Origin of the sequence: Exiguobacterium sp. B2(2022) (assembly GCF_028823655.1) — a bacterium.
Classification (GTDB): Bacteria; Bacillota; Bacilli; order Exiguobacteriales; family Exiguobacteriaceae; genus Exiguobacterium; species Exiguobacterium aestuarii_A.
In genome coordinates, this window is sequence record NZ_JAPEHX010000010.1 from 1 (window position 1) to 48,965 (window position 48,965).

At 47.5% G+C, this 48,965-nt stretch carries 48 protein-coding genes and 1 pseudogene; 22 read left to right on the forward strand and 27 right to left on the reverse strand.

Going from position 1 to position 48,965, the window contains the following annotated elements:
• The 6 genes from ON063_RS03115 to ON063_RS03140 all read right to left on the reverse strand — a co-directional run.
• On the reverse strand, positions 1–244 hold a 244-nt coding region (locus tag ON063_RS03115), incomplete at its 3' end, for a hypothetical protein (RefSeq protein ID WP_274664201.1).
• A 310-nt stretch (positions 245–554) separates the two neighbouring features.
• Positions 555–1,883 (reverse strand): hemolysin family protein, encoded by a 1,329-nt coding sequence (locus ON063_RS03120; protein WP_214695701.1) that lies wholly within the window; start codon positions 1,881–1,883, stop codon positions 555–557.
• Between the two features lie 91 nt (positions 1,884–1,974).
• Positions 1,975–2,448, reverse strand: coding sequence for a DMT family transporter (locus ON063_RS03125; RefSeq protein ID WP_274664202.1), 474 nt, complete (start codon positions 2,446–2,448; stop codon positions 1,975–1,977).
• Positions 2,449–2,459: 11 nt separating this feature from the next.
• The gene (locus ON063_RS03130) at positions 2,460–3,134 is read right to left on the reverse strand and encodes a Crp/Fnr family transcriptional regulator (protein WP_274664203.1); all 675 of its coding nucleotides are present in this window, start codon (positions 3,132–3,134) and stop codon (positions 2,460–2,462) included.
• A 14-nt stretch (positions 3,135–3,148) separates the two neighbouring features.
• On the reverse strand, positions 3,149–3,574 hold the full coding sequence (locus ON063_RS03135) for a DMT family transporter (protein ID WP_274664204.1): 426 nt from the start codon (positions 3,572–3,574) through the stop codon (positions 3,149–3,151).
• 109 nt (positions 3,575–3,683) lie between these two features.
• A complete protein-coding gene (locus tag ON063_RS03140) occupies positions 3,684–4,343 on the reverse strand; it encodes a type 1 glutamine amidotransferase domain-containing protein (RefSeq protein WP_274664205.1) in 660 nt (219 codons plus the stop codon).
• Positions 4,344–4,717: 374 nt separating this feature from the next.
• On the opposite strand from ON063_RS03140, the gene ON063_RS03145 reads away from it, so the two are divergent.
• Positions 4,718–5,821, forward strand: coding sequence for a glycerol dehydrogenase (locus ON063_RS03145; RefSeq protein WP_214746693.1), 1,104 nt, complete (start codon positions 4,718–4,720; stop codon positions 5,819–5,821).
• Positions 5,822–5,838: 17 nt separating this feature from the next.
• Here the strand turns inward: ON063_RS03145 and ON063_RS03150 are convergent, their stop codons facing one another.
• Complete coding sequence (locus ON063_RS03150; RefSeq protein WP_274664206.1) at positions 5,839–6,363, reverse strand: hypothetical protein; 525 nt, start codon at positions 6,361–6,363, stop codon at positions 5,839–5,841.
• 55 nt (positions 6,364–6,418) lie between these two features.
• Entirely contained in the window at positions 6,419–6,637 is a 219-nt protein-coding gene (locus tag ON063_RS03155; protein WP_074036747.1) for a hypothetical protein, read from the reverse strand.
• Positions 6,638–6,811: 174 nt separating this feature from the next.
• Here ON063_RS03155 and ON063_RS03160 point away from each other — a divergent pair, with 174 nt between their 5' ends.
• Together ON063_RS03160 and ON063_RS03165 are read left to right on the forward strand one after the other, a co-directional pair.
• Complete coding sequence (locus ON063_RS03160; protein ID WP_274664207.1) at positions 6,812–7,651, forward strand: M15 family metallopeptidase; 840 nt, start codon at positions 6,812–6,814, stop codon at positions 7,649–7,651.
• 76 nt (positions 7,652–7,727) lie between these two features.
• Positions 7,728–8,066: an antibiotic biosynthesis monooxygenase gene (locus tag ON063_RS03165; protein ID WP_274664208.1), complete on the forward strand. Its 339-nt coding sequence runs from the start codon at positions 7,728–7,730 to the stop codon at positions 8,064–8,066.
• Here the strand turns inward: ON063_RS03165 and ON063_RS03170 are convergent.
• On the reverse strand, positions 8,046–8,747 hold the full coding sequence (locus tag ON063_RS03170; protein ID WP_274664209.1) for a CBS domain-containing protein: 702 nt from the start codon (positions 8,745–8,747) through the stop codon (positions 8,046–8,048). The two genes, ON063_RS03165 and ON063_RS03170, sit on opposite strands and share 21 nt — an antisense overlap.
• Positions 8,748–8,861: 114 nt before the next feature.
• Here ON063_RS03170 and ON063_RS03175 point away from each other — a divergent pair, with 114 nt between their 5' ends.
• Together ON063_RS03175 and ON063_RS03180 are read left to right on the forward strand one after the other, a co-directional pair.
• Positions 8,862–9,560: an AzlC family ABC transporter permease gene (locus ON063_RS03175; protein WP_274664210.1), complete on the forward strand. Its 699-nt coding sequence runs from the start codon at positions 8,862–8,864 to the stop codon at positions 9,558–9,560.
• Positions 9,557–9,859, forward strand: coding sequence for an AzlD domain-containing protein (locus ON063_RS03180; protein WP_274664211.1), 303 nt, complete (start codon positions 9,557–9,559; stop codon positions 9,857–9,859). Before ON063_RS03175 ends, ON063_RS03180 begins: the two co-directional genes overlap by 4 nt.
• A gap of 31 nt (positions 9,860–9,890) precedes the next feature.
• On the opposite strand, the gene ON063_RS03185 is transcribed toward ON063_RS03180, so the two are convergent.
• Positions 9,891–11,369: an HD-GYP domain-containing protein gene (locus tag ON063_RS03185; RefSeq protein ID WP_274664212.1), complete on the reverse strand. Its 1,479-nt coding sequence runs from the start codon at positions 11,367–11,369 to the stop codon at positions 9,891–9,893.
• 103 nt (positions 11,370–11,472) lie between these two features.
• A complete protein-coding gene (locus tag ON063_RS03190; RefSeq protein WP_274664213.1) occupies positions 11,473–13,224 on the reverse strand; it encodes a mechanosensitive ion channel in 1,752 nt (583 codons plus the stop codon).
• A gap of 221 nt (positions 13,225–13,445) precedes the next feature.
• On the opposite strand from ON063_RS03190, the gene ON063_RS03195 reads away from it, so the two are divergent.
• From ON063_RS03195 to ON063_RS03210, 4 genes are all read left to right on the forward strand, one after another.
• Positions 13,446–13,859 carry a methylglyoxal synthase gene (locus ON063_RS03195; protein ID WP_026824646.1) on the forward strand — a complete coding sequence of 138 codons (414 nt, stop codon included), beginning with the start codon at positions 13,446–13,448 and terminating at the stop codon, positions 13,857–13,859.
• Positions 13,856–14,764 carry a hypothetical protein gene (locus tag ON063_RS03200; RefSeq protein WP_274664214.1) on the forward strand — a complete coding sequence of 303 codons (909 nt, stop codon included), beginning with the start codon at positions 13,856–13,858 and terminating at the stop codon, positions 14,762–14,764. The genes ON063_RS03195 and ON063_RS03200 overlap by 4 nt, the downstream gene beginning before the upstream one ends.
• Positions 14,765–14,876: 112 nt before the next feature.
• Positions 14,877–15,392, forward strand: coding sequence for a general stress protein (locus ON063_RS03205; RefSeq protein WP_274664215.1), 516 nt, complete (start codon positions 14,877–14,879; stop codon positions 15,390–15,392).
• 12 nt (positions 15,393–15,404) lie between these two features.
• Positions 15,405–16,010: a general stress protein gene (locus tag ON063_RS03210; protein ID WP_274664216.1), complete on the forward strand. Its 606-nt coding sequence runs from the start codon at positions 15,405–15,407 to the stop codon at positions 16,008–16,010.
• Positions 16,011–16,046: 36 nt separating this feature from the next.
• Here the strand turns inward: ON063_RS03210 and ON063_RS03215 are convergent, their stop codons facing one another.
• From ON063_RS03215 to ON063_RS03225, 3 genes are read right to left on the reverse strand one after another with little or no spacing between them, the layout of a single operon-like run.
• On the reverse strand, positions 16,047–17,009 hold the full coding sequence (locus ON063_RS03215) for a 2-hydroxyacid dehydrogenase (protein ID WP_274664217.1): 963 nt from the start codon (positions 17,007–17,009) through the stop codon (positions 16,047–16,049).
• A gap of 48 nt (positions 17,010–17,057) precedes the next feature.
• On the reverse strand, positions 17,058–18,200 hold the full coding sequence (locus ON063_RS03220) for a YcjF family protein (protein ID WP_274664218.1): 1,143 nt from the start codon (positions 18,198–18,200) through the stop codon (positions 17,058–17,060).
• Between the two features lie 13 nt (positions 18,201–18,213).
• Positions 18,214–19,332 (reverse strand): GTPase, encoded by a 1,119-nt coding sequence (locus tag ON063_RS03225; RefSeq protein WP_274664219.1) that lies wholly within the window; start codon positions 19,330–19,332, stop codon positions 18,214–18,216.
• 80 nt (positions 19,333–19,412) lie between these two features.
• On the opposite strand from ON063_RS03225, the gene ON063_RS03230 reads away from it, so the two are divergent.
• From ON063_RS03230 to ON063_RS03240, 3 genes are all read left to right on the forward strand, one after another.
• Positions 19,413–19,802, forward strand: a complete 390-nt coding sequence (locus ON063_RS03230; RefSeq protein ID WP_214695655.1) for a VOC family protein — start codon at positions 19,413–19,415, stop codon at positions 19,800–19,802.
• A 93-nt stretch (positions 19,803–19,895) separates the two neighbouring features.
• On the forward strand, positions 19,896–20,027 hold the full coding sequence (locus tag ON063_RS03235; protein WP_274664220.1) for a hypothetical protein: 132 nt from the start codon (positions 19,896–19,898) through the stop codon (positions 20,025–20,027).
• Between the two features lie 3 nt (positions 20,028–20,030).
• Entirely contained in the window at positions 20,031–20,681 is a 651-nt protein-coding gene (locus ON063_RS03240; protein WP_274664221.1) for a formate/nitrite transporter family protein, read from the forward strand.
• Positions 20,682–20,731: 50 nt separating this feature from the next.
• On the opposite strand, the gene ON063_RS03245 is transcribed toward ON063_RS03240, so the two are convergent.
• The 6 genes from ON063_RS03245 to ON063_RS03270 all read right to left on the reverse strand — a co-directional run bounded on the left by ON063_RS03245 (position 20,732) and on the right by ON063_RS03270 (position 25,841).
• Positions 20,732–22,204 (reverse strand): alanine/glycine:cation symporter family protein, encoded by a 1,473-nt coding sequence (locus tag ON063_RS03245; protein ID WP_214695651.1) that lies wholly within the window; start codon positions 22,202–22,204, stop codon positions 20,732–20,734.
• 267 nt (positions 22,205–22,471) lie between these two features.
• Positions 22,472–22,639 carry a hypothetical protein gene (locus tag ON063_RS03250; RefSeq protein WP_015880321.1) on the reverse strand — a complete coding sequence of 56 codons (168 nt, stop codon included), beginning with the start codon at positions 22,637–22,639 and terminating at the stop codon, positions 22,472–22,474.
• Between the two features lies 1 nt (position 22,640).
• The gene (locus tag ON063_RS03255; RefSeq protein WP_015880320.1) at positions 22,641–22,844 is read right to left on the reverse strand and encodes a YwbE family protein; all 204 of its coding nucleotides are present in this window, start codon (positions 22,842–22,844) and stop codon (positions 22,641–22,643) included.
• A gap of 57 nt (positions 22,845–22,901) precedes the next feature.
• Positions 22,902–23,240 (reverse strand): hypothetical protein, encoded by a 339-nt coding sequence (locus ON063_RS03260; RefSeq protein ID WP_274664222.1) that lies wholly within the window; start codon positions 23,238–23,240, stop codon positions 22,902–22,904.
• A 54-nt stretch (positions 23,241–23,294) separates the two neighbouring features.
• Complete coding sequence (locus tag ON063_RS03265; protein WP_274664237.1) at positions 23,295–24,950, reverse strand: glycoside hydrolase family 13 protein; 1,656 nt, start codon at positions 24,948–24,950, stop codon at positions 23,295–23,297.
• A gap of 129 nt (positions 24,951–25,079) precedes the next feature.
• The gene (locus tag ON063_RS03270; RefSeq protein ID WP_274664223.1) at positions 25,080–25,841 is read right to left on the reverse strand and encodes an alpha/beta hydrolase; all 762 of its coding nucleotides are present in this window, start codon (positions 25,839–25,841) and stop codon (positions 25,080–25,082) included.
• Between the two features lie 377 nt (positions 25,842–26,218).
• On the opposite strand from ON063_RS03270, the gene ON063_RS03275 reads away from it, so the two are divergent.
• The 8 genes from ON063_RS03275 (at position 26,219) to guaC (ending at position 38,542) form a co-directional block, all read left to right on the forward strand.
• Entirely contained in the window at positions 26,219–27,193 is a 975-nt protein-coding gene (locus tag ON063_RS03275) for a lamin tail domain-containing protein (RefSeq protein WP_274664224.1), read from the forward strand.
• Positions 27,194–27,275: 82 nt separating this feature from the next.
• The gene (locus ON063_RS03280; protein WP_274664238.1) at positions 27,276–29,702 is read left to right on the forward strand and encodes a chitobiase/beta-hexosaminidase C-terminal domain-containing protein; all 2,427 of its coding nucleotides are present in this window, start codon (positions 27,276–27,278) and stop codon (positions 29,700–29,702) included.
• A 99-nt stretch (positions 29,703–29,801) separates the two neighbouring features.
• Positions 29,802–31,004: an NAD(P)/FAD-dependent oxidoreductase gene (locus ON063_RS03285; RefSeq protein WP_274664225.1), complete on the forward strand. Its 1,203-nt coding sequence runs from the start codon at positions 29,802–29,804 to the stop codon at positions 31,002–31,004.
• 45 nt (positions 31,005–31,049) lie between these two features.
• On the forward strand, positions 31,050–31,703 hold the full coding sequence (locus ON063_RS03290; protein ID WP_271305858.1) for a hypothetical protein: 654 nt from the start codon (positions 31,050–31,052) through the stop codon (positions 31,701–31,703).
• 133 nt (positions 31,704–31,836) lie between these two features.
• The gene (locus tag ON063_RS03295) at positions 31,837–33,846 is read left to right on the forward strand and encodes a catalase (RefSeq protein ID WP_274664226.1); all 2,010 of its coding nucleotides are present in this window, start codon (positions 31,837–31,839) and stop codon (positions 33,844–33,846) included.
• 156 nt (positions 33,847–34,002) lie between these two features.
• Positions 34,003–35,187 carry an MFS transporter gene (locus tag ON063_RS03300; RefSeq protein WP_214695632.1) on the forward strand — a complete coding sequence of 395 codons (1,185 nt, stop codon included), beginning with the start codon at positions 34,003–34,005 and terminating at the stop codon, positions 35,185–35,187.
• A gap of 112 nt (positions 35,188–35,299) precedes the next feature.
• Positions 35,300–37,357: a PAS domain S-box protein gene (locus ON063_RS03305; protein ID WP_274664227.1), complete on the forward strand. Its 2,058-nt coding sequence runs from the start codon at positions 35,300–35,302 to the stop codon at positions 37,355–37,357.
• Positions 37,358–37,558: 201 nt separating this feature from the next.
• Positions 37,559–38,542, forward strand: coding sequence for a GMP reductase (guaC, locus tag ON063_RS03310; protein ID WP_274664228.1), 984 nt, complete (start codon positions 37,559–37,561; stop codon positions 38,540–38,542).
• A gap of 24 nt (positions 38,543–38,566) precedes the next feature.
• On the opposite strand, the gene ON063_RS03315 is transcribed toward guaC, so the two are convergent.
• The 5 genes from ON063_RS03315 to ON063_RS03335 all read right to left on the reverse strand — a co-directional run bounded on the left by ON063_RS03315 (position 38,567) and on the right by ON063_RS03335 (position 44,964).
• Positions 38,567–38,998, reverse strand: coding sequence for a GNAT family N-acetyltransferase (locus ON063_RS03315; protein WP_274664229.1), 432 nt, complete (start codon positions 38,996–38,998; stop codon positions 38,567–38,569).
• Positions 38,998–39,855, reverse strand: coding sequence for an MBL fold metallo-hydrolase (locus ON063_RS03320; RefSeq protein ID WP_274664230.1), 858 nt, complete (start codon positions 39,853–39,855; stop codon positions 38,998–39,000). Before ON063_RS03320 ends, ON063_RS03315 begins: the two co-directional genes overlap by 1 nt.
• Positions 39,843–40,598, reverse strand: coding sequence for a hypothetical protein (locus tag ON063_RS03325; protein WP_274664231.1), 756 nt, complete (start codon positions 40,596–40,598; stop codon positions 39,843–39,845). Before ON063_RS03325 ends, ON063_RS03320 begins: the two co-directional genes overlap by 13 nt.
• Before the next feature lie 2 nt (positions 40,599–40,600).
• On the reverse strand, positions 40,601–43,834 hold the full coding sequence (locus ON063_RS03330; RefSeq protein ID WP_274664232.1) for an EAL domain-containing protein: 3,234 nt from the start codon (positions 43,832–43,834) through the stop codon (positions 40,601–40,603).
• 137 nt (positions 43,835–43,971) lie between these two features.
• The gene (locus ON063_RS03335) at positions 43,972–44,964 is read right to left on the reverse strand and encodes an LLM class flavin-dependent oxidoreductase (RefSeq protein WP_214876050.1); all 993 of its coding nucleotides are present in this window, start codon (positions 44,962–44,964) and stop codon (positions 43,972–43,974) included.
• 260 nt (positions 44,965–45,224) lie between these two features.
• Here ON063_RS03335 and ON063_RS03340 point away from each other — a divergent pair, with 260 nt between their 5' ends.
• Both ON063_RS03340 and ON063_RS03345 read left to right on the forward strand, forming a co-directional pair.
• Positions 45,225–46,598, forward strand: a complete 1,374-nt coding sequence (locus ON063_RS03340) for a YjiH family protein (RefSeq protein WP_274664233.1) — start codon at positions 45,225–45,227, stop codon at positions 46,596–46,598.
• A gap of 74 nt (positions 46,599–46,672) precedes the next feature.
• Positions 46,673–47,323, forward strand: coding sequence for a C39 family peptidase (locus ON063_RS03345; protein ID WP_274664234.1), 651 nt, complete (start codon positions 46,673–46,675; stop codon positions 47,321–47,323).
• Here ON063_RS03345 and ON063_RS03350 read toward each other — a convergent pair.
• On the reverse strand, positions 47,289–48,113 hold the full coding sequence (locus tag ON063_RS03350; protein ID WP_274664235.1) for a hypothetical protein: 825 nt from the start codon (positions 48,111–48,113) through the stop codon (positions 47,289–47,291). The genes ON063_RS03345 and ON063_RS03350 overlap by 35 nt on opposite strands.
• A 117-nt stretch (positions 48,114–48,230) precedes the next feature.
• Positions 48,231–48,875: pseudogene (locus ON063_RS03355) on the reverse strand (RNA-guided endonuclease TnpB family protein); the annotation flags it as partial.
• Positions 48,876–48,965 lie beyond the last annotated feature (90 nt).

Sequence of the window (48,965 nt, forward strand, 5' to 3'; positions counted from 1 at the left end):
CTGAAATTTCTTCTTCACTGATTGGTTGTAGGTTTTTTGAAGATAAAATTGATTGAATTTCTTTTTCTTCAGATAAAGTCTTTGAAGTGGCTATTGCTTCTTGCGCCTCAATAAATTCATATTCGGCAGACGTCATATGATCTAAAACTTCTTTAGGCTCGCTTTCAGCTTTTGGTAATACTGTTCCTCCAAACATTAAAGTTGTTGCTAGAACAGTCGATAGAATTACTTTATTTAGCTTCAATTTTACGTTCTCCTTTTTTTCTGAAAATAATTTTATAAACGAAAAATACAATTGTAGCAGCAGCAGCAACATTAATTGTTTGCCAAATTATATCTAGCATTAATTCCCCTCCTCGCTTCCCTTTAACTATTGTATATCTTATCAATTATTTACCTTTTTTAAAATAATTTTTTGGAATTTTTTGTTTTTGACCATCTCATGAAAAAAAAGACACCCTTCGATAGGGCGTCTTTTTGCTCTAGTATGTCTTTCTCAACGTAATCATCGGCATATTAAATCCATCTTTCAGCTTTAGGATTAGCAATTCGCATCAATCCTCTTCTTTGACTGGTTCTGTTAATTCAGAAACAAGCACTTGGTCGACTCGTTTGCCGTCCATATCGACGACTTCGAAACGAAGGCCGTACGCTTCGACCACGTCCCCCCGCTTCGGAAAATCACCTAATGCGTAAATGACGAGTCCGGCGAGCGTATGATACGAGTTGCGTCCCTCATCGAAGCGATCGTCCCGAATCTCGAACGTTCGTTTCAAGTCCTCGATCCCGAGTAACCCGTCCGCTAAATAAGATCCATCCTCACGACGAACCACTTCCGGTGTATCTTCTTCAATCATGACTTCTCCGACGATTTCTTCCAAAATATCGAACAGCGTGACCATCCCGAGGAATCCACCGTATTCATCTAAGACGAATGCGATCTCGACACCATTTTTCTGCATCATCTGAAGCACTTGGCTCGCTTCACGTTGCTTTGGCACAATCAGCGGTTGCTTGATGCGTTTCAAAATCTGTGACGGCTCACGCAATGTCGGTAACGTCAAAATGTCACGCACATCGATATATCCGACAAAGTCGTCGAGTGAGTCGCGACCGACTGGTAACTTGTTATGCTTACTCTCATAAATCGATTTTTTCATGTCATCCATGTCATCCTCTAAGTCGACCCATTCGAGCGTCGTCCGAGGTTGCATGAGCTCATAAATCAATTGATCGTGGAACGCAAAGACGCGTTCGACTTGCTGCACTTCTTCATGGGCGAACTGACCTTGCTGAGCTCCTTCAAAGAGAAGCTGTTTAATCTCAAGCTCAGTCTCTCCACTCGTTTGTTCTGCCTTTAATCCAAGGAGTTTGAATAAGAAGAGCGTCGATTTCGATAAAATCCAAATGAATGGGCGCATCAACTTACTGAATAGATCGAGCGACGGAATGATTGCCATCGTTACTTTTTCAGGCGAGACGAGCGCAATCCGTTTCGGGACCAATTCACCAATGATGAGCGACAGATACGTAATAATCGTAACGACGGCCACATAAGCAACGGTTCCGGCATACTGCGTACTCATTCCGGCTTGTTCAAATGCCGATGCGAGCGGTGCCGAGAAGCGTGCGCCCCCGTATGCCCCGTTAATAATCCCAATCAATGTGATTCCGACTTGAACGGTCGACAACAAATCTGTCGGGTCTTTCGAATAATGAAGCGCAATCTTGGCACTTCGTTTCCCTCGATTTGCTTCAACCTCAAGTTTTGCAGGTTTCGATGAGATGAGCGCAATTTCTGTCATCGCAAAAATCCCGTTCAACACAATCAAAAACAAAACAATCAACAAATCAATCACTATGGAAGAATCCACTTTTTTCATCACCTCAGCTATTTTTAAAACCATACCGCTTCATTTTATCAAAAAATCGTTACAAACCTGTACCCGTTTTGCTCGAAAAAATAGCCACTCCTCAAGAAGTGGCTTCGTTGACAGCTTGTTTGGCGACGGCTGCGGTCTGAGACTGTTTAAAGAGAATTACTCCGATGAGCAGGACCGTAAGCCCAACGACTTGTCCAGCCGATAACGTGATTTGAGGCATCCCGAAAGCGCCATACAAATCGACGAGTAATGCCCAAATGAGTTGTGACACGAGAATAAGTGACACGGACAAAGTCGGTCCAAGTAGCTGGATGCTCCGCATGACACAATACACGACACCGACCCCAAGTAACCCACCAAGCCAATAGATGGGTGACACATCGCGTAATCCCGAAAGGTTCCCTCCGAATAACAGTAACGGAATGATGGATCCGACCAATCCGACGATAAAGACCAACACTGTCGTCGCCCAGGCTCCTAAATTTGTATTCATTTTTGCATTGACTGCCGCCTGGACACTAATGAATGCTCCAGCCACTGCTGAACAGATGATTCCAAAAATCATATAATCTCTCCTTACTCATAAAACATGCCGTTCGCACGTTCCTTCAATCGCTCACTATTTAATATGACAACTTCTTTTCTCGTTCGCGTGACCAATCCTTCATCGACGAACGCCTGCAACGTCCGATTCAAATGACGATAACTCGTTCCAAGCCATTCGGCGACTTCTTTACGCTTCAGTTGACTCATTTCAGCTTGAAACAGCTCGTTACCCGATTCACTAAGAGAAATCAAATAGCCCGCCAACCGTTCTTCAAGTGTCGACATGAGATGGTTGGATGAGGCGTTCGCCTCGATGAACAGCTTTTCGGACACCCCACGCAATAGATGTTCCGTGAATTCGACCGTACGATTATGACGACGAAGTACCTCGAACGGAATCCGTAAGCAGGTTACCGATCCAACCGCCTCGACAGTATGCAATACGTTACGACCACTCGCATATTCGATGTCTCCAATGAGCGTCGGTGCAGCTTTCAAACGAAGCAAGCGCAACTTCCCTTCTTCACTGAGTGTATAGATTTTGACACGTCCTTCGAGAACGACGAACAAGGATTCAATGTGTTGATTGTTCGAACAAAGCATTGTACCAGATTCATAAGTGACTAAAGAAGAAGCTTCAAGCGTTTCGTTAGAAAAAAGGTGATTCCACTGCAGTCGTGTCAGTGCATCCATCATATTCATCATGAGAATTGAACTCCTTACGCGAATGTATAAATTCCGATCCCGACGACCATTAAGACGAGTCCCATGACCTGTCCCGTATTCATCGGCTTCCGTTTGACACCAAACCAGCCATTCAAATCGATGATAAAGGCTCCTATCAATTGTGCCACAAGCAACACGCAGATTGCCCATGTTACACCAAGTTGTTGAATCGCTGTCAGTTCGCCGAAGACGACGAATACACCGAATAGTCCACCTAGACTATAATACCAAGGCACACGTTTGAAGGCCGTCATGTCTGCATCTCGTTTGAAAAAGTAAATGATGAGCGCCAACAAAAGTCCGACAAAATGGACGATTGTGACGGACATCCATGCCCCTACCGCATCTCCTAGTTTGGCGTTAAAGATTCCTTGTAAAGCAATAAACGTGCCAGATAGTATGGCAAATAGAATTCCCATGTCATTCCCCTCTCTCTTCGTCTGACTGTACAAAAAGAATGACCGCTTGAATAGGACATATGTCCAAAAATAAAAAGCAACTTCGAATGACCGAAGTTGCTTCATGTGTTTATCCTAGCAATTTGACAAGTTCTTTTCCGACCGCTTCAGAAGACTGAGGGTTTTGACCTGTGACGAGTCGCTCGTCGACTGCCACATTCACCGCCCAATTGTCAGCTCCTTTGAACTGTCCACCTTGATTGCGTAGTCCCGTCTCAAGTAAGAACGGTACAGCTGAATCGAGTTGCATTTCTTTTTCTTCTGCATCGGTGAACCCTGTCACTTGTTTATCTTTGACGAGTGGCTCATCGTTGCTCAGTTTCACGTTGACCAATCCAATCGGTCCGTGGCACACCGCACCGACAATATTTCCACTCTCATAGACGTTACGAATAACGCGTTGTAGCGTTTCATTTCCTGGGAAATCGACGACTGTCCCATGGCCACCTGGCAAATAAATTGCATCATATGACTCGTCTGCGACTTGATCAAGTCGCGCTGTGTCTTTGAGCAACTCGCGTGTATTTAGAATGTCTTCTGACAAGCCATCTTCTAAACTATTCGCATCGATTGGCACGTCTCCACCTTCGATACTCGCGACCGTCACTTTGTATCCTTCTTTTTCAAACAACAAGTAAGGAACGGCAAACTCTTCAAGCCAAAGTCCCGTTGCGTGGCCATTTGATAATTGATTCGCTGACGTCGTGACAATCAGTACATGTTTCGACATACTCAATTCCTCCTTCAATAATCAACATACGACACTATTGTTCCCGATTCATCATCCGTTAAACCTGATGAGCTGTCTCACCGTCATCAGGTAGTTCTATTTTTAACCTGGTGATTTATTCGTCCTGCCTTTATTTCAACACCCTTTTATACTGTAGATGAATCGACACTTAGACCTATGAAGGGGATATCTCGTATGACGAAACGAATGAATGACTGGGGGTTTCTCATTGTTGTCGCCATCATCATCTTGTTGCTTGTGCTCGGTCAGTTGCCAATCTTCATGTAATCTTCACGGACATTCCTTCACAAACTGTAGTATGATGGCGTTGTAAGCACTTACACTAAACCCGATAGGAAAGGATGAAGTTTACTATGTCAGAACGTATTTTCATCAGTCCGGCTAAGTATGTGCAAGGGAAACAAACGATTGATCGCATCGGAGAGTATGTCGCTCACTTCGGTTCAAACGCTTTACTCATTGCGGATGACGTCGTCTGGGAATTGGTCGGTTCGCGTGTGACACATTCACTGCAGGCGAGCAATATTGAAGCGACGAAAGCAGATTTTGTCGGAGAAGCATCAAAGCATGAGATCACTCGAATCGCCACAGATGCCAAAGAAAGTGGCACAGCGTTCGTGATTGGTCTCGGTGGCGGTAAGACGCTTGATACAGCAAAAGCGGTCGCAGATGAATTGGATGCGCGCATTGTCATTGTACCGACGATCGCCTCGACAGATGCACCGACGAGCGCCCTGTCAGTCATTTACACAGATGAAGGTAATTTCGAAAGTTACCGTTTTTATAAAAAGAATCCAGATCTCGTTCTGGTGGACACCGAGTTGATTGCACAGGCACCGCCACGCTTCCTTGCATCAGGCATTGCCGACGCTTTGGCGACGTGGGTCGAAGTGCGAAGTGTCCTTTCATTCGGAGGAAAGACGATGGCCGGTGGTGTCCCGACGCTTGCGGCGGAAGCAATCGCCGAACGTTGTGAAGAAGTATTGTTCACGTATGGTATTCAAGCGTATGAAGCCGTCAAGGCAAAAGTCGTTACACCTGCGCTCGAAGCCATCGTTGAAGCCAACACCCTATTGAGCGGTCTCGGCTTTGAAAGTGGTGGCTTGGCTGCAGCCCATGCCATTCACAATGGATTCACTGCGTTAGAAGGGGACATCCACCATTTGACGCACGGTGAAAAAGTTGCATTCGGGACACTTGTGCAACTCGCACTCGAAGGACGTCCTCAAGAAGAATTCGAGCAGTACGTTGCCTTTTATATGGCACTCGACTTGCCGGTCACACTCGAAGATATCAAATTGAAAGATGCATCTCGAGAAGATATCTTAAAAGTCGGAAAAGCCGCCACGGCAGAAGGCGAAACGATTCATAGCGGTTTTGATGTCACGCCAGAAGAAGTTGCAGACGCCATCATCGCAGCCGATCGATATGCCCGTCTTTATCAAGAACGGTTATAAAAATAGCGAGAGGAAGCTTACACGGCTTCTTCTCGCTGTTTTTTGGTCGGGATGAACGAAAGGACAATCCCCACTCCCATGCAACTGACTGTCAGGAAAAAGAAAGTCAGCTGATTCATATAGATGATATTCGTGAACTGGTTCCATCCTTCTGCGAAAGACTCGTTCGTAGATGAACGAATTCCTTCCCGAAGAGACGTCGCTTGCGATTGATTGGTCACCCAGGCAATCCCGGCCATGATGAGACTACCCAAACCTAATACGACTCTCCCAATCGGTCGCACGGATGCTGTGACCCGACGTGTCATGCGAACTGTAATCCAAATGAATAATAACAAAAACGGCCACCCAATCAAGAGCACAATCCAGTATACATTCCCTTCATTCGGCGTTTCCGACGGCCACCCAATCAAGAGCACAATCCAGTATACATTCCCTTCATTCGGCGTTTCCGAATACGGGGTCGTCATCACTTCACCAAGCTTAAAGATTACAAACGCAATCAACGTCACGATAAACCATGCTTTTATTAACTTCTCCATCTCAACACCTCGTCCTTAGTATAGCAAAAACACCGTATGCGTCTGCATACAGTGTTTAGTCTTTCGGGCGGACGACGTAGTAAATCAAAATGACGAGCCATGTCCACACTCCTGTGAAAATCCCAATAATCCCGACGATGAAGAATCCGAGCGGAATCATCGATTTCGTTCGATTGTAGTCCTTCCACATATTCGATAGCCCTTTAATATTAAAGTATAAAAAGGCAAAGAACAGGACGAGCAACAACAGTGGTAATCCAAATAAGACTTCCATTCGCTCACTCCTTTCTACGATCTCATTCGTTATGTTTATTGTATCGGATTTGACTCCTCGCTTCATCGGACCCAAGCTGTATCCTTATCCGACCTAAGGGTGGATAAAAGATGCTCAGTCCATCAAGAAAACGGGAAAAGGAACATCATCTAACCCACGAGGAGGCGTTTTGCCATGAAATCCCTGCGTATCTTGATTATTTGTCTGCTCCTGTTGCAAGCTTCGCCGGTGACAGCGGCATCATCGTCCCCACAACCAGGTTATACCATCAAAACAACCTATCTATACGGTCGTGCGATGCAATCTTCTCCTGTGTTGAAGACGTTACGAACAAATATCCCCGTTCGCTACACCACGTATAACCGAAGCTGGTCAAATGTCTATATCGGGAGTACAAAGTACTTCACTCCAACCGCTAACCTGAAAGCCGGTATCCCTAAAATGCCAACGGCCGACCGATTACGACTCGTCAATAAAACAAATGGGCTCCCGTCCACTTATCGTTCCCCACAACTTGTGACCTTAACCGTCCCAACTGTTTATCAAAAAGGAAGCGAACGTACATTGATGACAGCGGAAGCCGCTTACGCGCTAGCGAAACTGTATTACGCAGGTCGAAAGCAAGGTCATACGTTATACGCACTGAGCGCCTATCGCTCCTATTCAACTCAAAAATCTCTATATACCTACTGGGTCAATACACGCGGGGTCGCATACGCTTCAAAATATGTCGCCCGTCCCGGACACAGTGAACATCAAACCGGTCTAGCGGTGGATATGACGAGTCAACGTATGCGTCTAGGGTTATACGCCTCCTTTGACCAATCGCCCGAAGGAAAGTGGATGATTCAAAACGCCCATCGTTACGGCTTTATCGTCCGTTATCCGAAAGGAAAAGAAAACATCACTGGTTATAATTATGAACCATGGCATTTGCGCTATGTCGGGGTAACCGAAGCAACGATGATGAAGCAGAAGAACTGGGCGTTTGAAGAATGGTGGGGCAAACGTTGAGTGAGCATCCTTTTTTAGACATTTCCCTGTTCACGGTATAATGAAATCATCTTATTCGTATAGGGGGATATGCCGAATGTGGATTGTCATGAATAAACTAGACGTTGAAAAAGGAAAGGCCGATGCGGTCAAAGCACGTTTCGAGACGACAAAAGGAATCGAAGCGATGGATGGCTTTGTCCGGATGCAAGTGTTGACGGATACGTCCGATGCAGCAATGGACCATGTGGTCATCATGACCACATGGCGGAATGCGGAAAGCTTTGAAAATTGGCGCGACAGCAATGCCTACAAGCACGCCCATAAGAAACGAGATGACGGGACGTCGGAAGTAAAACCGATCGTCCTCGGCAACACCGTTACCCAATATGAGGTCGCGATTGAACACCTCGCCTCAACGGAGCGCGTTCAGTAAATCTTGAGGGCGAATGATTCCAAGTAACGTTTCATCCGGGCTACCGGTATTCGTAATCAGGAGGGCGTCGTATCGTGCGCCCTCTTTCATTTGTGTGAAGCAATGTTGTGCCTCGATGACCGTCGCATCTTTTCGAATGAATCGATACCGATGCATATGTGGATCATGATGAAGCACATGCTTCACACGCACTCCTTTGAGTGATAAGTTGGTCCCGTCGATTGTCTCGGCCAGCCAACTCGTCACTCCTTTTTTCGTCAGAAGACCACGCCAAGAACCATTGTCGTGATATACGGGAAACTGTGAGTAATTTTTATCGCGAATCTCTCGGAGCACCTCCGTCAAAAAATCTTCGGACTGAAACGTCACCACCGACTTCTCAAACAATGGGATGACGAGACGTGGATGAAGGAGTTCCCGCTCCACTTCTAAAATCAATTCGACGAGCGACTCGTGGGGCTCCGCGATAATGAAATCGGGTTCACGCCGCTCATGAACGATCGCATTTCGCAGTTGACTCATCTGATGTAAATCTTCTTTATATCGATCGATGATTGGATTTTGTTTCGCTAACCGATTCACCATGTTGCTAAAACTGAAATGTTGCCCATCCCCCATCTCTCGACTCAAGTAGTCCTCGATTCGATGATAGGATGCTAAAAATTCTTCAGCACGACTCATGTGACCACCCTCCTTAACGATACATGTATACCCTCTTTTTCATCATTTGAGCAGGAAACTGTCCATTCATCCCGAATGACATAGAAATCATCTTGATGATCAAGGAGGGCTGTCATGGCGACATCAGTTCAATCCACATCCCCATCTTCACAACAGTCAACATTTCGTGCGGGACTTCGAGCAGGTATTCCCGTTGCCATTGGATATATCCCGATTGCCATCGCTTTCGGTCTTTTGGCAAAATCGTTTTTTTTCATTTTCGCCGGTGCCAGTCAGTTCATCACCGTGCAATTGCTGATGACCGGTTCGATGTATTGGGAAATCATTCTGACGACATTCATTTTAAACTCTCGTCATTTTTTGATGTCTGCCTCGCTATCCCAACGGATCGAGAGTACATCTAGAAAACTACTAGCTGCCATTGCGTTCGGTGTGACCGATGAAACGTTCAGTGTCGCTTCCACCCGAAAAGAGGCACGTTCCGGTCTGTTCGTTCTTGGGTTGAATACGATTGCCTTTCTCGCCTGGAATATCGGTACTTGGATTGGTGTGTTTCTCGCTTTCGGTCTTCCCAGCACGTTACAGGCGAGCATGGGCATTGCGCTATATGCGATGTTCATCGGGTTACTCGTCCCGTCCTTGACGACTCGACCTGTCTTCGTCGTCACGAGTTTCGCCATCGTCATGCAAGCGGTGCTTCATTGGATCATCACGCCGCTCTTTCCAATCTCGGACGGAATTCGAATTATCATCGCGACTGTTATCGCGGCCGGAATCGGTGCTTTTCTATTTAAGGAGGAAGAGATTTCATGATGTCCTTATTTTTGCTCGTCCTAGGATTGGCGCTTGTCACGTATCTTCCTCGACTCGTCCCGCTACTCTGGTTAAAGGAATTGGCGTTACCGGCATATGTGAAACGATTTCTTTCTTTCATCCCGTATGCAGTATTGGCTAGTTTAATTTTTCCGGGAGTCTTGTCTTCGACGACTACTACGACGTCCGCTTTGTTTGGAGGAGTGGTTGCTACGACACTTGCGCTACTCCGGGTCAATCTCGTCGTTGTCGTCATCGGAGCCGTATTCGGTGTGTACGTATTCCAAACCCTATTCTAAAAGGAGCCGCACACGAGGTGCCGCTCCTTTTTTATGCAGATATCGCTTGTCGACGAAGCCTTACGAATACGTCTACAAATTCGGCGTCCCATTGCGTGCCACGACCGCTCTCTAAAATAGAGAGTGCCTTTTCCATCGGCATCCCAGAGCGATAAGGTCGATCAGACGTCATGGCGTCATAAGCATCAGCAATCGCCATGATTCTTCCGAACAACGGAATGTCAACCTCACTTAAGTGGTCCGGATACCCTTTTCCGTCGATTCGTTCATGATGCGACCGAACCCCGGCCAAAATCGGTTGAAGGGATGCCGGTAAATGAATTTGACTTAATATATGAATGCCAATCGTCGGATGTTCCTGAATCTTTGAAAACTCTTCGTCTGTCAACTTCCCTTCCTTCAGCAAGACATCATCACGAATCCCGATTTTTCCGATGTCGTGAAGAAGTGCAGACTTATTGAGCAAGTCGATTTGTTCCTTTGGCAAATGAAGCGCACGGGCAAGCTCTACCGAGTACATCGCCACACGTTCTGAATGACCGGCCGTATAAGGGTCCCGTGCATCGAGCGTTGCCGCGAATAAAATGAAGAGGCTGTCTAACAGTTGCGCATTCTCTTGTTCCCGAGCATTCACTGTCTCGACCATTTGGTTAAACCCACCAATCAATTGAGCGAACTCATCTAAATAGGGGTTTTCGATTTTTTGAAGTCGTCCTGATTCCATCTGTTCGATTCCTGACGTCAAAAGGCCAATCGGGCGTTTAATATTGTCATAGAGTAAGAAACTACATAACACCGCAATCCCAACGATAATGACAAGAATCACGAACGCCCAATTCCAATATGTATCCGTCCGAGTCGAGGTCGACAATTGAACGCTCGAGGCCAACATGAACAACATGATTGGAAAGACACCCGTAATGAGCATGCTGATCAATAATTTAGTCCGGACACTGAATGAGCGATACGTTGCATGGATAGGCTGATGATACAGTTCGAAGTGCCTTTCTTTCATATACACGAGCAGCGGCTCCACCGACCGTACCGTCAAAAAGTACTCAATCAACGCGTGCAACACGGCAATCATGACGGCACCGATGGCGGCGAGACCAATCAAACGATACGGTAATTCCATCCAGCCTTGATAAATACAGAGTGTCGTCAAAGCGATTGACGGAATGGATAGGCCAAACAAGTGAGGACCTAAAATTCGCTGTACCGTTAAAGTCGGGAAGCGACTCGCCTGTTCGAACGCCGACGTCAACTCTTGACTCGTTGGAGACTCCGCACTAAAAAACTGGCGGATTGGTCGGATATGTTTACGATACAATAGAAGTTCTGACGTAATCATGATCATCCCTGAACTGAACATAATGGCCAGAAGCAGTCCGATTTCACGAACTGATAACTCAAGCGTCTGAAAAATGAAGACCCCGCCTACTCCAAAAACAGCCAATCCCGAGCCGATGATATAGTTGATTACGAGCGTTCGTTGAAATCGTTCAAACATTCCTTCACCCCTAGACTCTTTTCTTTTACTATCGACCAAATGAATGCTTTTCTTCAACATAAAAAAAACGGATCTCCGCATGGGAAATCCGTGAAAGAATCTTTTAAGGTCGTAACGGACCATCGTTGTCGTCAAGTGAACGATTGTCTTGATCTGGAGTGATATTGTCGTGGAACGGATTTGGTTCCGGCCCGTCTACGTGATCTCCCGTTGAATCATGAACGTCTCGCTTCACTTCGTTCTTCGATTGTTCCGCTTCCTGCTTCGACTGCTCCACACCTTGTTTGGCTTGCTGTTTCGCAGCTTCCGCTTCACGACTCATCTGTTCCTTTTCTTTCTCGAGTCCTTCTTTTGAAACTTCCGTCTGATCAATACGGTGCTCCGCTTTTTTCAAGTAGCGTGCTGCCGTCTCGCGACCGCCAAGACCGAATGCAAGACCGAAGGCGAGGGCAACAGCTCCAAGAATGAGAAGGAAGGCCGTATTGACAATCATCGGCGCGATGCCGAGTTGACTGATGGCCATGAAGAAGACGAGTCCGAGAATCGCATATTTCGCTACGTAGCGAAGTGCACTCGGTTGTCCTGCGCCATCGACAAGGACACTTCCGACCAAACGTTCTGCCATATTAGCTAACCAGAAGCCGACTGCCAAGATGATGAGTGCCGCAATCACCATTGGCAAGTAAGCGAAGATTGCTGTCGCAAGAGACGCCATGAACTCGAGATTGGCCACCTGAAGTGCTTCAGATACGAAGAGTAAGATGACGATCACTTGTACAATGACACCGACCACTTGGGCGATTGACATCGAAGATGCTCGTTCCCCGAAGCCCATTTTATGCGCCAATGAATTGACACCAAGGTTTTCAAGGAGTGATACAACGACACCTTTTAACCATCTTGCCACGAATACACCGACGAGGACGAGGACGATTGCGACCAGGATGTCTGGAATCATGACAAGGACATCATTGAGCATCGCAATCGCTGGTTCCGAGATTCCTCGAATATCCAACGCTTCAAGTGCCGAAATCGTGACCGGAATCATGATGAAGATGAACACGATTGTACCGATTGCTTTCGCAAGACTCGATCCCTTCACATAATCAGAAAGATGGAATCGCTCTGCCAATCGATCTAATCCTGCTGCTTCAAGGAACTTCGTCAAAATATCACGTACAATCTTCGCGACGACATAACCGATTGCGAAGATGAGCGCTGCTGCCACAAGTTTCGGAATAAATCCAAGGAAACTGTTTAACAAGTCTTCGAATGGTCCGCTGACCCCACGAAGTCCAAGTGCGTCAAGTACAGCCGGTAACGCCAATAAGAGGACGAGGTAGAAGACGATATTCGCGACCGTATCGACCCATTTCGTTTGGTTGACACTTGTCGATTCTTGTCCCGTCTTTTCCATCAACTTGCTTAAGTTCAAGCGATGTCCCGCCATTTGAATCCCTTTTTTCAAAAGGGTAGCGATGACCCACGCAACGAGTAAAATCAGACCTGCTTTAATGACACCGATAATCAATCCAGAGAATCCTTCATAAATCTGACTGAACGGCTCCGTGATTGCAGGAACGTTCATAAATTCAAAGATAATCAGGAATGCGAGAAGTAAGACTCCAAAGAACACCACTTTTGCAATAATGCGTTCAGGTGTCCACTTATCTCCTTTTTCTCCGTCTTTTTTGATACCGGCCCGCTCATCGAGTCGTGCCTTCTTCAATGCTTTTCGTGTCACGTTTTCCAATACTTTCGCCAAGATATAACCGACTACGAGAATAACAATTGCCAGCAAAAGCTCTGGTAGCCATGACATGAACGAATTGAAGTTATACGTTGTATTGTTCATCGAATCTTCCTCCTTTTTTTATGAAATGATTACTTTTCCTTAACAGTGTTCTTTATTTAAATACCTATATTTCAAAATCATCAAACATCGTGCACATGACAACTCTTTCACATCACTATTACAATTCAATGGAAATGGGTAGGTAAGTAAGAGAGAAATCGTGTCAAATCCCGCGAGATATGATACGAATAACATGAGAAGTCATTTTAGGAGGAATTCGAATGAACATCGCTTTAGTGGCTCACGACAAAAAGAAAGACGATTTGATTGTTCTCATTAAAACGTATGCACATATTCTAGAAAAGCATCAATTGTTCGCAACAGGTACAACTGGTAAGCGAATTGCGGAAGCGACCGGATTACCCGTGCATTGTTTCCGCTCAGGACCGCTTGGAGGGGACCAAGAAATTGGAGCTGCTGTCGCACGCGGAGAGATGGATATGATCATCTTCTTCCGGGATCCATTGACTGCCCAACCTCATGAACCAGACGTGAGCGCATTGATGCGTCTTTGTGACGTTTATTCCATCCCCCTTTCGACAAATATGGGAGGAAGCGAGATTTTGATTCGAAGCATCGAACAAGGTGATTTCGAGTCGCTTAAACTTTCTCATAATGACGAACCACCTGCATGACGATGACAAACCAAGAAAGGAGAGGAATCTCCCTGGAACCGAATATGATTCATGACCCGAACGTCCAACAGTTTTTCAACGAGGTGCGCAAGCGCTTGATTGAACTGATTGGAGATGAGGCGGAAGCGGATCGCCTCTTGCTGGCTCTCGCCGGCTATATCCGCCATGCGGAGAAAAGTGGACAGTCGTTAGACAGTCTCTTAAACCAAGATCCGCATGAGTACGCTCGTTTCCTTATCGAACAACCAGAAACAAATGAAGAATATCGCCGTCGCTACCACGTCTTGATCGATGCCTCGGATGAATTAAAACCTCATGAAAAAGCTCAAGCGAATCGAGATTTCGATTGGGCGGTCAATCAACTGGACGAAGCCAAACTCTCATTGAAAGAGATTGAAGTTCGTGATCTTGCATTCCTCGCTTATACGAAAATCGAAGCGCTCAAATCATCACGGACGATTTGGAACCGTTTCGGCTGGTTGCTCGGTATGATTTTGGCATTTTCATACGCCAACTTACTGCTCGTCATCGACGATGTGTTCAGCGGACGGTTGTTCACTGCACCGATGTCGACATATCCAATCGACTATCTGGCCTTCCTGTTACCTGTCCTCGTGACCGGTGCCATCTTCGGTATCTTGACCCGTTTTCGGCACCACATTCATACGCTCGGACGACGGATCGCATTCGCTTTACTCATCGTGGTCGTCTACGTCACGTCCATCTTTTTGATTCAACCGCTCTTGATGACAATCGGTTGGTCGTTCATCATTCAATTGACCCCACTGTATGCGCTCATTTTGTTAGCAATCAGTGGTTTTATGGCCATTTGGACGTTGATTGAGTTCGTCTGGAAGAGTACACGTTGTTCACTCGGGGACGACACGCTCATGCTTTATTATTAATCTGCGCCACTCCTATTAGGAGATGGCGTTTTTTGTTTCAATTTTGGATAGAACGGAAATTACTCCTATTGTGACGCTATTTGAAGATTGGCAAAAATTAAGGGGGTATTCGATGTCAGAACGTAAAATGATTGGTCTGTTTCAGACGGAACAAGAAGTCATGCATAAAGTAGACGAGTTGAGGGCTGCAGGGGAAGCCGAAAAGAATATGCATGTCGTTGCCAAGCGAGATGGGGAAATCTCTGCTTTGCGTGACCATACGGATGTAAACGCCGAGGCTGGAGTTCGAGACGTGAATTTGCTCGATCGCGTGAAAGCATTCCTACATGGAAGTGACCGTATCCGCGATGAACTTCGCAACATGGGACTCAGCGACGCCGAGGCAGAAGAATACTATGATGCCATCGATGAAGGCCAGATCTTACTCTATGTCGATCGTCATTCTTATGATCGCTATCCGAACATGTACAAGAAAGATAGTGAACTCGATCATGACAAAGGTGAGAAGGCGGATGGGATTGCTTTTGATGCCAAGCCGTTCAACGATCATGACGAGGAACCAAAAGGTACAAAGGATGACCCGATTGTTCGCGGACATTCAGGTTTAGAAGACCATCGACGATTATAAGGAGGAATTACTATGAACGAGAAACGATTCATCAGTATGCACGAGACACAAGATGCAGCGCTTGGAAAAATTGAAGAGTTACGCGCAAAAGGGTACGAGGACTCACACATTTACGTCGTCGCGAAGCATGAAGACAACGTATCGATTTTGAGACGGGACACAGATGTTCATACGGAAGCTGCACATCATACAAGTTGGTTCGATAAGGTCCGATCCTTCCTAAGCGGACATGAAGATGTTCATGCCGGTTTACGAAATATGGGACTTAGCGAAGATGAAGTGAAACGTCACTATGACGATGTTGAAGCCGGTAAGATTCTCGTCTATGTGGATGAGGACTTCGAGCGTCGTCATCAAGACGGAGTGACGGTCGATGCGAAACCGTATCAAGACGCATCGTCTACTCACCTCGGTAGCCATACAGACGACGGATTAGAGATCGACTCGAAACCATATCATGAGGCCCAGACCGTCGACCCAAGTCATCCGGTGGACCCGGAGCAAGACAAGCTAGATGAAGAAACGAAGAAACCTGATCGCGAAGAAAAGCTACGTGGGCTCGATGACCGTGCGTATCGAAATGACGTAGAAGACCCAGATAACATTCGACGCTTTTAATTGTAAGAAGAGCCTGACGCGCGCGTCAGGCTCTATTTACGTCAATCGATTCTTCGGTTCTTTTCCTTCCAGCACGTTCACGATAGCATCTCGGTTCAACGCCATCATCGCGAGACGCGTTCGAATCGAGGCACTCCCGATATGCGGTAGTGTCGTCACGTTCGGAATCGTCAATAGTGGATGATCCAAGTCGACCGGTTCTTTTGTGAACACGTCGAGTCCCGCTCCCCAGATTTTCTTCGCCTTGAGTGCCTCATACAACGCCTGTTCATCGATGATCTCTCCACGAGCCACATTGATGAAAATCGCTGTTTCTTTCATCTTGGCAAACTCATCTGCCCCAAGCATTCCACGCGTCTCGTCCGTGAGTGGTGCGAGAACGACGACGAAATCAGATTGCGTCAACAGTTCATCGAGGTCCGCATACGTGAAGCCATACATCGACTCTGACTCGTGACGACGCGTCCGATTATGATAGAGAACGTCCATGTCAAATCCTCGCGCCCGTCGTGCGACCGCTTCACCGATTCGTCCCATTCCGATGATCCCAAGTTTCGCTTGATAGAGGTCCATCCCGACATATCCCATCGGAAGCCACGATTTCCACTCACCGGCACGTAAATCACGCTCGGCCTCTCCGAGACGTCGAGCCGTCATCATCATGAGTCCAAACGTCAGGTCCGCTGTCGTTTCCGTCAAGACGTCCGGTGTATTGGTTACGATGACGCCCTTCTCTTTCGCTGCGTTCAAGTCGATGTTGTTATAGCCGACGGCCAAGTTGGAGACGACCTCTAATTTCGTTGCACGCTCAAACACTTCGCGGTCAATTGTGTCACTAAGCATCGTCCAGAGTGCATGCGCAGATGAGACTTCTTCTAGAAGCACCTCACGAGGAACACTTTTCCCCTCATGTTCCCACATATGCACGTCATAGTGTTCACGAAGCGGCGCGACCGCTTCTTCCGGCAAGCGTCGTGTAATATAGATTCGTTTTTTCATCTTTCTCCCCCTCTCTACGATTACTTGTAGTCTAACAAAAGGGAGTCGTTAGGATGGTTGATTCGACTTCGGGTTTTGTTTCAAGAACTGTTCAAACAACGAACCGAACTCTTGATTCAATAACTGTTCAATCGTTTTTGAGGAATCCATCGCATTTCGATAGGCAATTTCGTTGATGGCGAGCCCGATTGCCCACGTGATCCCTGAGGCAACCGTCGCATTGATGACACCAGCAGCCGCATTCGCTCCCGGGAAGAACTTCATGACATTCAATAGAATCGTTTTCGATAACGTACGCCCAATCTGTGGGATAATCGTGCTTCCAATGAGCGTCTTCAGTAAATCATCACTCGCCTTCACGCCCCAATAGCGAAACAGATGGACGCTCATCGTCACTTGAATCGGTGTCAAGGCCACGGCATCTGCAAACGGAAGCGGGACCGCAGCGGCCGTTCCTGCGCTCGCCACATACCCTGAAATGATTCGATTTGCTTTCTTCCGTTTCAACTTGAGCATCGTCTCACTCTCTGCTTGAATCTCCATCAAGAGCCCTTCCTGCAAAGAAGCATCTAGCTGTTCGACTGACCACACAATCAACCGTTCCCAATCAACATACTGTCTCAATGTTTCGTTGTTCAGTATTTCCGGGGCGATACTGACCTGAAACACGGATTCTTCCGATACGACCCCATCCAGTTCATTTCGTAATGCTGTCAGTTCATCTAAATCGACTTGGTCAATCTGTGTAAATAAGACAGCGACAGCAGTCGATTCACGAAGACGACGAATGAGCGCCTTGTCGAGTGGCGTGACACGTTTTGTCGCGGCGTTGATTGTGTACCAAACGAGATGGATTCGTTCGGATGCTTCTTGTTGCTTTGCGTTCTCCACAAACCCGATGACTTCTTCCTCGTAATGTTGTTGGCGTGCACTCCCAATCTCGTACCCTTCGCTATCAAACAACGTGACCGCAATATCGTCACTCTTATATTGATGGATTCCCCGAGTGACGGGTTCCCCTGCCGCCACCTTTGTCAAATCCCGACCAAACACATGGTTCACGACCGAACTTTTCCCTGCTCCCGTCGCCCCTGCGATGAGGATGTTTGGTTTTTTGACATTGCCTCGTAGCCGTTCGAGTTCTGCCTTTACATCATAATCCTTAAAATCAAATCGTTTCGTCGATTCCATTTACGTTTCCCCCTTATGAGTTGAGCGTGCGACCAAGCTGACGCATTTCACGTTCAAAGCCGCGCCGAATCTCTTCTTCAATTGTTTGTCTTACGGATGCGTATTGCTGTTCAATCGCTTTTTTGATTCCCCGTTCTGCCGTTCGACGCTTGAATGCCCAATAGATGAAATGCACCCCAGGAATCATTCCAAGAACCATCTTTCGAACTGTTTTTCCGAACGAATAGTCAAATCCGAGCTCAACTCGTCTCGTTCTAAACAACAGGTCTGCTTGTTCTCCGACGAGTGGGTACCGCTGCATGAGTTGGATATAATGACGTACCCCTTCTGCCATCGCATCTTCTGTTGTCACGGCCGCCTGCTCGAGCGTTTTCTCTAGATCCTTTTCAATGTGACGGGCTTTCCAACTGATCATCGCCTGTGGGGTGAGCATACGGATTTTTTCTGCCGAATCGATACTTCGAATCCGCCAATCTTCCAACTCTTCTAAAAGATGATTCGTCAGATTGATGGGAAGTTTTCGTTCGATGTCTTTCCAAAGGTTCGTCCGATTCCGTTTCCATACGTCCTCGTAGCCTCTTACCGGAACACGTTTCCCGGTCAGTAACTTCTTCTCGACACTGTTGACACGAATGATGTCCCCTTCATCGATTGGCAGTTCACGTAACAATACCCGTTCCATCGCTTCCGCCTTCTGCACACTCATCGGGTCTTCTTCATTGAAGTTGGTCAGAATGAGGGTGACTTTGCTCCCCCGTTCATATAACGGCTTTAAAATCGCCTCAAGCTCGTATGCCTCGACACGTCCTGACTGCACGGACAACAAGTAATAGATGGTGTGAAACCATTCTGCGATATCGAGCGCCCCTTCGCGCTGATGAACGATGGATAGGATGGCTTGATGCCACTCTTCGGAACGGTCTGCCTCGAGCCCCCACGTATCAAAGAACCGAAACAAGATCCCCCGTTCTAAATCGTAATACTCATATTCATGAAGCCCTTCTGCAGTGACCGGACTTCCGGCACGCGATTCGGCGACGTCATGTCCATATATATAATTGATGAACGCACTCTTTCCGACGCCAGTTTTCCCGGCAATCAAAATATTCGAGACGAGCCCTGTCCGATCCATATGCTTCCTCCCCCATTCGTTGTATAGTTCAATTATACCGAATGGAGCAATTTCAAACGTCCATCGAAAGGATGATTCTCATGCTACACCATGTTGAACTATACGTATCCAACCTAAATGACAGTATACGTGCTTGGGAATGGCTCCTCTGTGACCAGCTAGCGTACACGCTCTATCAGTCGTGGCCAGAAGGTCGAAGCTATCGTTACGGCGATACATATCTCGTGTTCGTTCAGACAGAGGAAGACCACCTCACTCCGCCCTACCATCGAAAAAAGACCGGACTCAATCACTTGGCGTTTCATGCCTCATCGCTCACACAATTAGAAGAAATCCGACAACAACTCGCGTCACACGGTTTTCGTGAGTTGTATGCTGACCGCTTTCCTCACGCAGGTGGTCCGAACTATACAGCACTGTTTTTTGAAGACCCGGACCGCATCAAAGTCGAACTCGTGGCAACGATGTGAACGGTTTCGTAAGAACTTCTTGAAAGTTTGTGAAAACAATTGCAAACTTTTGACCAACCTCCTAGACTGAAAATGTCTAAAGGAGGTCTTCTCATGGAAAAACAAGTCATCGACTATATGGAAGAAGCCGCATTTAAAAAAACGTCATTGCTTCAGCAATCATTTTCGCAATACATGTTACGTTCGATCATCGCTGGTTTTTTGATTGGGATCGGGGTCGTGTGAAACATGTTCATCGACGTGCCCGGCACGATGCTCATCGCCGGTGTGAGCTTCTCGGTCGCGCTCGTCTTCATCGTCTGGATGGGTGGAGAACTATTTACGAGTAACACGATGTATCTCTATACCGGGGCGAAACGAGGTCGTGTCGCTTGGTTAGACTTAGCAAAAATATGGGGACTCAGTTGGTTCGGTAACTTGATTGGCGCCGTCATCCTGTCCTTACTCGTCATCGGTGCCCATAGCATGGGAGAAGTGACGGGGGACCATTTACTAGCCGTCGTCGCAGCGAAAAAAATCGGTGGAGATGCCCTCGCGATTTTCCTGAAAGGCATCTTATGTAACGTGCTCGTCTGTTTGGCCATCTTCATGCCGCTCAAAACAAACAACGATGTTGCGAAAATCATGCTGACGATGATTCCCGTCGTCGTATTCTTTGCTGCCGGGTTCGAACACTCGATTGCGAACATGGGCGTCTTCGCGCTCGCGCTACATTATGTACCATCGGACCTCATTAACTTTAGCGGTGCCCTTTACAATCTATTCTTCGCTACACTCGGTAATATTGTCGGTGGTGCATTGTTCGTTGCCGGAAGTTACTTATATTTGAATAAATCGGTGACGGAGCAAGCCGTCAAACCGATTCGCCAACGCGCATAAAAAGACAGGGACCCCGATCAGCAGGGCCCCTGTTTGTTTTGTCATGTTTATTAAGATTTTGAAGAGTCCGCAGCGGCTGCTTGAACAGAACCTTGTGCCACTTCGTCTTCTTCCACGTCCCAGCACTCTGTGTTCTCGATGCCGAGTTTACGAGCAGAGAAGCGTGGGTTGAGACCTTGAGCACGTTGCTCTTCGTAGTCTTTAAGAACTTTGAAGGCAACGCCACCGAGCAATGTGATGGCCGCGATGTTGATCAATGTCATTCCTGCCATGAAGAGGTCAGCGAGGCTCCATACGAATCCGAGGCTTGCGACCGCTCCGATGAAGACGAATGCCATTGTTGCGAGACGGAATCCGAGGACTGCACCTTTGCTCTTCTTGATGAATTCGATGTTCGTTTCACCGTAGTAGTAGCTTCCTGCGATTGAGCTGAATGCGAACAAGAAGACGCTGACGGCGATGAATGCTGGAGCAAGTGCCCCGATTTGTTCAGTCAAAGCGTTTTGAAGAAGGACGATCCCTTCACCGTTCCCTGAAGCATAGCTGTCTGAGAGAAGGATGATTGCTGCAGTTGCCGTACAAACGATCAATGTATCCAAGAATACACCGAGAGCTTGAAGGAAACCTTGTTTCGCTGGGTGCGATACTTCAGCAGCAGCTGCTGCGTTTGGTGCAGAACCCATACCAGCTTCGTTCGAGAAGAGTCCACGACGGACACCCATTGAGATTGCAGCACCGATTGAACCACCGACCGCTTCGTCTAAACCGAATGCGCTTTGGAAGATCATCGCGAACACAGCTGGAAGTTCAGCGAAGTTTACAACAACAACGTAAAGTGCGATTGCAAGGTACAAGACAGCCATGACAGGTACGACGATTGCTGAGAAGTTCGCGACACGTTGTACACCACCAAAAATAACGAGACCTGTAAGGACAACTAAGACAGCTCCACCGATGACTGCATCGACGCCGAACGCGTTATCGAATGCTGCAGCGATTGTGTTCGATTGAACTGAGTTGAAGATGAGACCAAATGTGACGGCGATGAGAACCGCGAATACGATTCCGAGTGCACGGTTGTTCAATCCTTTTTCGATGTAGTATGCCGGACCACCACGGTACGCAACATCGTCTTTCACTTTGTATACTTGAGCCAATGTACTTTCGATCATGGCTGTTGCTCCACCGAGAAGGGCAACGATCCACATCCAGAAGACCGCTCCCGGTCCACCGAGTGTGACGGCTACCGTAACCCCTGCAAGGTTACCTGTACCGATACGAGTCGCAGCACCGATGAAGAATGATTTCATTGGTGTGATACTCTTTCCATCTTTTGCTGGCGTCACGTCCGATTTATCTGTAATCGTACGGAACATTTCTTTTAAGTAACGGAACTGCATAAATCGTGTTCTGACCGTGAAGTAGATCCCGGCTCCGACGAGCACGGCGATCAATACGTACGACCATAAGATGTTGTTCAAAAAGTCGACGCTTCCTTGTAACATACCTTGAATCGCTTCCATGAATAAGTTCCTCCCTGTTGTGTGAATCTGAAGTTGAGAATTTTTATGATGTCTTAGTTCTGAATTATACAAAGATTCTGACAATTAGCAATAATTTTTTTATAGGTGATTTCACTCTTTTTTCACATTAACTAATCAAGATTCCTTATTTATAAGCACTTAAAGCGCTTACATAAAAATGTTTAGAAATATTAAATCATGATTAAATTCATTTATGATGAAACGCATATTCAAAAAAACAGCCACTCTTTTCGAGTAGCTGTCGTCTTAAATACCAGTACGTTTCTTCTGGTTATTTGGTTTTTTCGTCAATTGGCTCGTCAACGGTTTTTGTTTTGTACCATGTAAACCCGTCGGAACCTTTGTCTGGTTCTGTTTCTTTTCTGCCAGCTTTTGTTTCATCGCTTCTTGAAAAGATAGTTTTTTCTCACTCATCTTACTCACCTCCAGCTTCGATCACTTTCACACGACCGACCTGTCCATCGCTCAAACGCACTTTGATTCCGTGCGGATGACGTGGCGAGTTCGTCAATATATCTTGAACGACGCCTTTCGTCAGCTTCCCGCTTCGTTGATCTTGTTTCAAAACGATTTGGACATGGAGTCCTGGGCGAATGTCAGCACGTTTCGTTCCATCCATACCCGACACCCCTTTCCATTTAGTCAACCTCTATCATATGCTCTTTTCCCTTATTTGTCACAGCCTATTCCAGATCCCGATTTGTCGAATCGGTTCCGTCATGTAACTTTGATCGGTCTGTAGCACCTTCTCCGGAAGAGGATCACGAAACACAATACGGACTCCCCGATGTGAGAAGATGACGTCCATGACCTCATTTTCGTCTATATCGCGAAGTGTCGCTGTTCCTCGAAGAGCATGAAAAGCTTCCGCGAATGTTTCCGCAAAACTGAGATATGCTGTCACGAATGTTACGATCTGGTTTTCATTAATCTTTAAAGTTAATCGTTCACGAGTGGCACTTTCGATTACGACGTGTACGGAATCATTCCCATTTGAAAATTCAATCGTATGCATCCTCACTCCACCTCTCATTCAAAAGAGGTACCCTCCTCAGAAGGTACCTCTCTATCATAAACGATATAATCGCGCTGCGAATGGTCGAAGCATGAATGTCTCGGTATCAATCATCTCCGGATCGATTTCATTCGTCATGACAAGCGTCGCACCCGCAATCTCTGGGATGGTCACTTCTGCCGGATTCGCGGTCAAGTTGACGACCACGAAGAATCGATTGTTCTCAAATGTACGTTCATAGACAAAAGCCTGCTTATGCTCTGGCAAGACATCACGATAACGACCGTACGTAAACGTATCTTCGGCTCGGCGAAGACGAATCATCTCTTTGTAAAATGATAAAATCGAGTGCTGATCGTTGCGCTGTGCCTCGACGTTGAGCGTCTCATACTCTTCGTGAATCGGCATCCATGGGGTTGTCGTCGAGAAGCCGGCGTACGGTGACGCATCCCATTGAATCGGCGTTCGCACGTTATCACGGGATGTGCCCCATACTTGCTGCATCGAGTCGACTTCACTCATCCCGTTCGCAATCCGTTCGAAGTATTCATTCTTCGTCGCGACGTCATCGTAATCATGGATGGATGGAAGCGGTACGTTCTTCATCCCAATCTCTTGTCCCTGGTAAATAAACGGTGTCCCGTGCATAAAGAAGTACATCATCGCGAGCGCGGTCGCACTCTCCCGCCAATAATGATGCTCATCCCCAACGAGCGAGACCGCACGCACCATGTCATGGTTTTCAATATATAGCGCGTTCCAACCCGTTTCACGTAAACCTTGTTGCCACTTATCGAAGATTCGTTTCAACTCGACAACATCGAGTGGGGCCAGACGTGACCGCCGCATAATATCGACATGGTCAAAATGAAACGCCATATTCATTGCGCCGTTTTCTGGACCCATCCAAAGATCTGCTGCTTCCGGCTCGATCCCGTTCGTTTCACCGACCGTCATAATATCGTATTTCGAGAATGTTTCCCGTTTCATCTCTTGAAGATAGTCATGGATGCCGTCGATGTTCGAGTACATCGAGAACGCCGTGACGACCGGCTTGCCGTCCGGTGATGGGAGCATCGTTCCCGTTGGCATCTTTTTAATGTGACTGATTGCATCGACACGGAATCCGTCCACCCCTTTATCGAGCCACCAGTTGATCATGTCATAGATAGCCGTCCGAACTTCACGGTTCTCCCAGTTCAAATCCGGTTGCTTCTTCGAGAAGACATGTAAGTAATATTGATCGGTCTGTTGATCGTATTCCCAAGCTGAGCCACCAAAGATACTTGCCCAGTTGCTCGGTGGCGCACCGTCTTTTCCGTCTCGCCAAATGTACCAATCCCGTTTTGGATTATCTTTAGAGCTTTTCGATTCAAGGAACCACGGATGCTCATCCGATGTATGATTGACGACGAGGTCGAGCAACAGTTTCATGCCACGTGCATGCACCGCCTCTAACAGCGCATCGAAATCCTCCATCGTTCCGAACTCTTCCATAATGTCTTGATAGTCACTAATATCATATCCGTTGTCATCGTTTGGCGACTTATACATCGGACAAATCCAAATCACGTCAATGCCAAGGTCTTCTAAGTAATCGAGCTTTTCGATAATCCCACGTAAATCTCCAATTCCATCCCCATTCGAATCTTTGAAACTTCGTGGATAGATTTGATAGGCGATCGCCTCTTTCCACCATGCGCGACTCACTTCTGTTTGTTTCGTTTGGCTGAACAACGTCTCCATACGGCAAGTGCCTCCTACAATAAGGTATGATTCATATTTACCATAGCATTAGTGCAAGCGTTTGCAAAGAATCAGCTCACAAAAAAATGCAGTTCACACTGCATTTGAATGAAGCGTCCCAACTTGTTCACAAAAAGTGGCGATGAGCTTCGATAAGTGTCTCCAATCATGGTCCATCGTTGCGACATGATACGAGTTCGGGAGCACCGCATATTCTTTGGTACCTTGCAATTGATCGAACAACCAAATCGAATCGGTCGGTGGCACGACGTTGTCGACAGCCGAATGGATGACGTATGTCGGTACTTTTACCGAACCGACTTGTGGTCTCACCTCATCAATCAATGAAAGCAATTCCCGAATCGCCTTTGTCGGCACACGGTCATAGACAATCTCGTATACATCCTCTGCTGCGATATCCGGAGCGTCTTCATCAATGAAGCGACACTCGGTATCTGATGCATGACACGCATATCCCGGTACGGATAACGCAGCATTGATTGTGACGATGGCATCTGCCTTTTCCTCAAGCGCAGCTTTGAGCGCTAGCGTCCCACCCATCGATTGCCCGACGACGATGACCGTCCGACACGATTCACGTAATCGGTCGATACCTTCAACCACACTCTTATACCAACATCGATGAGTAGAACATCGAAAATCTTCCGGGTCTGTCCCGTGTCCTTTTAAACGCGGTGCATACACGGTAAAACCTTGTTTCATCAATTCGATTCCGACGTCTTGAACACTTTGAGGCGTTCCATTGAACCCATGACAAAGCAAAATACCAATTTCGTTTCCTTCATAATAAAATGCGCCTGCTCCAGGAATGACTGGATAGTTGATTGCTCTCATTTACTGCCTCCTTTTCAATTCCCACTTAACCGATACAATTAATTCGTATTAGAAGAGTGTAAAAGTTATCGACCCAACCGTCAAGTTCTTCATGTTTCGTTTACCTTGTCATCAAACTGTAATCATAACTTCTTATTTAGTGGATTGAGTTCTGACGTCTGCTTGTTTATGTTTAACATGTAATTAAAAACTTGGTAAATGTGTTTGTCATTTTTGGCAATACACGAATAATTTTTCAAGTGATTCGTTAAAAGGAAAGTAATGTAAGCGTTGTCATGATGTTTTTTGATGTAAAGGAGGGTTGTTTATACTTAATTTATGATAGTAAACGATGGGGGAAATCGGGTTACACAATTACATCCAAGGGAGACTTACACATGGGGAAACCAACACAATCATTTAAGGCAGTCACTGGCCTCGCTTTATCGGCAGGACTCATTGTCAGTAGCATGACGCCGATCGCGGCAAATGTACATGCCGAGACGTTGAATGCTTCAGACCTCTTCATCTCAGAGTATGTAGAAGGCTCAAGCAACAATAAAGCCATCGAGTTGTTTAACGGAACGAACGCGACGATCGACCTTTCGGCTTACAAAATTGAACTCTATTCAAACGGTGGCACAACTGCCGGAAACACATTGAATTTGACGGGAACACTCGCACCAGGAGCTACATATGTCATCGTGAACGGTAGTGCGTCAGACGCATTGAAAGCGAAATCGAATACAACGAGCGCTGTGACGAACTTCAACGGAGATGACACGATCGTCTTGAAAAAAGGAGACACTGTTCTCGATGTCTTCGGTCAACTCGGTGTCGATCCGGGTACGAAATGGGGAACGACCGTCGCGACTGCCGACCAGTCACTCATCCGTAAAGATACGGTCACGCGTGGCGACAGTGACGGAAGCGATGCTTTCGATCCTGCTGTCGAATGGACATCGACACCACAAGACTCATTTGATAACCTCGGGGCGCATACGTTCCAAGGCGTCGAGTATGGCGATGGTGGCACGACGGAGCCACCTGCACCGATCACGCCGATTTCAATCGCGGACGCACGGACAAAAGCAGAAAATGAGACGGTCACTGTAAAAGGAGTCGTCACTGGAAAACTTGCGAACACAATCTCGATTCAAGATGCGACAGGCGGTCTTTCTATCCGACCGACGTCCCTTGCGGTCAATGTTGGAGATGAAGTCGTCGTCACAGGCGTCGTCGGTGAACAGCGCGGTCGTCGTCTCGAAACAAGCAGCGACGCTTCCTACTGCACAAGTAGTGACGGGAGAAGAAATCAACGAAGACGTCGAATCAGAACTCGTAACCGTCAACAATGTCACGCTCACTGGTAGCGGTCAAAACTTGACGGCAACGGACGGAACGAAAGAGTTCATCGTTCGTGACGAGCGGGGCATTCTCGATTTACAGACAGATGTGAACTATTCATCCATCACAGGAATCGTTCAGCAGTTTGACGATGCTTATCAAATCATCCCGCGTGACCCAGCGGACACGGTCATCGATACGTCAGTCCTTCGCCCGGCCGTCGCAAAACCAGGTGCCGGCACGTTTGTCGGACCGCAAGACGTCACGCTCTCAACGACGACGGCAGACGCCGAAATTTTCTATACACTCGACGGATCTGATCCGAAAGAGAACGGAACTCGTTACGAAGGTTCGATTCGAATCGAAAACTCGACGACACTGAAGACGGTCGTGAAAACAGGCGACACGTTCAGCGCGGTCTCGACATTCTCATACAAAATCACAGATAAGATTCGCATTCACGACATCCAAGGAGCGAACCACACGGCTCCGATGAACGGACAGACGGTTGAGGGCGTCGAAGGAATCGTCACATCTACTTTCGTCTCGAGCGGGACGACGTATTACTTCATCCAGACACCGGATGCTGAAGCCGACGACGATGCACGCACATCTGAAGGGATTGTCCTTTACGGCGGACGTTCAATCGCTGGTATTCAAGTCGGTGACCTCGTCAAGGTGAACGGAAAAGTGAGCGAATACGCGATTGAAGGATATAGCGATCGCCAACAGACGGACATGAAGATGACGCAAATCGATACACGTAACGGAAAAGTCGAAGTCGTCGCGAGCGGTGTGACACTCCCGACTCCGATTACGATCGATGCTTCCAACCTACCGACAGAGTTTATCGATAGTGATAATCTTGCTGTCTTCAACCCGGAGAAAGACGCGATCGACTTCTGGGAAAGCCTCGAAGGCATGCGCGTTCAAACGAACAACTTGAAATCAGTCGGACCACAAGAATACGGTGACCTCGTGACTGTTCTCGAAGATACGCCAACGGAGACTTACAATGGTGGTGTCTTATTGAAAAAGAACGACGCAAACCCGGAACGCATTCAATTCCGTCTCGAACCGAACGCAGAAGCGCGTGACTTCGATGTGGCGACTGGCGACCGTTTCAACGGACCAATCGTTGGTGTCGTCGGCTACTCATTCGGAAACTACAAGATTCAAGCGTCGCTCGAAGATATGAAAGCCGCCTTCGTCAAAGGGGATGCGCAGCGTGAGAAGACGTTCATCGAAGCAGAAGAAGATCAATTGACGATTGCGTCTTACAACTTAGAAAACTTCTCGAACAACATTAAAGAAACATCAGATGAGAAGGCGCTCAAATTGGCAAAAGCATTCGTCAATGAATTGAACAGCCCTGACATCATCGGCGTAACAGAAGTACAGGATAACGATGGACAAGACAAAGGTGCGGGTTCTGCCGCTGATCAAAGCTATCAACGCTTGATCGACAACATCGTCGCTGTCGGCGGGAAAACGTATAAGTACGTCAACATCGACCCTGAGAACAACCAAGACGGTGGTGCACCGGATGCCAACATCCGTGTCGGTTTCTTGTATGACCCTGCGCGTGTATCGTTGACGGATGGAATGCCTGCTGGTGACGCGACGACGGCAGTCGGATATGTTGACGGGAAGTTGACGCACAACCCGGGACGTATCGACCCGACGAACGAAGCGTTCAATCGCTCACGTAAACCGTTGGCAGCTCAATTTGATTTCCAAGGTGAGAACGTGATTGTCATCGCGAACCACTGGAACTCAAAAGGCGGCGATACTGGATTCTTCGGTTCACAACAGCCGGTCGTACTCGGAAGTGAAGTACAACGTAAGAAGATTGCACAAGTCGTCCACAACTTCGTGGCGGACGTGAAGACGAAGAACCCTGAAGCGAACGTTGTCGCACTCGGAGACTTTAACGATTTCGAATTCTCGGATGCACTTCAAATCTTTAAAGGTGACTTGATGACGAACATGGTCGAGAAAGTCCCTGCTGTTGACCGCTACTCATATGTCTATCAAGGAAACTCTCAAGTACTCGACCACATCCTCGTGTCGAACCGCTTGGCCGCTTCTACGAAGATTGACATGATTCACGTCAATGCGGACTTCACCGAGATGTCAGGTCGCGCGAGTGACCATGATCCGGTTCTCGCACAAATCGACTTCACTCCAGAACCTGAAGTGGAATTGACGCGTTACACGGTAGAAAATCATCCAGCCGCTCGTCTCGTCCTTCAAGAGGACTTTATCGGTGTGACGATTGGGAAAGGAACAAACTTTAAAAACGGAATCTTTGTCCGTGGCGCTTACACGGAATTGACGGGTGATGCGTTGAAAAACGTCGTCGTTCAAGTGAAACCGAAAGAAGCCGGTGCCATCATCGACTTCAAAGGCGCAACAGTGAAAGAAGTGATTGTTGACGGAAAAAACCTTGCCGAGATTCGCGGGGCGAAAAATGTCCAGCGCATCACGTATGCGAAAGGTGCTTCTCCATCATCCATCATCATCAAGAAATAACATGTTGAAACGCAGACACATCGTCTGCGTTTTTTTTGGTTTCAGCTCCCTTGAAGCGGGGATAAAAAGGAAGATGCTGAATCATGGAGGATGAAACTGATGGAATTGTATAACGGAGATTTATATTGGCCAACGACCGAATCAGATGACGTGGTGTTGCAACAACCTGAGAAAAAAGAGCAGTATGACGTGCTCGTCATCGGAGCCGGAATGTCGGGAACGCTGACAGCTTACACGTTGCAACAGGATGGTGTGGATTTCGCGGTGCTCGACGGACGAAAAGTCGGAACAGGCAGCACGTCGGCCAACACCGGTCTTATTCAATATTCAAATGACATTATGTTACATGAACTCGCCGAAAAAATCGGAGAAGACGCGGCGGTACGCTTCTATCGTCTTTGTCTCGATGCCGTCGAATCACTTGATCAAGTAGCGGAAGATGTCGGGGCATCCGATATTTATATTCGCCGGGATAGCCTTTGTTTTGCGAGCGAAGAGGCCGATGTTGCCAAATTGAAACTTGAGTATGAGATGCTTTCGAAGCATGGTTTTGAAGTGGAATGGCTTGATTGCGATGCATTGCGTGAACGTTTCCCATTCGACAAACCGGCGGCCTTGATTACAAAAGGTGATGCCGAAGTCAATCCGCTCACGCTCAGCCGTCAAATCATTCGTCACTTATCGAAACAAAACGTCCCGATTTTTGAAGAAACATCAGTAGATGAAGTCGTTTCAGATGGCGAAGGATGGATTGTCCTCACTTCAAACGGTACATTCAAAGCGAACAAAGTCATTTTTGCGACAGGTTACGGTCCTGCTCCCCTACTTGATTCTCATCGAATCGATTTGAACCGTTCATACGCCATCGCAACGAATCCGATTGCAGAGTTCAGCGAATGGGAAGGACGCGCACTCATTTGGGAGACGAAACGACCATACCTATATTTACGTACGACTCCGGACGGTCGGATTATCGCTGGTGGTCTCGACGAAGACAAGGCAGAGACGCCTCACGATGAGGCACTCATGAACGACCGGGCTGAACGGGTGAAGGAGAAAATTGCAGAACTCTTCCCGATGTATGACCTCGAAGTCGATTATGCCTGGGTCGCCTTGTTTGGAGAATCGGTGGACCAACTCCCGTTCATCGGAGAGCACCCGAATCGACCGAATTTGTTTTACTTGCTCGGATATGGGGGAAATGGGACGGTGTATAGCATGCTCGGCTCTCGCATCCTGAGCGCCCTCGTTCGTGGTCAGCATCATCCAGACGCTGATCTCGTTCGGCTAGATCGAACGTAACCCCTATTCTTGGGGGTTGTTACATATTGAAGGAGTGTTTTTGGATTGAAGAAAAAAAGAAAAGCAAGGTGGGTGTACACGTTTCGCCGACTGATCGTGTTTCTCGTCCCTCTTGGCTGCGCCATCTGGTTTTGGCCAAACGAGTCGACACCCACCACGCAATTAAAGTCTGAACAAGTCTCTATTTCTGAGGAAATATACACGATCGAAAAGCGTTCACCCGTTGTAGAAGATGATGTGACTCGATATGAATATGATGTTGTGGTGCATGGTGAACCAAGTACGGATGAACTTCAATCCATTAGCCATGACGTCATCGAGAACGTCCAACAGTCCGACCAATTCCAGGCCGCCTTGTTACGATTTTATGATGACGCCGCCTATATCGGGACAGAACCCCCACTCGGTGAGGCCGTATTCGCTCCTGAAGGCGACTATGCGCTTGCCGACTGGGTCGAACCTGGTCAAACAGACGAGATGATGTTCGGCTGGCAGCTTCGTGAGAAAGAGTGGTCGACGAAACTGACTGGAAAAGAGATTCAAATCTGGGCGTTGTGGCAGGAACAATATACGAAACAGGATCCAGACGACCCGGACGTGAAATCAAAAGTGACGCGAATCGTCTCTAGTGAATATGATCTTGACCCGAAAATCGTGCAACAAATCGTTTTGAAGCAGCACGTATGGGCCGCGCTATAAGTGAGTTACCCGTTTGTGTGAAATCTCTCTTTTTTGAAAAAAGAGGGATTTTTTTATTTGGGTTAGGGAACATCGATACAGTAGGTCAAAACGTGACTTACAACGGTCAGTCATACTTAAGGGAGGCAATCACATGGGGAACAAGAAAGAAGAGCAGTTAAAACAACATACGATTGATAACGAACAACAAGCAGGCTTGACGACGAACCAAGGATTGAAGATGGCGGAAGATGAATTCTCACTGAAGGCAGGGCGTCGCGGTCCGACCTTGATTGAAGATTTTCATTTCCGGGAGAAGATGACCCACTTTGACCATGAGCGGATTCCAGAACGGATTGTCCACGCTCGCGGCGTTGGGGCACACGGAGAGTTTCACGTATATGAACCGCTCGCCGAGATCACAAAAGCTGATTTCTTGAACGATCCTTCGAAGACAACACCGGTATTTGTCCGTTTCTCGACCGTCCAAGGCTCGCGTGGGTCTGCGGATACAGTCCGTGACGTACGCGGTTTTGCGACGAAGTTTTATACAGACGAAGGGAACTACGACCTAGTCGGAAACAACATCCCTGTCTTCTTTATTCAGGATGCCATCAAATTCCCAGACCTTGTCCATGCTGTAAAACCTGAACCGCATACGGAAGTGCCGCAAGGGGGAAGCGCGCACGATACGTTCTGGGACTTCGTCGGACAAAACCATGAGACCGCTCATATGGTCATGTGGGCGATGAGTGACCGGGGAATTCCACGTAGTCTACGCATGATGGAAGGTTTCGGGGTCCATACGTTCCGTCTCGTGAATGCGGAAGGAAAGGCACATTTCGTCAAATTCCATTGGAAACCGAAGCTCGGTGTCCATTCACAAGTATGGGACGAAGCTCAAAAAGCAGTCGGGAAAAATGCGGACTTCCACCGTGTCGATTTGTATGAAGCCATCAACAAAGGCGATTATCCGGAATGGGAGCTCGGACTCCAACTCATCCCTGAAGAAGATGAGTTCAACTATGACTTCGACATTTTAGACCCGACTAAACTGTGGCCTGAGGAAGAAATCCCTGTGAAACTTGTCGGGAAGATGACACTTAACCGAAACGTCGATAACTTCTTCGCTGAAACCGAGCAAGTCGCCTTCCATCCGGGACACCTCGTTCCAGGAATCGATTTCTCGAACGACCCGCTCTTACAAGGGCGCTTATTCTCTTATACAGATACGCAACTCTCGCGTCTCGGTGGACCAAACTTCCATCAGATTCCGATCAACAAACCCGTTTGTCCGTTCCACAACAATCAGCGTGACGGCATGCATCAAATGGCCGTCCACAAAGGACAGACGAGTTATCATAAAAATGCGCTCAATAACAATCAGCCTGAGCCCGTACCAGCTGACCAAGGCGGATTTGAGCATTATCAAGAGAAAGTCGATGGACATAAGATTCGAGGACGCAGCGACAGCTTCCTAGACTTCTATTCACAGGCGAAACTCTTCTATAACAGCATGACCGATGTCGAAAAGCAGCACATTCAAGACGCCTGCAGCTTCGAGCTCGGGAAATGTGAGTCGGATATGGTGAAAGAGAACGCCGTCGATTTATTAAATCGGATCGATCGCCATCTCGCCGAGGTCGTCGCTGACAATTTAGGCGTGCAAGTACCTGAAGAAAACAATGAAGTCCAGTCAGACAAGACGTCCCCTGCCCTCTCGATGGCGAACACGATCAAAAAACCAGACACGAAGAGCGTCGCCCTTCTCCTCGCCGGTGACGTGGATGCGCATCAAGTGAAGCAATGGGTGAAGCAACTCGCCGACCACAACGTCAACTATAGTCTCGTCGGTAAGAAAGCCTATATGCTCGGTGACTTGAAAGTAAAAGAGACGTACGACACGGTCGACTCGAGCCTCTTCGACGCCGCCTTCTTGGTGAGTGCCGCAACCTCGGTCGAAGATGATGTCCTCGAGTTCATCGAGAACACGTATAAGCACTATAAACCGCTCGCCCTGCACGTGCATCATCAAGAAGCACTCGCAACATGTCGTGTGAAGACAGACCAGCCTGGCGTCTTCACGTTTAACGAGCATAACCTCGATGGATTCGATACATTCATCGACGGAATCGCAACCGCCCGCTTTTGGGACCGCGCTTAACGATATCACTCGACTCGATTCACGAGTCGAGTTTTTCTATTTGCTCCATGAACTCATGGAATGCATCATCTCAGACAATCCTGTGTTGATTTGGTATACTCTTTTAGTTATGTTTATTAACTATTCGAATTTGAAGAAAAGGAGGCGTCGTGTTCGATGCAACAACCTATCCAAAAACTGTGGACGAGAGACTTTTTAATTATCTCGCTCATCAACTTCTTCCTGACGCTCATCTTTTTCTTATTGATGGTCACCATCGGGGTACATGCCGTCGAGTCGTACGGGGCGACGACGAGTCAAGCAGGACTCGTCACCGGCATCTTTATCATCGGAACGTTGACCGGACGATTGTTCATCGGTCGACTCATCGATTCGATCGGCCGGAAAAAGACGCTTTATATCGGGCTCGTCTTTTTCACCGCCACCATCTTGTTGTACTTCGTCCATTGGGGCGTCGGGTTCTTATTGCTCACTCGTTTCGTACACGGTCTCGGGATGGGATTATCGAGTACCGCAACCGGAACAATCGTGGCACAGGTCATTCCTGCGACACGAAAAGGTGAAGGGATTGGCTACTACAGTATGAGCTCTACCTTGGCGACAGCCATCGGGCCATTCGTTGGGTTGCTCCTTAGCCAATATACGAGCTTCACCGTCATTTTCGGGCTTTGTTTCGTGATCGGACTGATCAGTTTGGCGAGTACGTTTTTCGTGAATGTACCAGAAGTAGACGCACCGGAAGTCGTTCGTGGTTTCTCATTGAAATCATTCGTTGAACCGAAGGCGTTACCGATTGCACTCATCATCGGGATGGCCGCGCTCAGCTACTCGAGCGTCTTGTCCTATATTAACTTTTACGCAAGTGAACTCGATTTGATTGAAGCGGCGAGTATCTTCTTCCTCGTCTACTCCGTCGCCGTCCTGTTGTCTCGTCCAATCACAGGGAAGTTGATGGACGCGCGTGGGGCTAATGTGGTCATGTATCCAGCAATCGCGATTTTCGCCGTCGGTCTTCTCGTGCTCAGTCAAGCGAATAGCGGCTGGATGCTGTTACTCGCAGGTGCTCTAATCGGGCTCGGGTTTGGAAATATCCAGTCGGGTACACAAGCGATTGCCGTCAAGGCTTCCCCACCCCACCGGATGGGTATGGCTACTTCGACGTTCTTCATCGCACTTGATGCAGGTCTCGGGTTTGGTCCATATTTCATCGGTCTACTCATTCCGTTGACTGGATTTTCGACATTATACTTGATGCTTTCCGGCGTCGTTCTCTTTACCATTTTCTTGTATTACCTCATGAATGGCCGAAGCGAACAAAAACAACTAAAAGAGGCTGCCTGACAGGATGTGATTGCATCCTGTCTTTTTTTGAAAGTTCACACATTTTATCGAAGGATACGTTAAGATAAAAATGACGTGTAAAAAATAGAATGTACGAAATGAGGGAGACGAGATGAAAGCTGACCAAACACTTCAATACAACGCATCGATTTTATTACGGACGTTCGATAAAATTTCAGACTATGTGTTCTTTATGGAAGTCGATGGTTCAGCTTATCGATACGTCTTTGTGAATGAACCTGCAAAACGCGCGATCAACTGGTCGGACGCAGATGTCGGAAAACAGATTGACGAACTCGTCCCCGCTGAAACGGCCGCGCTCATCACAACATATTACGATGAAGCGATTCGAACGAAAAAAAGTGTCGTCTATGAAGACTATCGTCTTGCTGACTCGTTCTACACAGATACGGTAGAAGCAAATGACGTATTGACGCTCCCCCTTCATTACTTCGAGTCAGAGGTGACTCCTATCTTCAATGACGAGGGAAATTGTACACACATCGTCTCGGTCGTCCGTGAAGTGACGGAACGAAAGCGTCGTGAACTTGAATTGTCCATTTTGAAAGATCATCATGAGTCATTAAGACGTTACTCGCCCCACGGCATTTTTGTGCTTGATCATCATCTGAATATCAAATCGGTCAACCCGGCCGTCACGAGCATCACCGGATATGCCGAGCAGGAGATGCTTCATCAACCGTTCCTTCACTGGCTTCCCGAGGACGAACGCTCTCGTGTACAGAAAGGGTTGCAGTTCACGTTATCCGGCATTCCGCACAAGTATTCGGTTTACGCCACTCATGAGTCTGGGGAACGGCTTGATTTGTCCGTATTGAACATCCCAATCGAAGTCGGTGGCAACATCACCGGATTGTTTGCCATCATCATCGATTTAACGCCTGAGAAGAACGCCGAACGGGCCACAATCGAAAGTGAACGTCGCTATCGCCAACTGATCGAGACGATTCCGGAAGGCATCATCGTCCACCAAGAGGGGAAGATTTTATATGCGAACGCAATGGCGCTCGAAACGATTGGCGAGACTTATCTCGAAAGTGAATCCATCTTCTCTTTTATTGCAGAAGAATATCACCAATCCACTCGAACACGTCTCGCTTCCCTTGAACTAGGTGGACCTGTTCAAGATACGGAGATGGTCGTAGTGACGTCGAGCGGAGACCGCCTCCATATGGACATCAGCAGTCTCCTCATCGACTATGAAGGGCAGACGGCCGTATTGACGATTTTACGTGATGTTACGGAAAAGCGTGAAATGGAACAGGCCTTGAGACAGAGCGAGTTACAATACAGACTGATTACAGAAAACATGAGTGATCTCGTTTGCATATTAGAACGGGACGGAACGGTTCGTTACGCCTCCCCTTCTCATCGTACGGTTCTCGGCTTTGCGGCCGATTACTATGAAGGGAAGAATACGCTCGACTATATTCATCCAGATGACATTCAAATCGTCCGTTCACAATTGAAGGACTTGAAAGAGCAGGACGTCTCGCTGACTCTTGAATTCCGACACTTTCACGCGGACCAACGCTGGATCTGGCTCGAGACAAAAATTCAAGCTATCTATGACGAATCAGGGCATCTTCTGCACTACTTGACGGTCAGCCGAGAAATCATGCAGCGAAAAGCGCTTGAGAAGCGCTTAAAGCACTTGGCATATCACGACACGCTGACTGATTTGCCGAACCGACGCTACTTCCTCGCCTATCTTGAAGAAGCCATCGAAGAGACGAGATATGAGAAAGAGCAATTAGGCGTTCTCGCACTCGATGTCGACCGTTTCAAACAAATCAACGACACGTTCGGCCATGATGTCGGGGATGAGCTTTTGCGGCAATTGGCGCGCCGATTGACGTCGGTACTCCGAAAACAAGATATGGTGGCAAGACTCGGGGGCGATGAATTCGCCGTCCTCATCCGATTCACCGATCCTTCTTCTCTACATCGTGTCGCCGAAAAGATTATCCAAGCGTTACAACGACCTTGGGAAATCGAGCAGCATACATTCATCACAACTTCGAGCGTCGGTGGCGCTCGTTATACAAAAGGATTGTCGACTAAACAGCTGTTGAAACGTGCCGACCTCGCTTTATATGAGGCGAAAGCAGACGGTCGAAACCAATATGTACTCGCAAAGGACCTATGATTATGGTCCTTTTTTCACGTGAAACATATGTAAAACACCTAAATACGAACATTAAACACTAAAAAATCTAAATACATTCATTTTTAGACCATTTTCACAAAGTTTCCCTTTGACTTTGAGAGCTGTTCACGTTATATTACCGAATGGGCGAAGTTTTTTTATAGTTCAAGATGTTAATGTTCGTGAATAGGGGTGCAACTTATGGATAAAGTGTTTGATTATGAAGATATTCAATTAATTCCTGCAAAATGTATTGTCGACAGTCGTTCGGAATGTGACCCGACCGTCGAGCTCGGGGGCTTCACATTCCGTTTACCGGTCGTCCCGGCTAACATGCAAACGATTATTGATGAGAAAGTGGCGCTCATGTTGGCCGAGAACGGTTATTTTTACATCATGCATCGCTTCAATCCTGAGACGCGTCTCGCGTTTATCCAAAACATGCATGAGAAAGGTCTCTATGCCTCAATCAGCGTCGGGGTGAAAGAAGAGGAGTATGCATTTATCGAGATGCTACAGTCGACCGGTCATACACCAGAATTCATTACGATCGATATCGCACATGGACACTCGAACGCGGTCATCCGAATGATTCAACATATCAAGCACCACCTTCCTGGTTCATTCGTCATCGCGGGGAACGTCGGGACGCCAGAGGCCGTTCGTGAATTGGAGCATGCCGGTGCGGATGCAACGAAAGTCGGAATCGGACCAGGGAAAGTATGCATCACGAAAATCAAAACGGGATTCGGCACGGGCGGCTGGCAATTGGCGGCACTACGCTGGTGTGCCAAGGCGGCGACGAAGCCGATCATCGCGGATGGGGGAATCCGTACACATGGGGACATCGCCAAATCGATTCGTTTTGGCGCTTCGATGGTCATGATCGGTTCATTGTTCGCTGGCCATGACGAATCTCCAGGGGAAACGTTTGAACAAGACGGCAAGCAACTAAAAGAGTATTTCGGTTCTGCTTCCGAGTTCCAAAAAGGGGAGCGAAAAAACGTCGAGGGGAAAAAGATGTTTGTCGAACACAAAGGGGCACTACAAGATACATTGACCGAGATGGAGCAAGACCTCCAGTCGGCGATTTCTTACGCGGGTGGCGACAGTCTCGAAGCATTGCGCACGGTAGACTATGTCATGGTGAAAAACTCAATCTTCAATGGGGATAAAGTATATTAAAAAAAGGCGACCTCGTGTCGCCTTTTATAGTTCCTTCATCATCATGTAATAGTCAGATCCAGGTGGGTAGTCCGGTAGCACACCGGCGACCGTATAGCCAAAGCGCTCATAAAATGATTTCGCCTGAAACGAGAACGTCGTCAACTTCACACGCGTCGCACCGAGCGACTTCGCAATCGTCTCCCCTTCTTCAAGCAACCGACTCCCGAGCCGCTGTCCCTGAACGTTCGACTCCACCCATAAACGGTCTAAATCGAACCATCCCCAATACACACTCCCGTACAAGCCAGCAATGACCCGTCCTTCTTGCTCGATTTTCAATTGAACAGCCGGTACGATCGCCTCGCGAATCTCGCGATGATGCGCAGAGTGAACATTATTATAATCACGTAGCTTCCTAGTCAAAAACTGTTGAAATGACTCGTCTTCTTCATGGATTCGTACAATCGTATGCATTAATTCTCCACCGTCCCATTCACAAAAAACGTAATCAGCTCCTGCTCTTCCTCATTCACCTCACGATTGACAAGTGTAGCGTATGAACGAGTGATTTCCTCAGTATTTCCTGGGAAATCATTTGAAATCATGGCGATTCTTCTCAATGCAAGGCAATCTTTTGCGAACGCTTCACGACTTACCATCTCACCGTGCGACCAGACGATCTGTTGTGCATCAAATGTCTCTAGCACATGTAACAACCGGAGTGTCTCCTCTGGTGTCATCCGCCATGTCGGGGCATACAAATTTGCATACAGCGCGTCTCCTAAAAATAAGACGCGTTCTTCCACGACATAGAGAACGACCGAATCTCTTGCATGGTCGCCACCGACATGCCTCAATATGACATGAACCCCGCCAAGGTCAAGCGTCAACGACTCCTGAAACGTCAATGTTGGCAGAACGATTTGAATGTCTCGCGAATCGCCATACTCTTCGCGGATTGCCTGGGCACAAAACTCGATTTCAATCCCTTCAGCGACTCGTTGATTCAATGATGCATCATCCCAAGCGTAAGGGACGAGTTTTTCCATCTCGTGTTTCGTCGCCTCGCTTGCGATCGAGACCACTCCTTCTAAGGCAGGAAGACCGAAGATGTGATCCCAGTGCCAATGTGTCAATGCGACCATCGAAGGCGTACGGAGGCCACGCTCTTGAAGCTGTCCTAAAAAGGTTGAGACATGCGCCACGGAGTTGCCTGCGTCAATGAGTAACGTATGGGTGTCACCAATAACGGCACCAAGAATCGGACGGTCCGTATGCGCAACCGGCGTCATATACCAAAAACGTTCCGAATGTTTGATTAAAGTTTGCATGAACGGCTCGACTCCTCTTCTATCAATTTGGTTAGTTCTTCAAATGAAGAACGCTCATCATTTTGGATTCGGACATGACGAAACGGGATCCGTTCAAGTAATTCGAGTTCAAGTCGCTGTCTGTCTGCCAATACCGCAATCGTCCCCGATACACCGACGAGGTTACGTTTCGATGCATAGGACCCTGTCGTGTAATACTCGACAAACCCCTGTTGCCATTCAATCGGTCGTTCATTATAGACGACTGGAAATATACGGGCAACGTCGTTCAACTCTAAATAAACGATGGTCGGTTCGATTGGTTTTAGAATCGATGAAACCTCTTGAACGTATGTTTCAATCGCCTCTAACGAAACGTCTTGGGCGACCATCCCAATCGTGAACGGATTTTGAAGCAACGCACATTCAAAGATGACGTCATGTTCTTCCTGCTCGAATTTCGTTACATAACGTCGCCATCGTTCGCACATGATTCGTGTGTGGAGTGTAAAGGGCAACTCATAGACATCCGTTCCTACGCGCTCTTCCCCTTCATCGTAACGAACGAGCCATCCGCCTTCAATTTCATCAAGAATCGTACCATGTGAAGGTGGTTCCGTTACCCAGTAGATTTCATGCAGATCGACGGGGTGAGCAGCGTCCACTTCCGAATAGAAGACACCTTCTTTCAACGCACATATCTTTTCAGCAAATGTGGATTTTCCACTTCCCGGCAACCCCTCAATCAACCACAATTTCCCCATACTTAAAACTCCTCATCATATGAATATCCATCGTATTGAAACCATTGGTTGCCACCATTATTCTTCGCAATATACATGGCTGCATCCGCTTGCTGAAGAATCGAATCAATTGTTGAGGTAGATTGGATTGTAGCGACCCCGATACTTACTGTAAGACGGATGGTTTCACCATTTGAAGCGTTTATTCCCTGGGAAATAACGTCGTTCATCTCATTTGAGCCAACAGGTCCATCCTCTTGAACCACAATGAATTCATCAGCTGAAAATCGATATACCTGACCTCCAAACGTTTCCACGAACTCGCTCAATCGTTGTGCGATTTCAATCAACAATTCATCTCCGATTAGGTAACCATATTGATCATTAATCCGTTTGAAGTCGTCTATATCGATTAACAACAATGTGACTGTTTGTGAACGCTGAATCTGTCTATATAGATCAGTCATGAGTGTATATCGATTACAGAGTTTTGTTAGTTGATCTTGTGTCGCAATTCGAATCATTTCGCGTTGTTTCCGCTCTTTCCGAATTCCGTTCTCCAACCATCTTGCAAGCAACCGAATCGTGTCTCCCAACTCTTGAAGCAATTCTTCGTCAAGTTGATCATTTAAATTCCCTTGCTCCGCCAACAAGACGATCCACCCAAACACTTGGTGTTTATGTGTCAAAGGGAAGCTGACAATCGTTGTGAACTCAATTCCATCTACAATCAGTTCTCCTTCTTGAAGAGTTTGTGAACCGACCGTCGTCAGTTGATGGAGGGTGCGTAGCTCTTCTTCCCCCCACATCAGACGAGACACCCCGTTCTCGACCAAGAGACGATGTGAGGGTTCACTTGAGAAGATCACGGCATGCGAGTAACCGACCCATTCCAATAAGATTTCTTGAACTCGTGCCAACTGGTCTTGAAACGGCATACGAAGTGCCGTCGCTTCATACAACGCCTCTACGACTTGTTGGCGTTTGATTTGTCGCCGTGACATTTCTGTATGTTCAATCTCTGCCATGACCCAGTGTGTGAACGACTCGAGCGCATGTAGATTCTCTTCAGTGAATGTTCTCGCCTGGGCATCTACCACACAAAGCGTACCGATGACGTGACCTTGTTTCGTCCGGAGCGGCACCCCGGCATAGAACCCGACTTGTTCGAGCCACATGACGTGACCTTGTTTCGTCCGGAGCGGCACCCCGGCATAGAACCCGACTTGTTCGAGCCACGGACTGTCACTCTCAAATGCTTCAGCTGCCACATCTTCAATCACAATCGGACGTTCCGACGTGACAACTCGCGTACATAGCGTCCACTCCCGCTTAAGATGAGAAGATTCGAGTTCGATCCCGACACACGATTTGAACCATTGCTGGTCCGTCGTCATGATGGAGATGAAGGCAATCGGCATCTGAAACGTTTGTGCGACCAAACGGGAAATCCGATCAAACCGTTCTTCGTGTGGCGTGTTTAAAATCTCCAATCGTAAGATGGCCTTTATTCGCTTTATCTCGCGTTCATCGAGTGAAGGATGAAGTAACTGCGACGGCTGTTCAATTTTTGATAAGACCGCCTGGTGAGAATACAAGATTTCGAGTGCCTCATCTAGGTTTTCGAGCGCCATCGGGCGGCTAAAGAAATAACCTTGAATTTCATCACAGCCGAGCTGACGTAAAATACGATACTGTTCTTCCGTTTCAACGCCCTCAGCTGTCACTTCAAGTTCTAACTTTTTAGCGAGTGACACAATCAGTTTGACGATTTCGTATTCTTTCATCCCATTCTCTTGATCGAGTTGTGCAACGAATGATCGGTCAATCTTGATGCCATCGATTTCAAATAGCTTCAAGTAATTTAAAGAAGAATAACTCACCCCAAAATCATCAATCACCAATCGGAATCCTTGCTGCTTCAACGATTCAACCGTTTTGATGGCTGCGACCGGTTCATGCATAAGTGTGTGCTCCGTCACTTCGAACTCAAACTGCTCCGGCTTCAGGTCATATGACGAAATGATGGTAACCAATTCATTCATGTGATGCTCATGAAACAAATTCGGTGACACATTCACGGCGACACGACGACCTTCGAATTGCTCTGCATGTGCAGATACGTCCTGACAGACTCGATTCATGACGAACTGTGTCACGTCTTCAATAAGCAGTGACTGTTCCGCCACACGAATGAACGTTTCAGGAGAGACGAACCCAAGCACCGGACTATTCCAACGAATGAGCGCCTCAAAATGAATCGACCCATCCATCGACACTTTCGGTTGATACACCATATATAGTTCATCTTGTTTGATTGCTTTCACAAGCTCCGTCTCAATCATAATCTCATCAATATAACGCTGAACATACTCATCATGTTCATATAGATGAATCGTTTGGTTACCGTTCTGACGTGCCTCGAGTAAAGCCGTTGAGGCGTTCATGATGACGCGATCGGCGTCAGCAACTCCCGAACTGATGCCGATACAACTTGATAACGGAAATTCTGCATCGGCCACTTTGTAAGAATGACCCGCGATGACATCAAGTAAATGTTCCGCATACATATAGGCCGTCTTCATCGGGACATGGGGCAAGACCGCGATAAAGTCTTCCCCATCGACCCGACCGATGATGGAACCTTTCGGGAGCGTATTCGCCAATTGACGCGTGATATCTTTAATCAATTCGTTCGAGCGCTCCACCCCTTGGAGCGACATCATCATCTTGAAACGATTGATGTGTAGGCGTATCACACTTGTTTCTTCCGCGCTCTGTCGATCAAACAGTTGATCAAGATCCAATTTGACTTTCATCAAATTCGGCATCCCCGTCAAATAATCCATATGTTCGATACTACGTAACAACTTGATTTCCGCTTCTTCTGACAAATCCGTCGTCAAACTGAGCACATAGCGCACGACACCCGATTCATCTTCGATTGGCACAAGCATAGAGGAGGCGAATCGGGCCGTATTGGATTCGACATTCATTTTTGACATGAAATAGACCGGTTCCCCCGTCTCGACGACCGCATCATAATGTCCAATCAATTCATCTGCCACTTCTGAACGATACATCTCATGTAAATACTGACCTTCCACATCATCAGGAAGCGAGGAAGCGACTTTCCCTTGATCGCTCACATGAACATAAAGATAGCCTTCATCCGTCACTTCCATTAGAAACACCATTCGATACAAGCGTGTGAACAGCTCGAATAGATAATATGGGTCGCCTTTCATCCGTTGCATCGTATACCTCCACCTGTTCCTTTTTCTTATAGTGTAGTTGGTTTCGCTCCGACTAGGGAGAAAACCTTTGAAAAAATGGGAAAACGTTTTTCATTCATACAAAAACACCTCCTCAATCTGAGAAGGTGTCCGTCGAATCAAAGCAACTCGTTCGCTAGTAGGCGATAGACGTTCAAGCGATCTTCTTGCTTATGCTGGATGCTACAAATCATCGCTTCATCGAAACCATAGCGTTCCGATTCATCTCGCAACTGTTCCGCGATTTGTTTTGGCGTCCCCACGAGGTGGATCGCTCGGTTGTTGGCGATATGAATTTTATCGACTTCTGTGAGCGGATAGTCGTGAGCCGCTTCAGGACTTAATAACTGTCTCAACTGTCCGCGCATCAAGAAGAGCCGTGACAAATCAGACGGTCGAGCCAAATATTCGGCCTCTTCTTCCGTCTCTGCTGTCGTGACCAAATACGTGACGCTGATGTCCGGTTTCTCCATAAAATCAGAGGGAGTGAAGTGGTGGCGATACGTATCGAGTGTTTCGGCACTCAGTTCGCCATTGAAAAATTGAGCAAACGAATAACCGAGTCCCATTCGACCGGCTTGCACGGCACTGTTCCCGCTCGATCCGAGTAACCACGCTTCTGGTAGCGTGACGCCTGTCGGGGCTGCCGGCGTGTTCTTATACCACCGCTCTTCCGGTGCTTCATCTTTGATTAATTGAAGCGTCGTATCAAGCTTCTCGTAAAGACCGTCCATCATTGGCTTCTGCCCTTGTGACATCGCATAGATGGCGTTCGCGTCCCCGCCTGGTGCGCGTCCGACACCAAAGTCGATGCGTCCTGGTGCTAGGGCGCTGAGCGTCTTGAACACTTCCGCCATCTTCAGTGGCGAATAGTGCATCATCATGATGCCGCCTGATCCGAGACGAATCTTGTTCGTTTTCGCCGCCAGATAGGCCGCAATCACCTCTGGAGCCGAACTCGCGAATGACATGCCGCCATGGTGCTCAGCCATCCACATCCGGTAATATCCCAACTCCTCTGCGACTTGCGCGAGCTCGACAGCACTCTTCAGCGCATGCTCGCCTGTATGACCAGACGTGACCGGCGCCTGATCTAACACACTCAATCTCATGATGCATTCTCCTATCTCTATAATGAAGTTTCTAAATATCTTGAATTTGTTGGACTCGCCGTCATCATACTAAATGCCTCTATGGAATACGAATGTTTTGCCTAGTGTCCACTTTATATTTTTCAGAAAATTTACGCATTCGGTTGATAGCACCTGGTCATATTTTTTATACTAATAAAGAAATACGTTTTAATTAGGGCTGGATGTGTAATGGGGATACATAGACAGCACAAACACTTCGGGGAAATGGGGAATGCATCATGAATGGTTCATCAACACCAGACGGAAAGAAAACTTCTTTTTCGAGTCGAGACTTTTTTAAGTTCTTGATTCCATCGCTCATCGGCATCATGTTTTTCATCGTACCAATCTCATCAGAAGAAGGCTTTACGATTCCGGTTGCCTTCTTGTCCAATCTATTGATTGAGTGGATTGGCGAGTTCGTCCCGACACTCGCTGTCATCATGATGGGTGTTTCAATTGTCGGGTCCTTGTTGTTATTTACAGTACGTCCAGCTTTTATGGCGGAACGACCGTCCATCAACGCACTCTTTAGCGTGACACCGTTTTGGTTCGTCATGCGCATCATCGGTTTTGTCGCCGGTGTCATGACGCTACTCACACTCGGACCAGAGATGATTACGTCAGAATTTACTGGGGGCTTGTTGCTCTTTGATTTGATTCCAATCTTGTTTGCGACATTCTTTTTTGCAGGTATGTTGTTACCGCTCCTCTTGAACTTTGGACTTCTCGAGTTCGTCGGGACGTTCTTGATGAAAATCATGCGCCCACTCTTCCGCTTGCCAGGGCGCGCCTCACTCGACTCGCTCGCTTCATGGGTCGGGGATGCGACGATTGGGATTCTACTGACGACAAAACAGTATGAGGAAGGCTATTACACGAAACGGGAAGCATCAATCATTGCGACGACCTTCTCCGTCGTCTCCATCACGTTTACTATCGTCGTCTTACAATACGTCGAACTCGATCAATACTTCCTACCATACTACGGAGCGATCGTCTTATCTGGCTTGGTCGCAGCGCTCATCATGCCGCGAATTTATCCACTATCTAAAAAAGCAGATACGGCCTATGAGAAGACAGAGCTCAAACCAGAAGAAGACGTGCCGTCAGACGTTTCACTCGGGAAGTGGGCATTGATACAAGCGCTACAAAAGTCACGTTCGAGCAAAAGCTTCCTAGAGACACTCAAAGACGGCTTCAAAAACGTCCTCGATATGTGGATCGGTGTTCTCCCTGTCGTCATGGCGGTCGGGACGATTGCGGTCGTCATCGCAGAATATACGCCGTTCTTTACCATTATCGGGAAGCCGTTCGAACCAATCCTGATGCTCCTGCAAGTACCTGAGGCATCGGAGGCTGCTCAGACGATGGTCGTCGGTTTCGCCGATATGTTCTTGCCGGCCGTCCTCGGAAGCGGCATCGAGAGCGAGTTGACGCGTTTCGTCATCGCCACACTGTCTGTCACTCAGCTTATCTATATGTCTGAAGTCGGGGGCTTACTGCTCGGTTCAAAACTACCGATCTCATTCCTCGACCTTGTCTTAATCTTCTTGTTACGGACGTTCATCACGCTCCCAATCATCGTCGGAATCGCGCATCTTGTCTTTTAACGAAAACGACGCCCTTTCTCTTTTATGAGATGGGGCGTCCTTTGTATACTAAAAGAAAAAGGAGTGAGACCTAGATGGAGCACCCATTTGCAGGACAACTCGAGGTCGCGAACAACGGATATGCCGGAATCATCGACCCGGAGCTTTACGTGAACGACCGTTATCACGGACGCTGGACATTAAAGCGCTCCGTACAGATTGAAAGCGTGCCCGTCTTGCTCCAACGCCAGTTCGAGAACGGAAAGAACAACTGTACGTTGACATCCATCACCGCGATCTTTCGTTTCTATCGAGACCATGGGTATACGAATATCCCAGATGATGTGACACAGATTCAAGAAGATGTGCGCGAGATTGCCTTCAGGCATCATTTCAAAGATGAGAAAGGGACACCCCCGACTCAAATCGCCACCATCATCACGAAGCTATGGAAGCGATACGGGTATGACGGTCGAGGCAGTTCCCGCTATCTATGGAAATGGTCGACGTTTGAGTGTGAGCTGAAAGCGGGTCGCCCGTTTGTGTTGAATATGGCGAACGGCTTTTATAAAAATCATTCCGTCACGGGAATCGGTTATTTACAGTTTGAAAAACGGGGTTTTCCGGACGTCATCTTGTTGACCGTGCTCGACAACCGTTCAAAAGACATGCGCTATATCGACTTCAATGAATTCAATTTCTGGGGAAGTATCACGCGCGTCCATCCGCCAGCCGCTCGTCCATAATCGTTTCAAGCGCTTGTCCGATTCTTAACAGATGCTCACGCTTGGCATATGACCCGTAATGCAGCCCGTTTAAATCCCGACCATTCCCGAGCCCGACGAACACTTCAGACGGTTTCATATGAAGTCCAATCATCGGGATGCCCGATTCATGGCGTCCAATTTCATAGGTGATGGCAGGATAAGCAGACAGTCTTCCTATTGTTGAAAAACCGCTAAAGGCACGACAGTTGTCTCGTCCGAGCACAATCAACCGTGTCGGTTTGATATATGTAATTGTGCGCTCTAATAACTCGATCGAGGTCGGATGCTCCATCCAGCCGCGTCCGGCCTTCATCTTCCCCATTTGTTCATACGTCGCAAGTTTAAAAAAATCGACGTGGATGACAGAGGCCGGATTGTCATAAAACGTTCGCCCCATCCCGTTCAACAGTGCCTCAAGTTTGGCGCCACCCGGTTTCCCGAACCAGCTCGTCGTTGCGCGACCCGATTCGAAATAGGACGATGCTCGTTCTATCGTTTCTTGCAGCGCCTCTTCATTTCCGAGGTAATCTTCAAACGAGAGCGCGTTCCGCCAATAGAACTTTTGGGCTTTCCCCGTTCTCGGTGTCCCGTCTCGATGTAAAAACTCGCCGCGTGACGGGTTCGTCCCAATAGTCAGCCATTGATTCGGACGAGGACGACCGTACCAAAGGACAGGCGACGCCTCTGGAATCAGTTCTTTCCCGAGCGTTGTATCGCACAGTGCCTGCTGAAATCGGATCGTATCTTGTAACAGTCGTACTGCCTCCATGTCATCCCTCCTCTCTCGTTCGTTTCCCGCTTTCGAGAGTTTTTGAACTACTCCCACCTACGCGTTGCTTAGAGGTGGGAGATTCCTGAGTTATCCTCTCTATCGAGAGAAGCATTATCAGGCTAGCCCCGTCGTCCCGACGGTTGAAGAAGCTAAGATTCGTTCAGCTTCTAATTTCAAATTCATACCTGCGTTAATATCGCGATCATGATGGACTCCGCAATTCGGACACGTCCATTCACGTAAGCGCTTCGTCTTAACGTCTTTGTGTTTGTAGCCGCAGCAAGAACATAGTTGGCTGGAAGCAAAAGTTTTACTAACCTTTACGACTGTCTTGCCGTACCAATCGGCTTTATATTCCAACATTCGATGGAACTCCGACCAGCTTACGTCAGAGATTACTTTGCTCAACTTGCGGTTCTTCTGCATATTCTTAACTTGCAAGGTTTCAATTCCGATGATGTCGTGGTTTTTGACAATCTCGGTCGACACCTTGTGTAAGAAATCATTGCGCTTGTTCGCGATTTTCTCATGAATTCGAGTGACTTTACGTTTCTGCTTTTGATAATTTTTAGCTTCAGATAATTTTACTTTTTTATTTAGAGCGATCAACTGACGTCGAGAAAGCTTGCGTTGCTCTCGGACTAACTTCTTTTCTAGGGATACGAAATAACGGTCGTTCTTATATACGGTTCCGTTTGACAAGATGGCGAAATCTTTTAAACCCACATCCACACCAACTGACGAACCGGTCTTAGGCATCGGCTAGATGCTTGACACTGGTCTGCACAGAGGTACTATCAACTTCTTTTAACCAGTCGAACTGCTGCTTCAACAAAGGGATTTCTTTCG

What these genes read in the sequence shown, in the direction of transcription:
- ON063_RS03340 (WP_274664233.1), top strand. Translation starts at nt 45,225, where the DNA reads ATGAATGGTTCATCAACACCAGACGGAAAGAAAACTTCTTTTTCGAGT.
- guaC (WP_274664228.1), top strand. Translation starts at nt 37,559, where the DNA reads ATGGATAAAGTGTTTGATTATGAAGATATTCAATTAATTCCTGCAAAA.
- ON063_RS03180 (WP_274664211.1), top strand. Translation starts at nt 9,557, where the DNA reads ATGATGTCCTTATTTTTGCTCGTCCTAGGATTGGCGCTTGTCACGTAT.
- ON063_RS03345 (WP_274664234.1), top strand. Translation starts at nt 46,673, where the DNA reads ATGGAGCACCCATTTGCAGGACAACTCGAGGTCGCGAACAACGGATAT.
- ON063_RS03330 (WP_274664232.1), bottom strand. Translation starts at nt 43,834, where the DNA reads ATGCAACGGATGAAAGGCGACCCATATTATCTATTCGAGCTGTTCACA.
- ON063_RS03140 (WP_274664205.1), bottom strand. Translation starts at nt 4,343, where the DNA reads ATGTCGAAACATGTACTGATTGTCACGACGTCAGCGAATCAATTATCA.
- ON063_RS03195 (WP_026824646.1), top strand. Translation starts at nt 13,446, where the DNA reads ATGAACATCGCTTTAGTGGCTCACGACAAAAAGAAAGACGATTTGATT.
- ON063_RS03240 (WP_274664221.1), top strand. Translation starts at nt 20,031, where the DNA reads ATGTTCATCGACGTGCCCGGCACGATGCTCATCGCCGGTGTGAGCTTC.
- ON063_RS03210 (WP_274664216.1), top strand. Translation starts at nt 15,405, where the DNA reads ATGAACGAGAAACGATTCATCAGTATGCACGAGACACAAGATGCAGCG.
- ON063_RS03315 (WP_274664229.1), bottom strand. Translation starts at nt 38,998, where the DNA reads ATGCATACGATTGTACGAATCCATGAAGAAGACGAGTCATTTCAACAG.
- ON063_RS03255 (WP_015880320.1), bottom strand. Translation starts at nt 22,844, where the DNA reads ATGGATGGAACGAAACGTGCTGACATTCGCCCAGGACTCCATGTCCAA.
- ON063_RS03300 (WP_214695632.1), top strand. Translation starts at nt 34,003, where the DNA reads ATGCAACAACCTATCCAAAAACTGTGGACGAGAGACTTTTTAATTATC.
- ON063_RS03155 (WP_074036747.1), bottom strand. Translation starts at nt 6,637, where the DNA reads ATGGAAGTCTTATTTGGATTACCACTGTTGTTGCTCGTCCTGTTCTTT.
- ON063_RS03275 (WP_274664224.1), top strand. Translation starts at nt 26,219, where the DNA reads ATGGGGAAACCAACACAATCATTTAAGGCAGTCACTGGCCTCGCTTTA.
- ON063_RS03220 (WP_274664218.1), bottom strand. Translation starts at nt 18,200, where the DNA reads ATGGAATCGACGAAACGATTTGATTTTAAGGATTATGATGTAAAGGCA.
- ON063_RS03165 (WP_274664208.1), top strand. Translation starts at nt 7,728, where the DNA reads ATGTGGATTGTCATGAATAAACTAGACGTTGAAAAAGGAAAGGCCGAT.
- ON063_RS03175 (WP_274664210.1), top strand. Translation starts at nt 8,862, where the DNA reads ATGGCGACATCAGTTCAATCCACATCCCCATCTTCACAACAGTCAACA.
- ON063_RS03230 (WP_214695655.1), top strand. Translation starts at nt 19,413, where the DNA reads ATGCTACACCATGTTGAACTATACGTATCCAACCTAAATGACAGTATA.
- ON063_RS03235 (WP_274664220.1), top strand. Translation starts at nt 19,896, where the DNA reads ATGGAAAAACAAGTCATCGACTATATGGAAGAAGCCGCATTTAAAAAA.
- ON063_RS03285 (WP_274664225.1), top strand. Translation starts at nt 29,802, where the DNA reads ATGGAATTGTATAACGGAGATTTATATTGGCCAACGACCGAATCAGAT.
- ON063_RS03350 (WP_274664235.1), bottom strand. Translation starts at nt 48,113, where the DNA reads ATGGAGGCAGTACGACTGTTACAAGATACGATCCGATTTCAGCAGGCA.
- ON063_RS03185 (WP_274664212.1), bottom strand. Translation starts at nt 11,369, where the DNA reads ATGTTTGAACGATTTCAACGAACGCTCGTAATCAACTATATCATCGGC.
- ON063_RS03215 (WP_274664217.1), bottom strand. Translation starts at nt 17,009, where the DNA reads ATGAAAAAACGAATCTATATTACACGACGCTTGCCGGAAGAAGCGGTC.
- ON063_RS03120 (WP_214695701.1), bottom strand. Translation starts at nt 1,883, where the DNA reads ATGAAAAAAGTGGATTCTTCCATAGTGATTGATTTGTTGATTGTTTTG.
- ON063_RS03200 (WP_274664214.1), top strand. Translation starts at nt 13,856, where the DNA reads ATGACGATGACAAACCAAGAAAGGAGAGGAATCTCCCTGGAACCGAAT.
- ON063_RS03225 (WP_274664219.1), bottom strand. Translation starts at nt 19,332, where the DNA reads ATGGATCGGACAGGGCTCGTCTCGAATATTTTGATTGCCGGGAAAACT.
- ON063_RS03145 (WP_214746693.1), top strand. Translation starts at nt 4,718, where the DNA reads ATGTCAGAACGTATTTTCATCAGTCCGGCTAAGTATGTGCAAGGGAAA.
- ON063_RS03335 (WP_214876050.1), bottom strand. Translation starts at nt 44,964, where the DNA reads ATGAGATTGAGTGTGTTAGATCAGGCGCCGGTCACGTCTGGTCATACA.
- ON063_RS03135 (WP_274664204.1), bottom strand. Translation starts at nt 3,574, where the DNA reads ATGGGAATTCTATTTGCCATACTATCTGGCACGTTTATTGCTTTACAA.
- ON063_RS03125 (WP_274664202.1), bottom strand. Translation starts at nt 2,448, where the DNA reads ATGATTTTTGGAATCATCTGTTCAGCAGTGGCTGGAGCATTCATTAGT.
- ON063_RS03150 (WP_274664206.1), bottom strand. Translation starts at nt 6,363, where the DNA reads ATGGAGAAGTTAATAAAAGCATGGTTTATCGTGACGTTGATTGCGTTT.
- ON063_RS03250 (WP_015880321.1), bottom strand. Translation starts at nt 22,639, where the DNA reads ATGAGTGAGAAAAAACTATCTTTTCAAGAAGCGATGAAACAAAAGCTG.
- ON063_RS03295 (WP_274664226.1), top strand. Translation starts at nt 31,837, where the DNA reads ATGGGGAACAAGAAAGAAGAGCAGTTAAAACAACATACGATTGATAAC.
- ON063_RS03260 (WP_274664222.1), bottom strand. Translation starts at nt 23,240, where the DNA reads ATGCATACGATTGAATTTTCAAATGGGAATGATTCCGTACACGTCGTA.
- ON063_RS03160 (WP_274664207.1), top strand. Translation starts at nt 6,812, where the DNA reads ATGAAATCCCTGCGTATCTTGATTATTTGTCTGCTCCTGTTGCAAGCT.
- ON063_RS03305 (WP_274664227.1), top strand. Translation starts at nt 35,300, where the DNA reads ATGAAAGCTGACCAAACACTTCAATACAACGCATCGATTTTATTACGG.
- ON063_RS03205 (WP_274664215.1), top strand. Translation starts at nt 14,877, where the DNA reads ATGTCAGAACGTAAAATGATTGGTCTGTTTCAGACGGAACAAGAAGTC.
- ON063_RS03320 (WP_274664230.1), bottom strand. Translation starts at nt 39,855, where the DNA reads ATGCAAACTTTAATCAAACATTCGGAACGTTTTTGGTATATGACGCCG.
- ON063_RS03270 (WP_274664223.1), bottom strand. Translation starts at nt 25,841, where the DNA reads ATGAGAGCAATCAACTATCCAGTCATTCCTGGAGCAGGCGCATTTTAT.
- ON063_RS03170 (WP_274664209.1), bottom strand. Translation starts at nt 8,747, where the DNA reads ATGAGTCGTGCTGAAGAATTTTTAGCATCCTATCATCGAATCGAGGAC.
- ON063_RS03245 (WP_214695651.1), bottom strand. Translation starts at nt 22,204, where the DNA reads ATGGAAGCGATTCAAGGTATGTTACAAGGAAGCGTCGACTTTTTGAAC.
- ON063_RS03130 (WP_274664203.1), bottom strand. Translation starts at nt 3,134, where the DNA reads ATGATGAATATGATGGATGCACTGACACGACTGCAGTGGAATCACCTT.
- ON063_RS03325 (WP_274664231.1), bottom strand. Translation starts at nt 40,598, where the DNA reads ATGGGGAAATTGTGGTTGATTGAGGGGTTGCCGGGAAGTGGAAAATCC.
- ON063_RS03190 (WP_274664213.1), bottom strand. Translation starts at nt 13,224, where the DNA reads ATGAACAATACAACGTATAACTTCAATTCGTTCATGTCATGGCTACCA.